This is a genomic window from Thioalkalivibrio sp. ALJT (assembly GCF_000381825.1).
In the GTDB taxonomy this organism is placed as follows: Bacteria; Pseudomonadota; Gammaproteobacteria; order Ectothiorhodospirales; family Ectothiorhodospiraceae; genus Thioalkalivibrio.
The window spans coordinates 1-53,718 of the sequence record NZ_KB907132.1; the positions used below are offsets into that span (position 1 = coordinate 1).

Here is a 53,718-nt window from a genome sequence, read left to right on the forward strand (position 1 = left end):
TGTCCAAGGAAAAGTTCGAGCGTAAGAAGCCGCATGTAAATGTGGGGACGATTGGTCATGTTGACCATGGTAAGACGACGCTGACGGCGGCGCTGACTGTGGTGCAGGGCAAGAAGTATGGCGGCGAGTCGCGCGCGTACGATCAGATCGACAACGCGCCGGAAGAGAAGGCGCGCGGGATCACGATTGCGACGGCGCACGTGGAGTACGAATCGGACGGTCGTCATTACGCGCATGTGGATTGCCCCGGGCACGCGGACTACGTGAAGAACATGATTACGGGAGCGGCGCAGATGGACGGCGCGATCCTGGTGGTATCGGCGGCCGATGGCCCGATGCCGCAGACGCGCGAGCACATTCTGCTGGCGCGTCAGGTAGGTGTGCCGCACATTGTGGTGTTCCTGAACAAGGCGGACATGGTGGATGATCCGGAGCTGCTGGAGCTGGTGGAGATGGAGGTTCGCGATCTGCTGTCCTCCTATGATTTCCCGGGCGACGACACGCCGGTGATCACGGGTTCTGCGCTGAAGGCGGTTGAGGGCGACGAGTCCGAGATTGGCGCGCAGGCGATTCAGAAGCTGATTGACGCGATGGACGAGTACATCCCCGAGCCGGAGCGCGCGGTGGACGGAGACTTCCTGATGCCGGTGGAAGACGTGTTCTCGATCTCGGGCCGCGGCACGGTGGTGACCGGTCGTATCGAGCGTGGTGTGGTCAAGGTGGGCGAGGAGATCGAGATTGTCGGTATCCGCGACACCCAGAAGACCACGGTCACGGGTGTCGAGATGTTCCGCAAGCTGCTTGACCAGGGCGAAGCGGGCGACAACGTGGGCATTCTGCTGCGTGGTACCAAGCGCGACGAGGTGCAGCGTGGTCAGGTGCTGTGCAAGCCGGGTTCGATCAACCCGCACACGCATTTCGAGGCCGAGGTGTACATCCTGGGCAAGGACGAGGGAGGCCGTCATACCCCGTTCTTCAACGGCTATCGCCCGCAGTTCTACTTCCGGACGACCGACGTGACGGGTTCGGTGGATCTCCCGGAGGGCACCGAGATGGTGATGCCGGGTGACAACGTGAAGATGACCGTGGCGCTGATCAGTCCGATCGCGATGGAAGATGGTCTGCGCTTCGCGATCCGCGAAGGTGGCCGCACCGTCGGTGCCGGCGTCGTCTCCAAGATTATTGAGTGACCCAGATGGCTAACCAGCGCATTCGAATTCGTCTCAAGGCCTTTGATCATCGACTGATCGACCGCTCCGCGGCCGAGATTGTCGAGACCGCCAAGCGGACCGGTGCCCGTGTAAAGGGCCCGATCCCGCTGCCGACCAAGCGTGAGGCGTACACCGTCCTGATTTCGCCGCATGTCAACAAAGATGCGCGTGACCAGTACGAGCTGCGTACGCACAAGCGCCTGATGGATATCCTCGATCCGACTGACAAGACCGTGGATGCCCTGATGAAGCTGGATCTGGCTGCAGGCGTAAATGTTCAGATCAGGCTTAACTAACGTTAAATTTTCTGCCATACTATTGGGCTTTCCGTGGCCCGGCGGAATCTTCGCCGGGCCACGGCTTTAGGGCGCTCGTGAGCGCCGTCTGATACGGAAGGGGTTTTGTAATGGCTCTTGGACTCATCGGTCGCAAGCTCGGCATGTCGCGCGTCTTTACCGACGACGGCGTGTCCGTGCCGGTTACGGTGCTGCAGGTGGACAACAATCGCGTGGTCCAGATCAAGCGCACTGATGGCGACGGCTACAACGCGGTCCAGGTGACGGCGGGCTCGCGCAAGCCGTCTCGGGTAAGCAAGCCGGAGGCCGGGCACTTTGCCGCGGCTTCGGTGGAGCCGGGGCATGGCTTGTGGGAGTTCCGTGTGGAAGCAGGTGAACTCGAAGGCCTAGCTGCAGGAGACGCGATCACCGTTGACCGGTTCGAGGAGGGTCAGATGGTGGATGTGACCGCTCAGAGCAAGGGCAAGGGTTTCCAGGGTGCAGTGAAGCGTCACAACTTCCGCACCCAGGACGCGACCCATGGCAACTCGCTGTCGCATCGTGCGCCGGGTTCTATCGGTCAGAACCAGAGCCCCGGCCGCGTGTTCAAGGGCAAGAAGATGGCCGGCCACATGGGCGCCGAGCGCAAGACCATTCAGAACCTGAAGGTCGTGCGCGTGGATGCCGATCGCAGCTTGGTCCTGGTTCAGGGTGCCGTGCCGGGCGCGCCGAGTTCCGACGTGATGATCCGTCCGGCCGTGAAGGCGAAGGGTTAAGACAATGCAAGTAACGACTGCCGATACCGGGGCCAGCGTCGAGCTGTCGCCCGCCTGCTTCGAGCGGGATTTTAACGAGTCGCTGGTGCACCAGAGTGTGGTAGCGCACCTGGCGGCGGCGCGCAGCGGTACGCGCGCCCAGAAGACGCGCGCCCAGGTGCGCGGTGGGGGCATCAAGCCGTTCCGCCAGAAAGGCACCGGGCGTGCGCGCGCCGGTACGATTCGCAGCCCGCTGTGGACCGGGGGCGGCAAGGTGTTTGCCTCTCGCACGCAGGACTTCTCGCAGAAGCTGAACAAGAAGATGTATCGCGCCGCGATGGCGTCGATCCTCTCCGAGCTGGTGCGTCAGGAGCGTCTGAAGGTCGTGGCAGGGTTCGCGGTCGAGTCGGGCAAGACTCGTGACGGCGTCGCCAGGCTGAAGGAGCTGGGCCTCGAGAAGGGTCTGGTGGTGCTCGCCGAGGAAGACGCGATGACCGCTCGTGCGCTGGCGAACGTGCCGCATGTGGACGTGATCGATGTGACCGGCGTCAATCCCGCTAACCTGGTTGGGGCCGATGCGGTCGTGATCACGGAAGGTGCCATCCGGAAGATCGAGGAGTGGCTGGCATGAACTCGCGTCTGATGCAGATTATTCAAGGTCCGGTGGTGTCTGAGAAGTCGACCAATGCCGGCGAAGTGGGGCAATACGTGTTTCGCGTTCTGCCCGACGCCGACAAGGCTGAGATCAAGGCCGCGATCGAGAAGTTGTTCGAGGTCCGGGTGCAGCAGGTGCGCACCCTGAATCAGCAGGGCAAGAACAAGCGCTTCGGGCGCCAGTTCGGTCGTCGTAACCACTGGAAGAAGGCCTATGTCTCCCTCGCTGAGGGCGAAAGCATTGATATGGGTGAAGGAGAACAGGTCTAGTCATGGCGATTATCAAGACCAATCCGACCTCGGCCGGGCGCCGGCATACGGTTCAGATCCGCGGTGAAAACCTGCACAAGGGCGCCCCGCACGCCGCGCTGGTGGAAAAGCAGACCCGCTCCGGGGGACGTAATAATTCCGGCCGGATTACCACGCGTCACGTGGGTGGCGGGCACAAGCAGCGTTATCGCATTGTAGATTTCAAGCGCCACAAGGACGGCGTGCCGGGCAAGGTCGAGCGCCTGGAATACGATCCTAACCGGAGCGCGCATTTGGCGCTGGTACTGTACGCGGACGGCGAACGTCGGTACATTATCGCCCCCCGTGGTCTGAAGCAGGGCGACGCGATCACCAGCGGCACCCAGGCCTCGATTCGGGTCGGCAATGCGATGCCCCTGCGTTCGATTCCGGTCGGTACGGTAATTCACTGCATCGAGATGAAGCCCGGTAAGGGTGCGCAGATTGCACGCTCCGCCGGCGCCTCGGCCCAGGTCGTGGCGCGAGAAGGCGCTCATGCGACGATTCGTCTGCGTTCCGGGGAGATGCGGCGCATCTCCTCCGAGTGTCGGGCGACCATCGGCGAGGTAGGCAATACCGAGCACAGCCTCAAGAAATTCGGGAAAGCGGGTGCCAAGCGCTGGGTGGGCGTACGTCCGACCGTCCGCGGCACTGCAATGAACCCGGTGGACCACCCGCATGGTGGTGGTGAAGGTCGCAATTTCGGGCGTCACCCGGTGACCCCGTGGGGCCGTCCGACCAAGGGTTACAAGACCCGTAATAACAAACGTACCGACGGCATGATTGTGCGTCGGCGCAAGAAGTAACGGAGTGCCAGCATGCCGCGTTCACTGAAAAAAGGCCCGTTCGTCGATCATCACCTGCGCAAGAAGGTGGAAGAGGCGCTCGAAAAGAACGATCGCCGTCCGATCAAGACCTGGTCGCGTCGCTCGATGATCATCCCGCAGATGGTCGGTCTGACCCTCGCGGTTCACAACGGGCGGCAGCATGTGCCGGTGCTGGTCAACGAGAACATGGTCGGCCACAAGCTGGGCGAGTTTGCGTTGACGCGGACCTTCAAGGGTCACATCGCCAACAAGAAGTCGCGCTGAGGACGAACGATGGAGACGATTGCAAAACTGCGCTACGCGCGCATCTCGCCGCAGAAGACGCGGCTGGTCGCCGATCAGGTTCGTGGTCTGCGTGTGGAAGAGGCCCTGAACGAGCTGACCTTCAGCCCGAAGAAGTCCGCCGCGATTGTGAAAAAGGTCCTGGAGTCCGCGATTGCGAACGCCGAGAACAATGACGGTGCCGATATTGACGAGCTGCGGATCTCCCGGATCCAGGTCGACGAAGGTCCCGTCCTGAAGCGCATGCAGGCCCGAGCGAAGGGTCGAGGCAACCGCATCATGAAGCGCACCAGTCACATCGTGGTGGGCGTGAGCGAGAAGGGAGCGAAGTAACCATGGGTCAGAAAGTACATCCAACCGGCATCCGGCTGGGCATTTCTCGCCCGTGGTCGGCCACCTGGTACGCCGATGGCCGCGAATTCGGCGAGACGCTGAATAACGACATCAGGCTGCGCGAGTTCCTGCAGAAGAAACTGGCTCATGCGTCGGTAAGCCGAATCACGATTGATCGGCCGGCAAAGGCGGCGCACATCACGATTCATACGGCGCGCCCGGGGATTGTGATCGGCAAGAAGGGCGAAGACATCGAAAAGCTGCGCCGTGAAGTGGCTGCGGAAACCGGCCTGGATCAGGGCAGCGTGAAGATCAATATCGAAGAAGTGCGCAAGCCCGAGACCGAGGCGCAGCTGGTGGCCGAAGGGATTGCTCAGCAGCTCGAACGTCGCATCATGTTTCGTCGTGCGATGAAGCGCGCGGTGGGTAACGCGATGCGTCTGGGGGCGCAGGGCATCAAGGTGCATGTCTCGGGGCGCCTGAACGGGGCCGAGATTGCCCGCTCCGAGTGGTACCGCGAGGGTCGCGTACCGCTGCATACCCTGCGCGCCGACATCGACTACGGCTTTGCCGAGGCCCGTACAACCTACGGGATCATCGGCGTGAAGGTGTGGATCTTCAAGGGCGAGGTCTTCGGTCTGGAGCCGGTCGAAGGGACGCGCGCTGCGGCCAACGCGAGCTAGGATACAGACCATGTTGCAGCCAAAACGAACGAAATTCCGCAAGCAGTTCAAAGGCCGGAACCGGGGCATGGCCTCGACGGGCGCCAAGGTCAGCTTTGGCGAATACGGCCTCCAGGCCGTCGAGCGTGGACGCATCACTGCGCGTCAGATTGAGGCCGCTCGGCGCGCGATGGTTCGTCACATCAAGCGTGGTGGCAAGATCTGGATTCGGGTATTCCCGGACGTGCCCGTGACGAAGAAGCCGCTTGAAGTGCGTATGGGTAAGGGTAAAGGCGGCGTTGAGTACTGGGTATGCAAGATCCAGCCCGGTCGCGTGCTCTACGAGATGGAAGGCGTGAACGAAGATGTCGCTCGTGAGGCGATGCGCCTGGCCGCCGCCAAGCTCCCGGTCAAGACGGTCTTCACCCGTCGGCAGGTGATGTAATGAAAGCAGAAGAACTCAGAAAGAAGTCGGACGACGACCTGAACCAGGAGCTGGAAGCGCTCTACAAGGAACAGTTCGGTCTCCGCATGCAGAAGGCGGTCGGGCAGCTCGCGCGTCCGGATCGCGTCGGCAAGGTGCGGCGCGAGATCGCGCAGATCAAGACGCTGATGAATGAACGCAGAAGGGCAGGCTAAAAGATGACCGAGGAAGGTTCCAAGACTCAGCGCTCTGTCGTGGGCCGCGTGGTGAGCGACAAGATGGACAAGACTCGTACAGTCCTGGTGGAACGCCGTGTGCGTCACCCGCTGTACGGCAAGTTCATTCGCCGCAGCACCAAGCTGCACGTCCATGACGAAGAAAATCGCTCGCGTATGGGTGATCGCGTCCGGATTCAGGAATGCCGGCCGATCTCCAAGCAGAAGCGCTTTGCCCTGATCGAAGTGGTCGGGCAGGACGCGCTCTGATCCGGCCCTCAGGAGATAAGTCATGATTCAAATGCAGACCGTGCTTGAGGCCGCCGACAACAGCGGCGCCCGACGCATTCAGTGCATCAAGGTCCTGGGTGGTTCGCACCGCCGTTACGCTCGTGTCGGTGATGTCATCAAGGTCAGCGTCAAGGACGCGATTCCGCGTGGCAAGGTCAAGAAGGGTGATGTCTACAATGCGGTGGTGGTGCGTACGGCCGCGGGCGTACGGCGTCCGGATGGCTCGATCATCCGCTTTGACCGCAACGCCGCGGTTCTGCTGAATAACCAGCACCAGCCGATCGGCACCCGAATCTTTGGGCCGGTGACGCGTGAACTGCGAGGGGAAAAGTACATGAAGATTATTTCCCTCGCCCCGGAAGTGCTGTGAGGACGTGATGAACAAGATTCGCAAGGGCGACGATGTCGTCGTGATCGCGGGCAAGGACAAGGGCCGCCGCGGGACCATCATCAAGGTCCTGGATGGCAAAGTGCTGGTCCAGAACATCAACATGGTTAAGAAGCATCAGAAGCCGAATCCGCAACAGGGTATCGGTGGCGGGATTATCGACAAGGAAATGCCCATCGATATCTCGAATGTGATGCTCTTCAACCCGGCAACCGACAAGGGTGATCGCGTGTCGTTCAAGACCCTGGAAGACGGTCGCAAGGTGCGCGTCTTTCGTTCGAACGGCGAGGTCGTGGACGCATAACGCGGGACGGACGGTTTATGGAACGCTTGAGAGAAAAATACGAATCCAACGTGAAGCAGGCACTGCGTGAGCAGTTCAGCTATGCAAACGTCATGGAGATCCCGCGCATCACCAAGGTTACCCTGAATATGGGGCTGGGCGATGCTGTGGCGGACAAGAAGGTGATCGAACACGCGGTCGGTGACATGACGGCGATTGCCGGCCAGAAGCCGGTGGTGACGAAGGCGCGCAAGTCGATCGCAGGCTTCAAGATCCGGGACGACTACCCAATCGGCTGCAAGGTGACCTTGCGCCGTCGGCAGATGTACGAGTTCCTGGACCGGCTGATCAACGTGGCCCTGCCGCGCGTACGTGACTTTCGCGGTTTCTCCGCGAAGGCGTTCGACGGGCGTGGCAACTACAGCCTCGGCATCAAGGAGCAGATCATCTTCCCCGAGATTGACTATGACCGTGTGGACAAGCTGCGCGGCATGGACATCACGATTACAACCAGCGCAAAGACGGACGCGGAAGCCAAGGCCCTTCTGGAGGCCTTCCGATTCCCGTTCCGGCAGTAACCGAGGTAGGCGCAGATGGCGAAGGTATCGATGCTCCAGCGCGAGAAGAAGCGCGAGAAACTGGTCAACAAGTATGCGGCGAAGCGGGCCGAATTGAAGGCAATCCTGGTGGACGAGACCAAGTCCTCGGAAGAACGCCTGGCGGCGATGCATGCGCTGCAGAAGCTCCCGCGGGATTCGGCGCGCGTACGTCAGACTAATCGCTGCGGTGTGACCGGCCGGCCCAAGGGGTACTACCGTCGGTTCGGGCTGGGGCGTAACAAGCTGCGTGAATACGCGATGAAGGGCGAGATCCCCGGCCTGCGCAAGGCGAGCTGGTAAGGAGATTTGAAGCAATGATGACCGATCCGATTTCCGACATGCTTACTCGCGTGCGCAATGCCCAGCGTGCGAACAAGGAGCAGGTCGCCATTCCCTACTCGAAGTCCAAGGAGCGAATCCTGAAGGTCTTCGCGGACGAGGGCTTCGTAGGTGACATCCAGGTCGAGGGTGAAGCGGCTACCAAGAAGCTGGTCGTGAAGCTTAAGTACTTCGAAGGGCGACCGGTCATCGAGACGGTCGAACGTATTTCCCGCCCCGGTCTGCGGATCTATCGCGGCAAGGACGAGCTGCCGCGTATCAACGCGGGCCTGGGCGTTGCGGTGATCTCCACGCCGCAGGGTGTCATGAGTGATCGCGCAGCCCGGGCCGCAGGCCAGGGCGGCGAGGTCCTCTGCAAGATTTACTGAGGAATCAGCCATGTCGCGCATTGCAAATCTGCCGATCAAACTGCCGAACGGGGTCTCCGTCGAGCAGGCCGCCGACGAGATCAAGGTCAAGGGTCCGAAGGGCGAACTGCAGCTTACGTGTCCCGAGACGGTGATTGTCACGGTCGAGGAAGGCGTCGTGCGGGTGCAGCCATCGGAGCACGCGAAAAACTCTGCAATGGCCGGCACTATCCGGGCGTTGCTGGGCAATCACGTTCATGGCGTCAGTGAAGGGTTTGAACGTGCCCTGGAACTGATCGGGGTCGGGTATCGGGCACAGATGCAGGGTTCCAGGCTCAATCTGACCCTCGGGTATTCACATCCGATCGACTTCGAGATTCCCGAAGGGGTCACGGTGGAAACGCCGAGCCCGACCGCGGTTGTGGTCAAGGGGACGGATCGCCAGAAGGTGGGCCAGGTGGCGGCGAATATTCGCGCCTTCCGTCCGCCTGAGCCTTACAAGGGCAAGGGCGTGAAGTACAAAGACGAGCGCATTGTGCGCAAAGAAGCCAAGAAGAAGTAGGTAGGCACCAGTGGACAAGAAAGAGGCCAGACTTAAGCGCGCGCGTCGCGCACGGTTCAAGATCCGTGAGCTGGGGGTGCATCGTCTCTGTATCCACCGCACACCGCGCCACATGTACGCACAGATCATCGCGCCGTCGGGTGATGCAGTCCTTGCGTCCGCCTCGACGGTGGAGAAGGCATTGAAGAACGCCGGTGGCTCGAATGGCAACGCGGAGGCTGCTGCTCGCGTCGGTCAGGCGATTGCCGAGCGCGCGCGCGAAGCCGGGATTGAAGAGGTCGCGTTTGACCGCGCGGGGTTCCGTTACCACGGTCGGGTGAAGGCGCTTGCCGATGCCGCTCGTGAGAACGGCCTGCAGTTCTAGTCAAACGGGATCGAGCGGAGAGAGATATGGCACGTAACGATGTAAGCGAAGCGCAAGACGGCCTGCAGGAAAAATTGATTGGCGTCAATCGTGTGGCCAAGGTGGTGAAGGGCGGCCGGCAGTTCCGGTTCGCCGCGCTGACCGTGGTGGGCGATGGCGAGGGCCGCGTCGGCTTCGGCTATGGCAAGGCCCGCGAGGTACCCCAGGCGATCCAGAAGGCAATGCAGCAGGCCCGCCAGGAGATGCGTGACGTATCCCTGACCGACGGCACCCTGCACTACGCAGTAAATGGGCGTCACGGGGCCGCGAATGTCTACATGCAGCCCGCCTCCGAGGGTACCGGCATTATCGCTGGTGGAGCCATGCGCGCGGTGCTCGAAGTGGCGGGCGTGCGTAATGTGCTGGCCAAGTGCGTGGGATCGCGTAACCCGATCAATGTCGTGCAGGCGACCATCGATGGCCTTACTGCGGTGAGTGCCCCGGAACGAGTCGCGGCGAAGCGCGGCAAGACCGTTGACGAAGTGACGAGCTAAGCCATGAGCAAGCTGAAACTGACCCTGGTACGCAGTACTGCCGGCCGAATCGCGTCGCATAAGGCGTGTGTGCGCGGGCTGGGACTGCGCAAGACCCACAGCACCTCGACGATCGAGGCCACCCCGGAGAACCTGGGCATGGTCAAGAAGGTGTCGTACCTGCTGAAGGTAGAGGAAGTCTGACAATGCGTCTGAATGAAATTGCAAGCGCCGATGGTGCCCGGAAGCCGGCCAAGCGAGTCGGCCGGGGTATCGGCTCCGGTCTGGGCAAGACCGGGGGTCGTGGTCATAAGGGCCAGAAATCCAGGTCCGGTGGATTCACCAAGGTGGGGTTCGAAGGCGGCCAGATGCCGTTGCAGCGGCGCTTGCCGAAGGTGGGTTTCCGTTCCCGGAAACAGCAGTTTTCGGCGGAGGTGCGCCTCAGCGAACTTGCCAAGGTCGATGGGGACGTGACGCTGGAAAGCCTTAAGGCCGCCGGGGTCGTGCGCAGTGATGCCGCAAGCGCGAAGATCTTTGCTTCGGGAGAGGTGTCGAAGGCCTGTTCCGTCAAGGGCGTGGGCGTGACCAAGGGCGCGCGGGCTGCGATCGAGGCGGCTGGCGGAAGCGTCGAGGCCTAAAAAATGGCGCGTGGAGCGACAGCACGTTCCGGTGGCGGGCTCACCGGCTTTACCGAGTTACGCCAACGCCTGTTGTTCGTGCTGGGCGCCCTGGTGGTATACCGGATCGGGACGTTCATCCCCGTTCCGGGTATCAACCCGGTTGCGGTCTCGCAGTTCTTCGAGCAGCAAAGCGGCACGATCCTGGACATGTTCAACATGTTTTCCGGGGGAGCACTTGAGCGTTTGTCGATTTTCGCGCTTGGGGTTATGCCGTACATCTCTGCGGCCATCATCATGCAGCTACTTGCCGCGACCGTACCGGCGTTGCAGCAGCTGAAGAAGGAAGGCGAGCAGGGGCGTCGAAAGATCACGCAATACACGCGCTACGGGACCGTGGCGCTGGCACTGTTTCAGAGTATCGGGATTGGCATTGCCCTGAATGGTCAGACCATTCAGGGCATGCCCATGGCCCTGAACCCGGGCCCGATCTTCATCTTTACGGTAGTGGTGTCGCTGGTGACCGGGACACTGTTCCTGATGTGGCTGGGTGAACAGATCACCGAGCGTGGCATCGGTAACGGGATTTCGATCATTATCTTCGCGGGGATCGTAGCCGGGTTGCCAGGTGCGATTGGCGGCACGCTGGAACTGGCCCGGACGGGCGAGCTGGCAGCCGCGTTCGTTGTGATCCTGATTGTACTTGCCCTCGCGGTGACGGCCTTCGTGGTGTTTGTCGAGCGCGGTCAACGGAGAGTCACGATCAATTATGCGAAGCGCCAGGTCGGGCGCAAGATGGTCGGCGGTCAGTCGTCGCATCTTCCGCTCAAGCTGAACATGGCGGGCGTGATTCCGCCGATCTTCGCGTCCAGTATCATTCTGTTCCCGGCGACACTGGGGCAGTGGTTTGGACAGGCGGAAGGGATGGGCTGGTTGCGGGAGATCTCGACGACTCTCGCTCCGGGGCAGCCCTTGTATGTGATGTTCTATGCGGCGGCGATCATCTTCTTCTGTTTCTTCTATACGGCGCTGGTGTTCAACTCGCGCGATACGGCGGAGAACCTGAAGAAGCAGGGCGCTTTCATTCCCGGTATTCGGCCGGGCGTGCAGACCGAACGGTTCATTGACGGGGTGATGACGCGCCTGACGTCGGTGGGCGCCGTGTACATCACGGCCGTATGTCTGCTACCGGAGTTCCTGATCCTGTACTGGAACGTGCCGTTCTACTTTGGTGGTACCTCGCTGCTGATCATCGTGATCGTGGTGATGGATTTCATGGCCCAGCTGCAGTCGCATCTGGTGTCCCACCAGTACGAAGGCTTGATGAAAAAAGCGAATCTGAAGGGTTTCGGCGGGACCGGGATCCGCTAGACCAGGAGAAACACCATGAAGGTACGTGCATCTGTTAAGCCGATCTGCCGCAACTGCAAGGTTATTCGGCGGAACGGTGTGGTTCGGGTGATCTGTTCGGACGCCCGGCACAAGCAGCGCCAGGGTTAACCCTTGGCGTAGTGTAAATTCGTTGCTACTATAGCCGGCTTTGCCGGATTTAGATGGAGAGGTTGGATGGCTCGCGTCGCTGGAATCAATATTCCTGACCAGAAGCATACGGTAATCGCGTTGACCGCGATCTATGGGATCGGCCCGACTCGGGCGGCCCAGATCTGCGATGCCGCGGGTGTGCGTCGGGACATCAAGGTGCGGGATCTGACCGATGCCGAAGTGGATGCTCTGCGGTCCCAGATCGACAAGATCCCCGTGGAGGGTGATCTGCGTCGTGAGGTCAGCATGAACATCAAGCGACTGATGGATCTGGGCTGCTACCGAGGCGTTCGTCATCGCCGCGGTCTGCCGCTGCGCGGTCAGCAGACGCAGACGAATGCGCGCACCCGAAAGGGTCCGCGGCGCCCGATTCGCAAGTAATCAGACTGGGATCTCAGGTACATGGCACAAGCGCAGAATCGGACCAAGAAAAAGGTCCGCAAAAACATCGCCGAGGGCGTGGCTCACGTGTACGCCACGTTCAATAACACGATCATCACGATCACCGACCGGCAGGGTAACACCATTAGCTGGGCCACCTCGGGTGGGTCCGGCTTCCGGGGTTCCCGCAAGTCCACGCCGTTCGCCGCCCAGATTGCGGCAGAGCGGGCGGGTACAACGGCTGCCGAGCACGGGGTGAAGAATCTGGATGTGATGGTCCGCGGGCCGGGTCCGGGTCGCGAGTCGGCGGTGCGTGCGCTGAACAATGCCGGGTTCAAGATCACCAATATCAGTGACGTGACCCCGATCCCCCACAACGGCTGCCGGCCGCCCAAGAAACGCCGCGTTTAAGGCTGGAGTTCGAGAATGGCTCGTTACATTGGACCGAAGTGCAAGCTGAGTCGCCGTGAAGGCGTGGACCTGGGGCTGAAAAGCCGGGCCCGTGCCCTGGAGACGAAGTGCAAACTGGATAAAGCGCCGGGGCAGCACGGGGAGCGCCGTACGCGCCTCTCCGATTATGCCGTTCAGCTGCGCGAGAAGCAGAAGCTCCGTCGCATCTACGGGGTGCTGGAAAAGCAGTTTCGCAACTATTACAAGAAGGCCGCCCAGCGCAAGGGTTCGACGGGTGAAAACCTGCTGAAGCTGCTGGAGGGACGGCTGGATAACGTCGTCTACCGCATGGGCTTTGGCGCCACACGGTCGGAGGCGCGGCAACTGGTGTCGCACCGGGCCATCCTGGTGAACGGGCAGGTCGTGAATATCGCCGCCTATCAGGTGCAGCCGTCCGACGTTGTTACCGTTCGGGAGAAGGCACGCAAACAGGTGCGTATTCAGGATGCAATGACGCTGGCCGAACAGAGTGGCTTCCCGAGCTGGGTGGAGGTCGATACCAGCAAGTTTGAAGGCACCTTCAAGGCGACCCCGGATCGTTCCGATCTGCCCGCTGACATCAACGAGTCGCTCGTCGTCGAGCTGTACTCGAAGTAATCGCTTTTCGGCCAGGTGCCAGGAGTCACAATGCAGTCGAACGAACTGGTCAAGAAACAGCAGATCGAGGTCGAGGCCGAGAATCGGAATCAGGCCAAGGTGGCACTGGAGCCGCTGGAGCGCGGTTTCGGGCATACGCTCGGCAATGCGCTGCGGCGGGTGCTGTTGTCGTCCATCCCGGGCGCGGCGATCGTGGAAGCGCGGATCGAGGGGGTGCTGCACGAGTACACCACCATCGAAGGGGTGCAGGAGGATGTCGTGGATATCCTGCTGAACCTGAAAGGCGTCGCTCTGCGGATGCACAGCCGCGAGGAATCGAGCCTTGGGCTGAAGAAGCAGGGTCCGTGTGTGGTGACTGCCGGTGATATCCAGGTCGACCACGATGTCGAGGTGGTAAACCCGGAACATGTGATCGCGACGATTACGAAAGACGTCGAGTTGGACATGACCCTGACGGCAAGGGCCGGTCGTGGGTATGAGCCGGTCAGTGCCCGCCGCCAGGCGGAGGGTGGTGACGAAACCGGGATCGGCCGCCTGTTGCTCGATGCGAGTTACAGCCCTATTCGGCGGGTGTCCTATCGGGTCGAGAGTGCGCGTCTGGCACAGCGAACCGACATGGATCGCCTGGTCCTCGAGCTCGAGACGAATGGTGCGATCGCGCCGGATGATGCGGTGCGGCAGGCAGCGACGATACTGCAGGGTCAGCTCGCTCCGTTCGTTGACCTGCAGGAAGAGGCCGGGGAGGTGGCCGGGGGTACCGGCGGAGCCGTCGATCCGGTGCTGCTGCGCCCGGTGGACGAACTCGAGCTCACCGTGCGCTCGGCCAATTGCCTGAAGGCCGAGAATCTGTACTACATCGGGGATCTGGTCCAGCGCACCGAGGTCGAGTTGCTGCGCGCGCCGAACCTCGGCAAGAAGTCGTTGACCGAGATCAAGGACACGCTGGCGACCCATGGGCTGTCGCTCGGCATGCGTCTCGAGAACTGGCCGCCGCCGGGTCTGCGCGACGACAACGAGTAATCACGGCGCTGCTGCGCCCACCGTTTTTCTAGAGGAAGCCTCTCATGCGTCATCGTCACTCTGGCCGTCAGCTTGGCCGTAACAGCTCGCACCGCAAGGCCACGTTTCAGGCGCTTTCCGTTGCCCTGTTCCGGCATGAACTGATCAAGACCACGCTGCCCAAGGCGAAAGAACTGCGCCGTGTCGCCGAGCCGCTGATCACGCTGGCGAAGGAAGACAGTGTGCACGGTCGTCGCCTGGCCTTTGCCCGGCTCCGTGACAAGGAAGTGGTTGGAAAGCTGTTCGATGAGCTGGGTCCGCGCTATCAGGAACGGCCGGGCGGGTATCTGCGCATCCTGAAGTGCGGTTTCCGTGCAGGTGACAATGCGCCTATGGCCTATGTTGAGCTGGTGGATCGTCCGGAAGGCGAGTCTGGCGAGGAAGAAGCCGCTTGAGGTTGGCAAGCGTGCGATGACTGGAGCAAGCCGAGGTTCGGCTTGGCTCGCAAGAAAGCCGGCCTTGTGCCGGCTTTCTTGTGTTTGGGGAGGGGAAAACTCGGCGGGTCGGCTGGCGGTGTCGAGCGTGGCGGGTGAACGACCTTTCGCGAGAGGCGCCCGCGGCGGGGATGGGGCGACGGTGGAGGCGGGTGTGGCAGGGTCACGACGGATTCGGGACGTGGTTGCTCGCGGAGCCTGGTGGTCTCGGATGATCGCTGCAAGGGTGGTGGGGACTGCGCCCCGTTCTTCGGTCCTGGGACGTGTCGGGCGGACATGATGGATCGGGAGGGAGCGTTACAGGGCCCGGGGTCCCGAACGCGTCTCAGCACGTGCGGAAATCCGGCAGGCGCCTTTGGTGGATGGGGTGGCGCGCGCAACGACGCTGAGCCACGTCCGGGGCCTCGCGGCGAATGTGCACGGGAGGGGGGGCACAACAGGGGCGGGAGTCGCGCCCAAGTGGTGTGGGTGCGAGAGGGTCGGGTAGCCAGTGTGCGAGGCGGTCAGGATGCCAGGATGGCGGATTGTGGAGCGGAATCCAGGAGCGGGGCGAGGAAGCGGCCGGTGTGGCTTTGGGTGGTGGCGGCGACGGCCTCCGGGGTGCCGGCAACCAGCAGTTCGCCGCCGCCGCTGCCACCTTCCGGACCGATGTCGATGAGCCAGTCGGCGGTCTTGATCACGTCCAGGTTGTGCTCGATCACGACGATGGTGTTGCCGTGGTCACGCAGCCGGTGGAGTACCCGCAGGAGCTGGGCAATGTCCTCGAAATGGAGGCCGGTGGTGGGCTCGTCGAGGATATACAGGGTGCGGCCGGTGTCCCTTTTGGAGAGTTCGCGCGCGAGCTTGATGCGCTGCGCTTCGCCACCGGAAAGGGTGGTGGCGTTCTGTCCGAGCTGGATGTAGGACAGGCCAACCTCCATCAGCATCTCCAGCTTGCGGTGGATCACAGGGACCGGCTGGAAGAACTCAAGGGCCTCCTCGACGGTCATCTCCAGCACCTCGTGGATGTTCTTCCCCTTGTAGCGGACCTCGAGGGTCTCGCGGTTGTAGCGCTGCCCCTTGCAGACGTCGCAGGGCACGAACACGTCGGGCAGGAAATGCATCTCCACCTTGATGACGCCGTCGCCCTGGCAGGCTTCGCAACGCCCGCCGCGGACGTTGAACGAAAAGCGCCCGGGCTTGTAGCCGCGGGAACGCGCCTCGGCGGTGGCGGCAAAGAGTTCACGGATCGGGGTAAACAGGCCAGTGTAAGTGGCAGGGTTGGAACGCGGGGTGCGGCCAATGGGGCTTTGGTCGATGTCCACGACCTTGTCGATCAGGTCGAGGCCGTCGATGCGGTCGTGGGGCGCGATCAGGTGACGGGCGCCGTGCAGGGCGGTGGCGACCGCCGGGTACAGGGTGTTGTTGACGAGGGTGGATTTGCCGGACCCGGAGACGCCGGTGACACAAGTCAGCACGCCGGTGGGGAAGGCGAAGTCCCCGCCTTTGAGGTTGTTGCCGCGGGCGCCGATCACGCGGATCTCGCGTTCCGGGTCGGGCGTGACGCGCTGTTCCGGCACCGGGATCATGCGGGTGCCGCGCAGGTAGGCGCCGGTCAGGGAGTCGGGGTGGTTTGCAACCTCCTCCGGGGTGCCTGACGCGACGATGTGGCCGCCGTGGCGGCCGGCGCCCGGCCCGATGTCGACGACGTGATCGGCCTGGCGGATGGCATCCTCGTCATGTTCGACGACAATGACGGTGTTCCCGAGGTCCCGCAGGTGACTGAGGGTGTTGAGCAGCCGCGTGTTGTCGCGCTGGTGCAGGCCGATGGAGGGCTCGTCAAGGATGTACATGACGCCGACCAGGGCCGAGCCGATCTGGGATGCAAGGCGGATGCGCTGGGCCTCGCCGCCGGACAGGGTATCGGCCGAGCGGTCGAGGGTGAGGTAGTCGAGCCCCACGTCGTTCAGGAACCCGAGGCGCGCGGCAATCTCGCGCACGATCTTTTCGGCAATCTGGGCGAAGCGGCCGGGCAGGTGCAGGTCGGCGAAAAACTGCTGGGCATGGGCCACGCTCATGCGCGTGACCTCGGGCAGGGTGTGGTGGTTGACGAACACGTGGCGGGCGGCCGAGTTCAGTCGCGTGCCGTGGCAGTCGGGGCAGGGCCGTTCGGCCAGGTAGCGCCCAAGTTCCTCGCGTACCGCGGCGGAGTCGGTCTCGCGGTAGCGGCGTTCCAGGTTCGGGATTACGCCTTCGAATACCCGCTCGTCGGTGCGCATGCGTCCGTTCGCCGCCGGCGTGGAGAGTTTCACCTTTTCGCGCCCGGAGCCGTGCAGCACCACCGCGCGTACTTCGGGCGGCAGGTCGGCCCAGGGGGTTTCGACATCGAACCCGTAGTGTCGGGCGAGGCTGGTCAGCAGGCTGAAATACCAGGCGTTGCGGCGGTCCCAGCCGCGCACGGCGCCGCCGGCCAGGCTCAACTCCGGCTGCGCGACGACGCGCTCGGGGTCGAAGAACTGATGCACGCCGAGGCCGTCGCAGGTGGGGCAGGCCCCGGCCGGGTTGTTGAAGGAGAACAGGCGTGGCTCCAGCTCGCGCAGCGCATAGCCGCAGACCGGGCAGGCGAAGCGGGCGGAGAAGATCATGGGTTCGCGTTCCGGCGCGTCCATCCAGGCCACCAGGGCCAGACCGTCGGCCAGTTCGGTCGCGGTCTCGAAGGACTCTGCCAGGCGCTGGCGCAGGTCTTCGCGCACGCGGAACCGGTCGATGACGATCTCGATATTGTGCTTGCGCTTCGGGTCCAGTGTCGGCAGGGCATCGAGGTCGTGGATCTCGCCATTGATGCGCGCACGCAGATAGCCCTGGGAACGCATGGCCTCCAGCATTTTGTGGTGTTCGCCCTTGCGCCCTCGAACCACCGGGGCCAGCAGCATCAGCTTGTCGCCCTCCGGCAGGGCCAGCACCTGGTCCACCATCTGCGAGATGGTCTGGGCGGCGAGGGTTTCGCCGTGCTCCGGGCAGCGCGGTTCGCCGGCGCGCGCATACAACAGGCGCAGGTAGTCGTAGATCTCGGTAATGGTGCCGACGGTGGATCGCGGGTTGTGCGAGGTGCTTTTCTGCTCGATGGAGATGGCCGGCGAGAGCCCCTCGATCTGGTCCACGTCCGGTTTTTCCATCATCGACAGGAACTGCCGGGCATAGGTGGACAGGCTCTCGACGTAGCGGCGCTGGCCTTCGGCGAACAGGGTGTCGAAGGCCAGCGACGACTTGCCCGAGCCGGAGACGCCGGTGATCACGATCAGGCGCTCGCGCGGCAGGTCGAGGTCGACGTTGTTCAGGTTGTGGGTGCGGGCGCCGCGTATGCGAATGCTGTCCATGGGTCAGGATCGGCTCTGCAGAGGTGTATCGAGCGCCGCGGCCAGGATTCTCCGGCGCGTGTCGCAAACCCGTGATGGTAACACCCGGCAAGCGCCGGCCATGGTTTCCGCGTCGGGGTTGGCGGTAAACTGCGCCCGCATGAACAGCCTCCCCTTTCTCTCCGGATGTCCATTGGCATGAGCCCCCGGGAGTTGCGTGCGACCACCGGACTGGCCGCCATCTATGGCGTGCGGATGGTCGGTCTGTTCATGGTGCTGCCGGTTTTCATGCTGCACGCCGACCGCATCGCGGGCGCCACCCCGTTCCTGATGGGGGTGGCGCTGGGCGTGTACGGTCTCACGCAGGCGATGCTGCAGATCCCATTCGGTCTTCTATCCGACCGAGTCGGTCGCAAGCCACTGATCCTGGCCGGCCTGCTGTTGTTCGTGGCAGGCAGCCTGGTGGCGGCAGTGGCGGAGTCGATCCATGGCATCATTCTCGGCCGTGCCTTGCAGGGTGCGGGCGCGGTGGCGGCCGTGGTCCTCGCGCTGACCGCGGATCTGGTTGGAGAGGAACGCCGGATGCGGGCGCTGGCGGTGATCGGTCTCACCATTGGCCTCACCTTTACCCTGGCGATGGCGCTGGGCCCGGTGGTGGATCGCGCCGCCGGCCTCGAGGGGATCTTTGGTTTGTCCGCTGCGCTCGGTGTGGTGGCCATTGCGATCCTGTACCTGTGGGTGCCACGCCCCGCCCGGATGCGTTCGCACCCGGACATGGTCCCGGTGTGGTCGGCCTTGCCCGGGGTTCTGCGGGCACCCGATCTGTTGCGACTCAACTTCGGGATCTTTGTGCTGCACGTGGTGCTCGCCGCGAATTTTCTGGTGATTCCCGTGTTCCTGCTGGAATCGGTGCAGTTGCCGGCCGCCAGTCACTGGCAGTTCTACGTGCCGGTGCTGCTGGCGGGATTCGCCCTGATGTTGCCGGGGATCATCTTCGGCGAACGGCGTCAGCAGGTGCACAGTGTCCTGCGTATGGCCATTGCGCTGCTGGCCGGGGTGCAGGTGCTGCTCGCCCTGCTGGTGCCGAGCGGCGGCGGACTGTGGTGGCTGGCCGGACTGATGATCCTGTTCTTCGCCGCGTTCAATCTGCTCGAGGCCGGCCTGCCGTCACTGGTGGCGCGTGCGGCCCCGGTCGCCCACAAGGGTTCCGCCATGGGTGGTTTTGCCACTGCCCAGTTCCTGGGCATCTTCGTCGGTGGCGTGCTCGGCGGTGCCGTGCTTGCGATCGCCGGCCCGGTGGGGGTGTTTCTGGTCGGCGTCCCGTTATTGCTGACCTGGTGGTGGGTCGTGCGTGACCTGCAACCGCGTTACGGGTCGAATCGGGTCGTGGCCGTACCGGCCCACTGGGCCGGGCGTGAGGCGGATCTGCGCGCGTGGGTTCTGGCGCTTCCGGGGGTGTGCGAGGCCGATCTTTCCCCCGATTCACGGTCGCTTTATCTCAAGGTTGCGCGTCTGGGGCCGGATGCAGCGGCACTGGGTGCCTGGCTGGCGCGGCGGCCGGACGAGCATCAGGGCGAAGGCGCCGGCCCGCCCGCCGGTTGATCAGGTCCGCAACGGCGGGCGCCGCGCTGTCGTCGCCGCATCGGGCTGGTACACTATCGGGCTTGTTCCTCCATGCCCGCTACGAAGGAGTTCCCATGGCCCGCGGCGTCAACAAAGTCATCCTGCTCGGCAATCTCGGGGCCGACCCGGAGAAGCGCGAGACCCCGAACGGGGTTACCGTGACCAATCTGCGTCTGGCGACCTCGGAGCAGTGGACCGACAAGAACTCCGGCGAAAAGCGCGAGAACACCGAGTGGCACCGCGTGGTGATGTTCGGGCGTCTGGCGGATATCGCCGCGCAGTATCTGTCCAAGGGCTCGCAGGTCTATCTCGAAGGGAAGATCCAGACCCGCAAATGGCAGGACCAGTCGGGTAATGACCGCTACACCACCGAGGTGGTCGCAAACGACATGCAGCTGATCGGCGGCCGCGGGGGCAGCGGTGGCGGTGGCGGGTACGACCAGGACCCGGGTTACGGCGGCGGTAATGCCTACGGCGGTGGCGGCCAGCAGGGCAGCAGTCGTGGCAGTGCGCCGGTCTCCGGCGGGTTCGACGATGACGATGTGCCGTTCTGACAAGCCTGCCGGGGCAGCCGGGCGGCCCCCGGTGCGCCAGTACCCCTGAATCCCTCTACCAGCGAAGTACCGACAGCATGATCCGCAAGGTCTACATCCAGACGCACGGCTGCCAGATGAACGAGTACGACTCCGATCGCATGCTCGATGCGTTGCGCGCGCTGCACGGCGCGGAGCGTACCGATGATCCGGAGCAGGCCGATGTCCTGTTGATGAACACCTGCTCCATCCGCGAAAAGGCACAGGAAAAGGTCTTCTCGCTGCTGGGGCGCTGGCGTCAGATCAAGGAGCGCCGACCGGAGGTGATCATCGGCGTGGGCGGCTGTGTCGCCAGTCAGGAGGGTGACGCCCTGCGCGAGCGGGCGCCGTACGTGGATCTGGTGTTCGGCCCACAGACCCTGCACCGCCTGCCGGCGATGATCCAGTCGGTGCGCCGCGAGCGGGCGCCGGTGGTGGATATCTCCTTCCCCGAGATCGAAAAGTTCGATCGGCTGCCCGAACCCAAGGCCGATGGCCCGACCGCCTTCGTCTCGGTGATGGAGGGCTGCTCCAAGTACTGCAGCTTCTGCGTGGTGCCGTATACCCGCGGCGACGAGATCAGCCGTCCGTTCGACGACGTGATCGCCGAGGTGGTGGCGCTGGCCGGGCAGGGGGTCAAGGAGATCAATCTGCTGGGGCAGAACGTGAATGCCTACCGCGGGCCGATGGAGGATGGCGATACCGCCGACCTCGCGCTGTTGATCCATTATGTGGCCGCGGTAGACGGCATCGAGCGTATCCGCTTTACCACCTCGCACCCGGTGGAGTTTTCCGATTCGCTGATCCAGGCCTATGCCGACGAGCCCAAGCTGGTCAGCCACCTGCACCTGCCGGTGCAAAGCGGTTCCGACCGCATCCTGGCGCAAATGAAACGCGGTCACACGATCCTGGAATACAAGTCCAAGATCCGCCGCCTGCGCGAGGCACGCCCGGATCTGGACCTGTCCTCCGACTTCATCGTCGGCTTCCCCGGCGAGACGGACGCCGACCACGCGGCGACCATGAAGCTGATCGAGGAGCTGCACTTCGACTTCTCGTTCAGCTTTATCTACAGCGCCCGTCCGGGCACGCCGGCCGCCGCGTTGCCGGATGACGTGCCGCTGGTCACCAAGAAGGCGCGCCTGGCCGAACTGCAGGCCCTGATCGAACAGCACGGGCGCGAACGCAATCAGGCCATGGTTGGCAACATCGAGTCGGTCCTGGTCGAGGGTCCGGCCAAACGTAATCCCGGCGAACTGGCCGGGCGCACAGCGAACAACCGCATCGTGAATTTCGCGGGCACCCCTGATCTGATCGGACAGATGATCCCGGTCGAGATTACCGAGGCCCTGGCGCATTCCCTGCGCGGGCGTGCGGTGGAGCGGACGATGCCTGCCGCCGTCGGCGCCTGATCCACGATGGCGAACCGCGCCGATTTCACCCTGGACCCGGGTGACCAGGAGACCCTCGCACGCCTGTCCGGTCCGCTGGATGCCCATCTGCGCCTGATCGAGTCGCGCCTGGGCGTGGCCGTGCACAACCGCGGTCCGCGCTTCAATCTGACCGGACCGAAGGCCGCGGTGCAGGCGGCGGATGCACTGATCCACGACCTGCATCGCATGGCCCAGGAAGAGCCGGTCAGCCTGGAGCAGGTGCATACCGCGCTGCAGACGGCGCATGTCGAGGGCCTGGCCGAACCCGATGGCAATGCGGGCGATCCATCGCTGCGCCTGAAGCGCGCGGTGATCCGCGGTCGCGGCCCGCGGCAGGCGAAGTACCTGGCCGCGATTGCGCAGCACGACCTCAGTTTCGGCATCGGGCCGGCCGGTACGGGCAAGACCTTCCTCGCCGTGGCCGCGGCGGTGGCCGCGCTGGAGCAGGACCGGGTGCAGCGCCTGGTGCTGGTGCGCCCGGCGGTGGAGGCCGGCGAGCGCCTGGGGTTCCTGCCCGGCGACCTGGCGCAGAAGATCGACCCCTACCTGCGTCCGATGTACGACGCCCTGTACGAGCTGATGGGCTTCGACCAGACTGCGCGCCTGATGGAACGTCAGGTGATCGAGGTGGCCCCGCTGGCCTACATGCGCGGGCGTACGCTGAACGAGGCCTTCATTATTCTCGACGAGGCGCAGAACACCACCGTCGAGCAGATGAAGATGTTTCTGACCCGCATCGGCTTCGGTTCCACGGCCGTGGTCAATGGCGATATCACTCAGGTCGACCTGCCGCGTGGCCAGCGCTCCGGGCTCAAGCATGCGATGCAGATCCTGAAGGATGTCGAGGGTGTGCATATCACCCGCTTCCAGGCCGGCGACGTGGTGCGCCACCCGCTGGTGCAGCGCATCGTGGAGGCCTACGACGCCCACGACAGCGCCTCCGGCAAGCCGGCTGTGGAGCCCGGGGCGGGCACTGGAACGGACGGACAGGCCGCCGATGGCGCTTGATGTTGCGGTGCAGTACGCGGTGCCGCGGGCGGGCCTGCCGGCTGCCACCACCCTGCACCGGGCGGCCCGCGCGGCCTGGCGCGGGGACGGTGAAGCGGGGGTGACACTGCGCTTGGTGGACACCGACGAGGGGCGGGCCCTGAATCACGCCTTTCGTGGACGCGACTACGCGACCAACGTGCTGTCGTTTCCTGCCCCGGACCTGCCGCCCGGTCTGCCGCCCGAGGCGAATGTCTATCTCGGCGACGTCATCCTGTGTGTGCCGGTGCTGGCGCGCGAGGCCGAGGAGCAGGGCAAGACCCTGGCGGCCCACTACCACCACATGGTGGTACACGGGATGCTGCATTTGCAGGGCATGGACCACCAGACCCGGGGCGAGGCCGAGCGGATGGAGGCCATTGAGTCATCGGTCCTGGCCGGGTTAGGCTACCCCGACCCCTACGCCGAGCAACCGGCACGCGCCCTGGTGCAGCACCCGGCCGGACATGCCCCCGATGCCTGAACCCGAACTCGACGAGCAACCGATCTGGCGGCGATGGCGCGCCCGCGCCGGCGAGTTTCTGCGTCCCCGTCGCGAGCCGGCGACCCGCCGCGAACTGGTCGAGATGCTGCGCGCGGCGCACGGCCGCGAACTCGTCGACCCCGAGGCCCTGACCATGCTGGAAGGCGTGCTCAACGTGGCCGACATGCAGGTGCGCGACATCATGATCCCGCGTGCGCAGATGGAGGTCGTCCGCCGCGATGCGTGCCTGTCCGAATTTCTGCCCGATGTGGTGGCCTCGGCCCATTCGCGTCTGCCCGTGGTCGGTGATCACCGCGACGAGGTGGTGGGCGTGCTGCTGGCCAAGGACCTGCTGCGCTTTTCTGGCGAGTCCGACGATAGCGCCTTTGACATGCAGGAGATCCTGCGCCCGGCCGTGTTCGTGCCCGAGAGCAAGCGCCTGAACGTGCTGCTGAAGGAGTTCCGCCTGAGCCGCAATCACATGGCGATCGTCGTGGATGAGTATGGCGGCGTGGCCGGGCTGGTGACCATCGAGGACGTGCTCGAGCAGATCGTCGGGGAGATCGAGGACGAACACGACGTCGAAGATTACCTGACCCAGATCATGCAGCACCCCGGCGGGCGCTACACCCTCAAGGCGCTGACGCCGATGGAGGAGTTCAACGCCTACTTTCAGACTGCGTACAGCGAGGCCGACTTCGACACCATCGGGGGGCTCGTACTGTCGCACTTCGGGCGTGTCCCGCGTCGGGGCGAGCAGATCGTGATCGACGGCATGCGTTTCCGTGTGCTGCGCGCGGACAACCGCCGCCTGCACCTGCTGGAGATGCTTCTGCCGGAGGCTGAAGCGGTCCCGGTGGCGGAGGGTGGCCAGAGCTTCGAGGGGCTCCCCGCCGATCCCGTCCGTCAGCGGGAGGACTGAGCGGTGGCGGATCGCCTGCCGCTCTGGGCGGTCGGCCTGTTGGCCCTGCTGGCCGGTGCGGGCGCGACTCTCGCCTTTGCCCCGGTCGGCTGGTTTCCGGCCGCGCCGCTTGCCCTGGCGGTCTGGTTTGCCCTGCTGGTTGGTGCCCCCTGGCGCCGCGCCGCCGTAACCGGCTATGCCTTCGGCCTCGGCTTCTTCGGGGTCGGGGTCACTTGGATCTTCAATTCCCTGCTGGTGTTCGGTCAGGCCCCACTGGTGGTGGCCTCGCTGATAACCATGCTTTTCGTGCTGGTAATGGCCCTGTATCCGGCAGTCCTGTCCGGGCTGGCCGCACGCTTTCTGACGCTGGAGCGGCCGGCCGGGCTGATCGCCCTGGCCGCCGGGGTGGTGCTGATGGAGCTGGCGCGCTCCTGGCTGTTCTCCGGGTTCCCCTGGCTGCTGTTCGGACACACCGTGCTGCAGACGCCGCTGCAGGGCTGGCTGCCGCTGGGCGGGGAACTGGCCGCCGGGCTGGTAGTGGCGCTGCTGGCGGCCGGGCTGGTGCTGGTGCTGCAGCGCGAACGCAGGTGGTCCGGTGCCGGCCTGGTGGCGGGGCTGTTTGTACTATCGCTGCCGCTGACGCTGGTCGAGTGGACCCAGCCCGAGGGCGAATCGCTGCGGGTGGCCATGGTGCAGGGCAATATCGAACAGGCGCGCAAGTGGGCCCCCGATGGCATCGATCATTCGCTGGAGGTCTACGCAACACTGACCCGGGAAGCCGCCGGGGCGGACCTGGTCGTCTGGCCGGAGACGGCGATCCCGGCCTTGCTGGCGGAGATACGCGGTGACCTGTCCCGCACCGCACTGGAGTTGCAGGAGACCGGGGGCGAACTGCTGGTCGGGATCTTTGACCACGATCCGCAGACCCGTTCGATCTTTAACTCGGTCGTGCATACGCGGTCCGGGGCGGGTTACAACAAGCGCCAGCTGGTGCCGTTCGGTGAATATATCCCGTTGCGTGAACGCCTGGCCTGGCTTGACCGGCTGCTGCAGATCCCGATGTCGGACCTGAGTCCCGGGACCGGCGACGGTGGGATGGAAGTCGCCGGGACGTATGCCGGGATCAGCATCTGCTACGAATCGGCCTACGCTCGGCACATCCGTGCGCCGCTGCCGGAGGCACGGTTCCTGGTCAATGTCAGTAACGATGCCTGGTTCGGTGACAGCCTCGCGCCGGCCCAGCATCTGCAGATCGCACGGGTGCGGGCGGTGGAGACCGGCCGCCCGATGGTGCGGGCCACCAACACCGGCGTCTCGGCCCTGATTGCGGCCGACGGGCGTTTGCTGGAGCGTTCCGGGCTGTTCAGTCGCGAGGTGGTGCAGGGCACGATCGAGCCGCGAACCGGGATGACCCCGGCAGCGGCCCTTGGCGAGGGGCCCGCCGTGCTGGCGGCCCTGGTGCTGGTGGTGCTTGGCGCGGCGCAGCGCCGGCGCAGCACCTGAGGGCGCAGTTCGGGACCGCTATTCGGCCTCGGTGCCCCCCGGGCCCCGGCGGAAGCTGGTGTTGTGGCATTGGGAGCAAGGCGGGACGCGTCCGACCCGGGTCATGTGCACGGCATGGCCACATTGCTTGCAAAGCAGTTCGCCCGGGCCGGTGATCTCGCCGGTGTGCCATTCGCCCATGACCTGGGCGCGGGCGGTCAGTTCGGTGATTTCCACACGGGTGCGATCGGCGATGCGTTCCAGGGCGTTGAGGATGCTCGCCTCGATCAGGCCGAGGTCAATCCGCAGCCAGCTGCGCCAGTCCTCGGTGCGCGAGTCCAGATAGGCGCCCAGATCCTGGAGGTCCCGGCGCAGGTAATCCATCACCTCATGCGCCTCCTCGCGGGTCAGGTCGCTGGCCTTTTGCACGCGGTCACGGGCGTTTTCCAGGGCCTCGGTGATGGCCTGGCTGGTCTTGTCCTCCAGCTTTTCGAGATCCTCGGTGACCTCGTGCAGCATGCGGTGGTAGGCATCGCTCAGGCGGTGCTCGCGTTCCTGGTCTACCTCGGCGGATGATTCCCTGGACTTGTCGTTCATGCGCGGTTCCTCGCGGCTTGCTCGTTGAACATCTGCCCCGCTGGGGCTCTGGGGCCCTTCTGTCTCCACGTTAGCACGATAAGCGGGCGCTGCCAGTGTTCCCCGGGAGGTGCACGCCGGGCCGTATCTGCTGCATGGTAGGGGCCAAAAGGAGACGGACATGACGCGACCCGCACCCCTGACCGAGAAGCAGGTCTATCAGCACTGCCCGCCGGAGTATCTGGATTTCGCAACCACCGAGTCGCTGGAGGCGCTGGAGCTGCCCTGCGGGCAGGAACGCCTGCTGCGCGCGCTGGAGTTCGGGGCGGCGATGCGTGGGCGTGGTTTCAATCTCTTCGTTCTGGGGCCGGACGGTAGCGGACGCCACGAGCTGGTGCGGCGCTTCCTGGAGCATCGTGCCGCCGAGGAGGCGGCCCCGCCGGACTGGGGGTACGTGTTCAACTTCGACAAGCCGGAGTGCCCGCGCGCCATTCGCCTGGAGGCCGGGGAGGGGCGCACGCTGCAGTCCGACCTGGAGCGGTTCATCGAGGATCTCCACACCAGTATCCCGGCGGTCTTCGAGGCGGAGGAATATCAGCGGCGCCTGCAGGAGCTCAAGGACGCGTCCGAGGAGGAGCAGAGCGAGGGTGTGCGCCGCGTGCAGGAAGAGGCCGAGGCGAACGACATCGCCCTGATTAATGCCCGGAAAACGTTCTCGTTCGCGCCGATGCGGGACGGAGAGATCCTCAAGCCGGAGGAATACGACGCGCTGTCCGAGGAACAGCGCGAGCAGATCGACGCGCAGGTCGAGGTGTTGCAGGAGAAACTGCGCCAGGCCCTGCGCCAGATCCCGCGCCTGCGCAAGGAGCTGGAAGAAAAGATTCGGGCATTGAATGCGGAGATGCTGCAGTCGGTGCTGGATGGCCCGGTTCGTGATCTGAAAGAGCGCTGGTCGCATCTGCCGGCGGTGGTCGCGCATCTGGAGGCCATCCTGAATGACGTGGTGCAGCATGCGGAGGCCTTTCGCAGCGGACAGGACCCGGCGCTGCCCGCGGGGCTGCTGGAGCGCTTTCGCATCAACCTGCTGGTGGATCACGCGGAGACCCGCGGTGCGCCGGTCCTCTACGAGGATTCGCCGAATCATCAGCACCTGACAGGCCAGATCGAGTACCAGGTGCACGAGGGCGATCTGGTGACCGATTTTTCGCTGGTTCGGGCCGGGGCCCTGCATCGGGCCAGCGGTGGCTACCTAATCCTGGACGCTCGTCGCGTGCTGCTGCAGCCGCTGGCCTGGGAAAGCCTCAAACGGGTGCTGTTCTCCGGCGAGGTCCGTATCGAGTCGCTGGAACGCCTGTTCGGCCTGGTCAGCACCGTGGCGCTGGAGCCGGAGCCGATCCCGGTCAACCCGAAGGTGGTGCTGATCGGGGACCGCCTGCTGTACTACCTGCTGTCGGCGTATGAGCCGGACTTTCTCGAGCTGTTCAAGGTCGAGGCGGACTTCGAGGATGACCTGGAGCGCGACGCAGCCAGTCTCGCGCTGTACGCGAGGATGCTGGCGACCATGGCGCGGCGTGCCGGGCTGCGGCCGCTGGACCGCGCCGCGGTCGCGCGCGTGATCGAACATGCCAGTCGCCTGGCCGGAGACCAGCGCAAGCTGTCGGCGCATGATCGCACCCTGCGTGATTTGCTGCTGGAGGCCGATCACTGGGCCGGCCAGGCCGGTGTCGAGGTCGTGGGTGTCGCGCAGGTCGACCAGGCCATCCGCGAACGCGAGGCTCGCGGCGCACGGCTGCAACGGCGCAGCCTGGAGCAGATCCGGCGCGGCGTGGTGCTGATCGCCACCCGGGGCACGCAGATCGCCCAGGTCAACGGGCTGTCGGTGCTGAATCTGGGTGACACGATGTTCGGACGGCCGATCCGGATTACCGCGACCGCGCGTTCGGGCAATGGCCAGGTGGTGGATATCGAGCGCGAGGCCAAGCTGGGCGGACCGGTGCACAGCAAGGCGGTAATGATCCTGTCGCGCTTCATCGCCAGCCACTACGCCGCGGACCGTGAGCTCTCGTTGTCTGCCAGTCTGGCCTTCGAGCAGTCCTACGGTGACATCGAGGGGGATTCCGCGTCGGTCGCCGAGGCCTGCGCCTTGTTGTCGGCGATTGCACGGGTCCCGCTGCGCCAGTCGCTGGCGGTGACCGGCTCGCTGAACCAGCATGGCGAGGTGCAGGCCGTCGGCGGGGTCAACGAAAAGATCGAGGGTTTCTTTGATGTCTGCCGCGACGCCGGGGAGCTGGACGGTCACGGGGTGCTGTTGCCCGCGAGCAACGTCGAGCACCTGATGCTGCGCGAGGATGTGCGCACGGCGATCGCGCAGGGGTGTTTCTTCGTGTACCCCGTCACCTCACTGGACGAGGCCATCGAGCTGCTGGCCGACATGCCGGCGGGCGAACGTGATGCCCGCGGTGGGTTCCCGGAGGGCAGCTTCAACCATGCGGTGGCGGAGCGCTTGCGGACGTTCGCCCGGCTGGGCGACCGGCGCGGCACATGCGGCCCCCGCGACGAGTCCGCGGAGGCCGCGCCGGAAGACCCGAACGGGGAGGGTGCCTGAGGAGGCGGATCCGCCCCTTCAGGCGGCCGCCGGGCTGCCCACCAGATCGCGATACCCGTGCCACATCGCGAACCCCAGCCACGGGAAGATCACGATCAGGGCCAGCAGCGCCGTGGCCAGCGAGACCATGAACAGTGCAGTGATGATCAGGCCCCACAGCATCAGGGGGCCGGGATTGTGGCTGAAGGCCTTCAGACTCACGCCGATGGATTCCACCAGTGACTTCTGCGGTGCGTCATCGCGCATGCGGTGATCCAGCAGGGCCGGGATGGTGGCAAGGCTCAGGGCAAAGACCACCAGGCCGAAGGCAATGGCGGCCACGACGACACCCGCCAGCGAGATAATGCCGGTGCCGCTGGTGAGCATGGCCCCGACCATGTGGTGCAGCTGGCCGGTCACGCCCAGCTCGCCGATATTGAGCACGGCGATCCACATCCATACGAAGCTGGCCCAGATCACGAACAGGACCGCGAGCAGGGCGGCAAATGCCCAGATCGAACCGCCCAGCGTCCCCAGCCATCGCAGACCGAGACCGCCCGGTTGGCCGCGCTCTTTCCGCAGGGCCAGATCGTTCACGCCGACCGCCAGAACCGGTCCCAGCAGCAGAAATCCGGCCAGCCAGGAGAAGGCCATCCACGGCTGGTTCCAGGACAGCCCCAGCAGCACCAGCCCGATCATGGTGATGACCAGGCCGTGTACCAGTGCAACAGGCATCTGCCAGAGATCACGCCAGCCCTTGCCCAGCCAGGTGCCGAGATCTTCGGGCGCGACCGTCCGGATCGCCGGAGAATCGGTCTCGGGCGTGTGTTGCTGTGCTACTTCAGCGAGGTCTTCGGGGTAGGCGCGCTGTGCGACGGGGATGGTGTCATTCTCGAAGCTCATTTCCTGCCTCCTGAACGCCGCGCGGACGTTTGCGGGTGCATGTACGCGTTAGAACGGGCATAAAAAGCATCTGTTCCGCAGGTTTTGTGACGGCCATCACGGCTGCGGGGCAGGCTGCGGGCTCCGTGTTTCGCTTGGAGGGGGTGGGGGCGGCTGGTATTCTGCGCAGTTCTTTGTTTTCCGCGATCAAGGCACAGGTGAGGCGCATGCAGGAGCACTATTCCCCCGAGGCGGTCGAGGCGCAGGTACAGCGCCAGTGGGAGGAGGCCGACTGCTTCCGCGCGCGCGAGGACGCACCCGGCGAGCCGTTCTACTGCCTGTCCATGTTCCCCTACCCCTCGGGCAAGCTGCACATGGGGCATGTGCGTAACTACACCATCGGGGACGTGATCGCCCGCTTCCAGCGCATGCAGGGCAGGAGCGTGCTGCAGCCGATGGGCTGGGACGCGTTCGGCCTGCCGGCGGAGAACGCCGCGATGCAGAACCACGTCCCGCCGGCCGCGTGGACGCGCCAGAACATCGAGCAGATGCGCACCCAGCTCAAGCGCCTGGGCTTTGCCTACGACTGGTCGCGCGAGTTCGCGACCTGCGATGCCGACTACTACCGCTGGGAACAGTGGCTGTTCGTGCGCCTGCTGAAGAAGGGCCTGGTCTACCGCAAGAAGGCGACCGTGAACTGGGACCCGGTGGACCAGACCGTGCTCGCCAACGAGCAGGTGATCGAGGGCCGTGGCTGGCGCTCCGGCGCGCTTGTCGAGCGCCGCGAGATGCCGCAGTGGTTCCTGCGCATCACCGACTACGCCGACGAGCTGCTGGAGGCCCTGGACGGGCTGGACGGCTGGCCGGACCAGGTGCGCACCATGCAGCGCAACTGGATCGGCCGTTCCGAGGGCGTGGAGCTGGAGTTTTCGGTGGATGGCGGCGAGCCGCTGACCGTCTACACCACGCGCCCGGATACCCTGTTCGGTGTTTCCTACATGGCGCTCGCGCCGGAGCACCCGCGGGTGCAGGCGCTGGCGCAGAACGATGCCGAACTGGCGGCGTTCGTCGCCGATTGCGCGCAGGGCGGGGTGGCCGAGGCCGATCTGGCGACCATGGAGAAGAAGGGCCGGTCGCTGGGCTTTACCGCCCGTCACCCGCTGACCGGTGCGGAGGTCCCGGTCTGGGTCGCCAACTTCGTGCTGATGGAATACGGCACCGGCGCGGTGATGGCGGTGCCGGCGCACGACGAACGCGACCACGAGTTCGCGACGCAATACGGTCTGCCGATCCGGCAGGTGATCGCCCCCGCCGACGGCGCCGAGTGCGACGTACAGGCCGCGGCCTTCACCGATCCCGGCGTACTGGTGAACTCCGGCGACTTCGACGGGCAGGCATCCGAGGCGGCCAAGGCCGCGATCGCCGAACACCTGGAGCAGGCCGGGCTGGGCCGGCGCCGGCGCAACTACCGCCTGCGCGACTGGGGCATTTCGCGCCAGCGCTACTGGGGCTGCCCGATCCCGGTGATCCACTGCGATGACTGCGGTGCGGTGCCGGTGCCGGAGGCGGACCTGCCGGTGCGTCTGCCGGAGGATGTGATCCCGGACGGCGCCGGCTCGCCGCTGGCGCGCATGCCGGAATTCTACGAGGCCACCTGCCCGGAATGCGGCAAGCCGGCGCGGCGCGAGACCGATACCTTCGACACCTTCTTCGAGTCCAGCTGGTACTTCGCCCGCTACGCCTGCGCGGATAACGACACCGCGATGCTGGATGCGCGCGCCGACCACTGGTTACCGGTGGACCAGTACGTCGGCGGCATCGAGCATGCGGTGCTGCATCTGCTGTATGCGCGCTTCTTCCACAAGCTGCTGCGCGACGAGGGCCTGTTGGCCTCGGACGAGCCGTTCACCCGGCTGCTGACCCAGGGCATGGTGATCGCCCCGACCTTCTACCGCGGACGCGGTGACGGCGGGAAGGACTGGATCAACCCGGCCGATGTCGAGCTGGAACGCGCGGAGGACGGCTCGGTGAAGGCCGCGCGCCATCGCGAAGACGGCCAGCCGGTGGTCGTGGGCGGCATGGAGAAGATGTCCAAGTCGAAGAACAACGGCGTGGATCCGCAGGCGCTGATCGAGCGCTTCGGTGCCGACACCGCGCGGCTGTTCACCATGTTCGCCGCGCCGCCGGACCTGTCGCTGGAGTGGTCCGACTCCGGCGTCGAGGGTGCGCAGCGCTTCATCAAGCGCCTGTGGCGGGCGGTGGACGAGCACGTGAACGGCGATAGCCCGGCTGCGCTGGACGTGGACGCGCTGGACGACGCCGGGCGCGAGCTGCGGCGCAAGCTGCACGACACCATCGCCAAGGTCACCGACGACATCGGCCGGCGCCAGACCTTCAACACGGCGGTGGCCGCGAACATGGAGCTGCTGAACGACCTCGGCAAATTGCCGAAAGATGGCGCGCAGGCCGCGGCCGTGCGTCAGGAGGCCCTGGAGGGCATCGTGCGCATGCTGGCGCCGATCATCCCGCATGTGACCGAGACCCTGTGGCGCGCGCTGGGCCATGACGAACTGGTCGCGACCACCGCCTGGCCGCAGGTCGACGCGGCCGCGCGCCAGGCCGCGCAGGAGACCCTGGCGGTGCAGGTGAACGGCAAGCGCCGCGCCGAGATCGCGGTCCCGGCCGGCGCCGATCGCGACGCGATCGAAGCCACCGCGCGCGGCGACGAGAATGTACAGCGGCATATCGAGGGACAGAACGTGATGAAGGTGATCGTGGTGCCCGGGCGTCTGGTGAACTTCGTGGTCAAACCGCAATGAGTCTGTTACTGCGCGCAGGCCTGGTGGTGTGGCTGGCGGTCTCCGTGGCCGCCTGTGGTTTTCAGCTGCGCGGCAGCATGGACTGGCCGGAGGTCCTCACGCCGGTGCAGATCACCGGCGTGAGCCCGCGTGATTCCCTCTACCGCGAGCTGGAGGTCGCCTTTGGTTCGGGCGGGGTCGAGATCGTCGAACAGCGCCCGGAGGGGCAGGGAGCGACACTGGAGATCCGTTCGGTCCGTGATGACCGGCGCACCCTGTCGGTGACCGAGACCGCCCGCGTATCGGAGTACGAACTGATCCGCACGGTCGAGGTCCGCCTGCGTCCGGTGCAGGGCGAGGCTGTCGAGCTCGGGCCGCTGCAGGCGAGTCGGGTGTACCTGTTTGATGGCTCGGCGGTGCTGAGCCGTTCCGAACGCGAGGAGACCCTGCGCACGGCGATGAACCGTGACCTGGTGGCGCAGTTACAGCGGCGCATGGCCGCGCGGATCGGGCCGGATGGTGAACTGCAAGAGGTCCGCGACCGCTGATGGCCCTGGACGTTGCGCGACTGGAGCAGGAGCTGAGTCGCGGTCTGGCGCCCGTCTATCTGCTGCTGGCGGAAGAGCCGTTGCAGGCCATCGAGGCGGCAGATGTCATCCGCGTGGCGGCGCGCGCCCAGGGTTTTCTGGAGCGGACGGTGCTGGATCTGACCGCGCAGTCCGACTGGGGGCCGTTCGAGGCCGCGGTGCGCGATCGTTCGCTGTTCGCCGAGCGGGCATTGCTGGATCTGCGTCTGGCCACCGGCAAGCCGGGCAAGACCGGGGGCGATCACCTTAAGGCCTATGCCGCCGATCCGCAGCCGGATCTGGTGCTGCTGCTGCAGTTGCCACGGCCGGACAGCGCCATGCGCCGGGCGGCCTGGTTCAAGGCGCTGGAGAGCCGTGCGGTGGTGATCCATGCACGCCCGGTCCCGCCGGCGCAGCTCGGGGGCTGGATCCGCGGGCGCCTGCACAAGTACGGCCTGCGCATTACCGATGACGCCCTGGCGCTGCTGGTCTCGCGCGTCGAGGGCAACCTGCTGGCCGCGCGTCAGGAGATCGAGAAGCTGGCCCTGGCGGGTGTGAGCGAGATCGACCTCGATGTCCTGGCCGCAGCCACGACGGACAGTGCCCGCTTCGAGCTGTTCGCCCTGGCCCCGGCGGCCCTGCGCGGTAACGTCCGCCATGCCTTGCGCATGCTGGAGGGGCTGCTGGATGAGGGGCAGCCGGAGCCGCTGATCCTGTGGGCACTGGCGCGCGAGTGCCGCCTGCTGGTGCAGGCGATGGAGCGCAAGGCGGCGGGGGCGCCGGATCGCGAGGCCTTCCAGGGCAGTTTCGGCGATGGTCAGAAGGCCCTGCGTCAGGCGATGTCGCGGCTGAACCTGGCGCAGGCACGGGCCCTGCTGGGCGCGGCCGCGCATGTGGATCGCGTCATCAAGGGTCAGGAAAACGGCAATGCCCGGCAGGGGTTGCTAGACTTGGTGGCCCGTATGGCGGGGCGTCCGCTGACGCTGGCCGAACCCGCTCTGAACCCGGAACGAGTCTGACTGCATGAACGCTGCCGTAAACCCCACCGAATCTGCCACTGCCGACGTGACTGCCCAGGTCGAGGTCCTCGGTCGTACTGCCCGTGCCGCCTCGCGGCGCATGGCCGAGGCCGAGCCGGGCGCGAAGAACGCAGCCCTGCAGGCGATCGCCGAGGGTATCGCCGCGCGCCGTGCCGAACTGGTGGAGGCGAACAGCCGGGACCTGGAGGCCGGGCGCGCACGCGGGCTGGACGCCGCGATGCTGGATCGCCTGGCGCTGACCGATGCGCGCATCGACACCATGATCGAGGGCTGCCGCCAGGTGGCGGGTTTGCCCGATCCGGTGGGCACGATCTCGGATATGGCCTATCAGCCGAGCGGCATCCAGGTCGGCCAGATGCGCGTGCCGCTGGGCGTGATCGGCATCATCTACGAGTCGCGCCCGAACGTGACCATCGACGCCGCCGCCCTGTGTCTGAAGTCCGGCAACGCCGCGATCCTGCGCGGTGGCTCCGAGGCCCTGCATTCGAATCAGGCCCTGGCCGCGATTATCCAGGCCGGGCTGGAGCAGGCCGGCCTGCCGCGCGAGGCGGTGCAGGTGGTGCCGACCACCGACCGTGCGGCGGTGGGCGCGCTGCTGCGCATGCCGCAGTACGTGGACGTGATCGTCCCGCGCGGCGGCAAGGGCCTGATCGAGCGGGTTAGCAATGAGTCGCAGATCCCGGTGATCAAGCACCTGGACGGCGTCTGCCACGTGTATGTGGACGGCAGGGCCGATCTCGACAAGGCGCTGGCGGTCGCGGTGAACGCCAAGACCCAGCGCTATGGCACCTGCAACACCATGGAGACGCTGCTGGTGCATGCGGACCAGGCCGAGGCCTTCCTGCCGCGCCTGGCGACGGCCCTGGGCGAGCACCAGGTGAGCCTGCGTGGCTGTGCGCGCACCCGGGCCATCCTCGCGAATGCCGGGACGGACATCGCCGAGGCCACCGAGGACGACTGGGTGGCCGAATACCTGGGGCCGATCCTCGCGATCCGCGTGGTGGACGATCTGGACGCGGCAATCGACCACATCAATACGTACGGTTCGCATCACACCGACACCATCATGACCGAGGACTACACCCGCGCCCGGCGTTTCCTGCGTGCGGTGGATTCCAGTTCGGTGATGGTGAATGCCTCCACCCGCTTCGCCGATGGCTTCGAATACGGCCTGGGCGCCGAGATCGGCATCTCCACCGACAAGCTGCACGCGCGCGGCCCGGTAGGCCTGCATGGCCTGACCACCCTCAAATACGTGGTGTTCGGCGACGGCCATGTGCGTGGCTGACCCGGCGTGATCGGGATCCTTGGCGGCACCTTCGATCCGATCCACTTCGGGCATCTGCGTCCGGCGCTGGAGATCCAGCAGCATCTGGGTCTGGAACGGGTACACTTCATCCCCTGCCACGTGCCGCCGCATCGCGCGAGCCCGGGCACCGGCAGCGATGACCGCCTGGCGATGGTGGAACGGGCAATCCGTGATGTGCCGGGCTTTGTGGCGGACCGCCGCGAGCTGGATCGTGCCGGGCCGTCCTATACCGTCGATACCCTGCTCAGCTTCCGCGAGGAGCTGGGGCCGGAGGCGCCGCTGGTGCTGATCATGGGCATGGACGCCTTCGCCGGACTGCCGTCGTGGAACCGCTGGAAGCAGATCTTCGAGCTGGCGCATATCGTCGTCTCGCACCGGCCCGGCAGCCCGGCCTCGCAGGACCTGGGAGGCTGGCTGGGGGATGCCGCCACGCATGATCCGGGGGCGTTGCGCAATGCCCCCGGCGGGCTGGTCTATTTCCAGCCGGTGACCCAGCTCGACATCTCCGCCACGGCCATCCGCGACGAGCTGCGCGCGGGGCGCAGCCCGCGCTTTCTGCTCCCCGAGGCCGTCAACCGCTACATTCAGGACCGCGGCCTGTACCGGGCCGGGTCGAACCGCAATCACGGGATATGACCGACAGCATGAACAGCGAACAACTCCTGGAGCTGGTGACCACCGCTCTGGATGACATGAAGGCCCAGAACATCCGCAGCATCGACGTGCGCGGCAAGACCACGCTGGCGGACTACATGGTGATCGCCTCCGGGACCTCCGGGCGGCATGTGCAGTCGGCCGCCGAATCGGTGGCGATGACGGCCAAGGAGGCCGGCATCCAGCCGCTGGGGGTCGAGGGCCAGGAGAGCCAGGAGTGGGTGCTGGTGGACCTGAACGACGTGATCATCCATGTGATGCTCCCGGAGACCCGCGACTTCTACAACCTGGAAAAGCTCTGGCTGGCCGAGGAGGCCGCGGATACGGAAAAGGCCGCCCCGGAAGACCCCAGCCTGGAACGCGTCCGCCGCCTGCGCGGCTGACCGGGGCGCGCCGCCATGCGCCTGGACCTGATCGCGATCGGCAAGCGCATGCCCGACTGGGTGGCGGCCGGGTTCGACGAGTACGCCGGTCGTCTGCCGCGCGAGCTCAACCTGAACCTGCAGGCCCTGGCCGGACCCTCCGGGGCCAGGTCCATGGATACGGCCACGCTGCTGCGGCGCGAGGGCGAGATCCTGCTGAAGGCCATCCCCGAGGGCGCCCGCGTGATCCTGCTGGACGAGCGCGGCAAGGGCGTGGACACCCAGGGCATCGCGCGGCGCCTGGCCGACTGGCAGCAGGACGGGCGCGATATCGCGCTGGTGATCGGCGGGGCGGCGGGACTGGATGAGGCCGTGCGCGCCCGCGCGGAATGGGCCTGGTCGCTGTCGCCGCTGACCTTCCCGCACATGCTGGTGCGGGTGCTCGTCGCCGAGCAGCTCTACCGCGCCTGGTCGCTGCTGAACAATCACCCCTACCACCGCGCGTGACCGCCGTGGCGCATCCGCTGCTGCTGGCCTCCGCCTCCCCGCGCCGCCGCGAACTGCTGGAGCAGATCCAGCTCGCCTTCGAGGTGGCCCCGATGGACGTGGACGAGACCCCGTTACCGGGCGAGTCACCGGAGGCGCTGGTCGAGCGCCTCGCCATCGCCAAGGCCGAAGCGGCCATTGCGTGCGGCATCCCGGGGCAGTGGGTGCTGGCCGCGGATACCGTCGTCGCGGCGGGCGACGAGGCCCTGGGAAAGCCCGCGGATTTCGCCGACGCCGAGGCCATGCTGCAACGCCTTTCCGGCGGGGAGCACCGGGTGGTATCCGGCATGGCGCTGGGCCGGCCCGGTGCATCCATGCGGGCATGCACCGTGACGACCCGCGTGCGGATGCGCCCGCTGACGTCATCCGACATCGAGGCCTACTGGGCGACCGGCGAGCCGCGTGGCAAGGCCGGCGCCTATGCCATCCAGGGCCGTGGCGCCGCGTTTGTCGAGTGGATCGAGGGCTCCTACACCAATGTGGTCGGCCTGCCGCTGTTCGAGCTGGAGGCCTGGCTGCGCGAGATCCCGGACCCGCCGCCGCGCGTCTGAACCGACCCCGTCAGCGCCCCCTTACTGGATGTTGTGGTGGTCCAGCGGGTAGCCGCGCTCCTTGAAGTAGCGGTAGCGGGCGCGGCCCGCCTCGCGTTCCGCTTCCTCGCCGCCGACGATATCCGCGACGCGCTCGAAGCGCCCGCAGTACTCCGGCACCTCCGGCGCCAGATTGATCAGCACGTCACAGCGCTCCGACGGGGCATGGGCCTCGTGCAGCGAGATCGGGACATCCATGTCGCGCACGTCGGTGCTGTGCGGCAGGAAGGCGGTGTCCTCGAAGGTCCACAGCCACTCGTCCAGGGTGCGCGTCAGCTCCGGCGAGCCGGTGTGGATGTGCACGCGCCGGCCCTGGCCGCTGGCCTTCTTCGCCAGGCGGCAGGTGAAGCGCAGGCGTGCCTCCGGGGCCGGGTCCTGCAGCAGGTAGAAGCTGACGTGGGTCATCCGCGCCCGACCCGGGTCAGGCCTGGTCGAGCAGGTAGCGCATCAGCATCGGCACCGGGCGGCCGGTCGCCCCCTTCTCCTTGCCGCTCTTCCAGGCCACGCCGGCGATGTCGACATGCGCCCAGGTGTAGTCCTCGGTATAGCGCGACAGGAAGCAGGCAGCGGTGATGGTGCCGGCCGGGCGCCCGCCGATGTTGGCCATGTCGGCGAAATTGCTCTTCAGCTGCTCCTGGTACTCCGGCCACAGCGGGAGCTGCCAGCCGCGATCGCCGGTCGCTTCGCCGGCGGACAGCAGGTCTTTCGCCAGGCGCTCGTTGTTGCCCAGGATCGCCGCGCCCTGATGGCCCAGCGCGATGATGCAGGCCCCGGTCAGGGTGGCGATGTCGATCACCGCCTTCGGCTTGTAGCGCTCGACCCAGGTCAGCGCATCGGCCAGCACCAGGCGGCCCTCGGCGTCGGTGTTCAGGATCTCGACGGTCTGCCCGGACAGCGTGGTGACGATGTCGCCGGGGCGGGTCGCGCGGCCGTCGGGCATGTTCTCGGCACTGGTGACGACGCCGACCACGTTAATCGGCAGCCCCAGCTCGCAGCAGGCCTCGATCACCCCGAACACGCTGGCCGCGCCGCACATGTCGTACTTCATCTCGTCCATCTCGGCGCCGGGCTTCAGCGAGATGCCACCGGTATCGAAGGTGATGCCCTTGCCGACCAGTACCACCGGGGCGTCGTCTTTCTTGCCCCCGGAGTATTCCATTGCGATCAGGCGCGGCGGGCGTTCGGAGCCCTTGCCCACCGCCAGGATGGCGCCGGCGCCGAGTTTCTCCAGGTCCTTCTCGTCCAGCACCGTGGCCTTCAGCGACTTGTACTGCTTCGCCATCTCGCGGGCGGTGTCGGCCAGGCTCTCCGGGTAGCAGACATTCGGCGGGGTGTTGCCCAGGTCCTTCGCGCGGTTCACCCCGGTGGCGATCGCCGTGGCCTCGGTGCAGGCCTTTTTCGCGGCCGCTGCGTCCCCGTGTTCCACGCACAACTGGATCTTGTCCAGCTTCACCGGTGTGGTCTCCTCCTTGCCCTTGAACGCGGTAAAGCGGTAGGCGGCATCCGAGATTGCCGCGACCAGACTGTGCACCACCCAGGCGATATCCTGGCCGCGTGGCTGGAAGTCCGCGACCGCAATCACCGCGCTGGTGGCCGGGCGCTCGACCAGCGCGGCGGCCAGGGTCTGCACCGCCTTGCGTGCGGCGCGGGTATCGAAGTCCTTCTTCGCCCCCAGACCGATCAGGAGTGCGCTACCCTTGGCACCACTGCCGGGCAGCAGTAACCGGCTGCCGGCCTCGCCGTCTATCTCGCCGGCCTTCAGCAGGGCCGCGATCTCGCCGTCGCGCGCGGCGTCGAGGGCGCTGGCGCCCGCGGCCGGCTTGCGTTTATGGGCGATCCCGGCGGCGCGGATGCTGACGCGGGGTTTGTCGAGGGTCGAGGTGGTGACGGAGAATTGCATGAATGCCTCCCGAAAATGAGTCGAGTTATGGTACCAGCGCCGAACGGCGCCCGACCACGCGCCCTGCGGGCAGCGGGGTGATGCGCGAATGATGCTGCGTCGCGCCGAGCGCTTGATTGCCCGTGAGCTGCTGGTCACCCAGACCGCAGTCACGATCGTTTTGCTGCTGGTCATTATCGGCGGCGTCCTCGGGCGGGTCCTGCGCGATGTCGCCGAAGGGACGATCCCGGTGGATTTCCTGCCGGGCATGGTGGCCTTTGGTGCCTTCAAGGGGATTGTCTTTCTGTGGCCCGTCGCCCTGTTCCTGGCGTTCATGCTGGTGCTGGGGCGCCTGCAACGCGACAGCGAACTGATCGCGCTGCAGGCCAGTGGCATGTCCTTCGCGGCGCTGTACCGGGCGTTGTTCTGGGTCGCGGCGCCGGCCGCCCTGTTCCTGTTGCTGTTGATGACCCTGGTGGTGCCGCGTACCGAGGCCAAGGTGGACCAGTTACGCGACCTGGCCGAGCAGCGCTCGGATCTGGTGGGGATTACACCCGGGCGGTTTCTGCGCTCGCGTGTCGGAGACCAGGTCTTCTTTGCCGAGCGCCTGAGCACGGATCGCGAGGCCCTGCTGGAGGTATTCATCTACCGCGAGGTGGATGGCGAGGTCCAGGTCACCGTGGCGGAACGTGCGATCCCCGATCCCGCGGACGAGGGCAGCGGCTTTCTGATCCTGGAGAACGGCTATCGCCACGTGGGGGTACCCGGTGAGGCCAGCTTCCGCATGCTTGAATTCGAGCGCCTGCGGACCCAGGTGACCGAACCGGACACCGGGGCGGGCCGGCAGTCGCTGAATGCGATGGCGACGCTGGCGCTGTGGGAGCAGCGTGACCGTCCGGGTCCCCGAGCCGAGCTGGAATGGCGCATCGCGATGCCCCTGTCGATCCTGGTGCTGACGCTGATTGCGCTGCCGCTGGCGCTGGTACCGCCCCGTAGCGGGCGCTATGCGCGTATCCCGGCGGCGATCGGGGTGTACGTGCTGTACGCGAATTTCCTGATCCTCGGGCAGGGCCAGTTGTCCGACGGGCGTACCCCGCTGGCACTGGGGCTGTGGTGGACGCATGGCCTGATGCTCGTGCTGTGGCTGCTGCTGGCCTGGCGCAAGGGCCTGCTGGCGCTGGGCCAGCGCGCGCCACGGCGCGCGGAACCGGCCGGGGCGCGACCATGACGACGGTGCTCGGGCGCTACATCATGCGCCAGGTGCTGATCGGGACTGTGCTGGCGGTCGTGCTGCTGGTGGCGCTGGACGCCGTGTTTGCCCTGATCGACGAACTGCGCGACACCGGCCGGGGTGACTATGGTCTGCGCGAGGCACTGCTGTATGTGGCCCTGACCCTGCCGCGCCGGATGTACGACATGCTGCCCTCGGCGGCCCTGCTTGGGGGGCTGCTGTGGCTGGGTAATCTGGCGGCCAACAGCGAGTTGACGGCGATGCGCGCGGCCGGGATGACCCTGGGGCGTTTTATCGGCTGGGTGATGCAGGCCGGGCTGGTCGTGGTAGTGGTCATGGTGGTGGTGGGCGAGTTGTTCGCTCCGGCCGCCGAGAGCCGGGCCCAGCATCTGAAGGCCAGCGCCTTCGATGAACAGTTGAGCGTGAGCCCGATCGGATTGTGGGCGCGGGATGGCAGTCGCATGGTGCAGGCGGATACCGTGCTGCACGGGAACCGTCTGATCGGCGTGCGCATCATCGAGATCGGTCCGGATCGCGAGCCGCGCGAAATCACGCGCGTGGAGAGTGCGCAATACCAGGACGGAGCCTGGCAGCTGCAGGGCGTGGAACGGTCGCGGCTGTCTCTGGAATCTGTAGAGACGGAGCACGTGGAAACCGAGACCATCGAGCGCCTGATCGCGCCCGAATACTTCGACGTGCTGGTGGTCGAACCCAACCAGATGGCAGCCCAGGACCTGGCGCGCTATATCGACTACCTGCGCGACAACCGTCTCGACGTGGCCCCCTATGAGGTCGCGTTCTGGCAGCGCATTACGCTGCCCGCCAGCACCTTTGTCATGCTGCTGCTGGCGATCCCGTTCCTGTTCGGTTCGCAGCGCGAAGGTGGCGCCGGACGCCGGCTGTTCATCGGCATCGCGATCGGCGTCTCCTTTGCCATCGTGATGCGCGCAATGACCCACCTGGGCCTGGTCTACGACCTGCCCCCGGTGCTGGCAGCCAGCCTGCCGGTGATCCTGTTCCTGGGGCTGGCCCTGCTGGCGCTGCACCGCATGGCGCAGCGCACATGATGCGATTCCTGCGCGGGCTGTTCCTGGTCGCGTTGCTGTTCCTGCTGGCCGCCTGTGGCGGGGCAGGGCCGGACGCGTTCGACCCGCTGCCCCGCCAGGCCACGGTGCTGGCATTCGGTGACAGCGTGACGCACGGGACCGGGGCCGGCCGGGGCGAGGACTATCCGGCGCGCCTGGCCACCATCACTGGCTGGACGGTCATCAACGACGGGGTGCCGGGGGACCGCGCCGGCAGCGCGCGCGAGCGTCTTGCCCCGAGCCTGCGCGAACACACGCCCGATCTGGTGCTGATCTGGCTGGGCGGCAACGACTTCCTGCGCCAGCGCGACCCGGCGGTGGTACAGGAGGATTTGCGTGGACTGGTGGAGACCGTTCGCGACCATGGGGCACAGCCCCTGTTGCTGGGGGTGCCGCGGGCCTCCGCCCTGGGCGCCGCCACCGGCCGCCTGCGGGATGACCCGATCTACCGTGAGCTGGCGCGTGAGGAGCAGGTGCCCCTGATCGAGGGGGTGCTCTCCGGGGTGCTGTCCGATCGCGCATTGCGAGCGGACCCGATCCACCCCAACGCGCGCGGCTACCGCCGCATCGCGACCGAGATTGCCGAGTCCCTGGACGATCTTGGCCTCTGGCTCGCTCCCTGATTCTTGCCGAGCGCTCAAGGAAACACTGTTCGGTGTTTCCTGATGCTCAAAAGCCATTCATGGGGGGCGTAAGCCGGGCAGGTTCCGGGACAGGGGCGGATGGGGAAAAACGGACCACCCATGGTGGCGCTGCATCTCCCGGCCGCCCGAGCGGGTGCTCTACAAGGCCTTCCTGTCTTCACAACCTTGCTGTTCGCCGCGCTTGATCCCGGGCCGGAGGCGGGTCAGGTCAGGTCTTGCGGTTCTGCTTCCAGCGCGGCCTGGCGAGGCCGGGGATGCGCACCAGCTCGGTGCCGGTCAGCCAGTCGTGCAGCATCCAGCGCCGCGGGTGGAGCTGCGACAGGGCAACGGCGAACAACGCGGCGGCGGTCACCAGGGTGATGGCGACGGCGCCGTATTCGCGCACCGCCCAGATCGCCATCAGGATGATCAGCCACTGGGCGACCGCGACCAGATAACGCAGGGTTGCCTGCCAGGCATTGATGGCCTGCCCCCCCTCGGTGCGCAGCTGGATATTCCAGGCCTGCATGCCGAGGGTCTGACCGGTACGGGTCCAGAACCAGTAGAAAAAGCCCCAGGCCACCACCAGGTTGAGCACGAAGTGCGCCCGCGGGGAATACAGCCCGGTGGTGTTGCCAAGAATGACCACCAGTAGCCCCAGGACCATCCAGATCGCCACCAGCAACAGGGTGTCGTAGACAATGGCGGCCAGGCGGCGCAGCAGGCTGGAGGGCTGACCGTCGAGGGAGGAAGCGGATTCGGACATGGGGTTCCCGGGTAGTTCTGGACTTGGCCGCGCATGCGGGGAGGGCGTAGTCTTGCGCTATGGAGCGACGCTTTCAACGTATACCCCTCGAATTCCGGGCTTCCCTGCTGACCGACCGTAATGCCTGCGGCGTCCGGGTGGAGGATCTCTCCCTCAAGGGCGCGCTCCTGGAGTCGGCGAACCTGCCGGCCCTGAACGACGGGGACGAGGTCAGTGTGGATATTCCCCTCGGCGACGACGCCCGCATCACCTTCGAGGGGTGGGTGCGCTGGCACGAAGGTCTGTGGCTGGGCGTGGAGATCAAGACCATGCCGCTGGATTCCGCTTCTCACCTGCGGCGTCTGGTGGAGCTCAACCTTGGCGACGAGGCCTTGCTGGAGCGCGAGTTTGCCGCGTTGATCCAGGCCGACTGACTCCGGTGTGTCGCCCCGGGGCGGTTTGCGCCCGGCCGACTGCTCCGGGCCATGGTCCTGGCGCCGGTTGCACCTCAGCAGGCCGGGAAGATCTCCCGAAACGGCAGCACTTCGACCCAGTCCCCGGCCCGGGCCCCGGAGGATTCCCGCGGCAGCACCATATAGGCGTTGGCATCGGCCATCGCGCGTAACTGGTGAGAGCTTTGCCCGCCGGCCGTTCGTACCACCCAGCCGCGTTCGTCGGTTTCCAGGCAGGCGCGCTGGAAGTCCTTGCGTCCCGGGGTCTTTTTCAGGTCCTCCAGCAGACGCGCATTCAGCGTTTGCGGTTCGGGTGCCGCTCGCCCGGCCAGCTGCAGCAGGGCCGGCCGAACCAGCAGGGCGAAGGTCGTCATCACCGCGACGGGGTTGCCGGGCAGGCCCAGGAAATGGGCGTTGCCAAAGCGTCCGAAGGCCAGCGGGCGACCGGGCTTGATCGCGATCTTCCAGAAGCCGACCTGGCCCGAGGCCTGCAATACGCGAGTCACGTGGTCGGCGTCGCCGACCGATACGCCTCCGGTGGTAATGATCAGGTCCGCCTCCTGTCCGGCCCGCTCCAGTGCCGCGCGCACCGCATCCTCGCTGTCGCGGATCACGCCGTAGTCCAGGACCTCGACCGGGTAGGCCGCCAGCAATGCGCGCAGCGTGTGGCGGTTGGAGTCGTGGATCTGGCCCGGTCCCGGGGTCTGCCCCAGGGGTACCAGCTCGTCGCCGGTGGAGAAGAAGGCGACCCGCGGCTTGCGCAGCACGCGCAGTTCGGCAATCCCCTGACTGGCCAGCACACCGATCTCGGCGGCCCCGATGAGCTGCCCGGGGGCGAACAGCGCCGTGCCGCTGGCGGTGTCCGTGCCCGGCCCGCGGATGTTGTGCCCGGGCGCCAGGCCGCCGTTGTTCAGGCGGATTCCGGACTCGCCGCTGCGCTCGGTCTGTTCCTGCATGATCACGACCTCGGCCCCGTCCGGCACGACGGCCCCGGTCAGGATGCGCACGCACTGGCCCGGTTCCACCGTGCCGTCCCAGAGGTGCCCGGCGGCCGCGGTCCCCGCCAGCTTCAGCTCGCGGCCGATGACGGCATCGTCGGCGCGCAGGGCATAGCCATCCATCGCGGAGACCGCGGCTGGCGGGACGTCCATGCGAGCGGCGATCGGCTCGGCCAGGGTGCGACCCAGCGCCGATTCCAGCGTCACCGTCTCGGCTTCGGTCAGTGCCTCGCAGGCCTGCAGGATGGCCGCCCGCGCCTGTTCCAGGGTCAGGGCATTGGGGTCGAATTCGTCGCAGCTGGGGGCGGACATGGTGCTCGGCGTCTCCGGGTCAGGGGTTCAGGTTGAAATGGGCAATGATGAAGCGGGCAACTGCATCGGGGTCGTTGACCGGCAGCAGAGGGCCGTCAAAGTCCAGATCGGCGGCATCGGTCGCGATCGCAATCACGCCGGGGATCTCCGGATACAGCGGCGGCTTGCCGACGGCCGGCCGGTGAACCTCGATCTTCGGCAGGTCGGCCTGCTTGAATCCCTCGACCAGGATGAGGTCTGCGCGTTCCGGGTCCAGACGCGAACAGAGCATGTCCAGGTCCGGTACGCGGCCATCGTCGGTCTCCGGGGTTTCCACCATCAGTGCATGGCGTCGGCAGGAGGCAACCAGCATCTGGTCCGCGCCGGCATGGCGCAGCTCGTAGCTGTCCTTGCCGGGGGTGTCCACGTCGAAGGCGTGATGGGCATGCTTGATCACGGCCGGGCGCTGGCCACGGGCGCGCAGCGCGGGGATCACCGCCTTGAGCAGGGTGGTCTTGCCGCTGCCGCTCCAGGCGGCAAAGCCAATGCGCGGGAGCTGGGTCGGGTTCGGGTTCATGGCAACCTGCTTGCGTTGTGCGCGCCCCGGGAGCCTGTCGGGTTCGGGTGATCGTCGCGGCCGTTGGGCAGGGCAAAACTTTTTTCGGTCTCTCGAGGCGCATAGTGGGGCGATGTAACGACAGGGAGCGGAAAATGGCCCGTTGTCCTGCACGCGCAGCCGATTCGACCCCAATCCGACGGGCTCCCAGTATAGCGATAACCGTCGGATCGGGAGGGGAGGGCGCTCAGCCCGTGAGGTCCTCGGGCGTGTTCAGGTTGATGAAGGCGTCGGGCTGGTCGGAAAAGTCGACCACCGTGGCGCCGATGTCGCGAAACCAGCGCCCGACGGCGAGCGACCCGTCTGCAAGATCCGCCTCCAGGCGCGCGGCGAGGACGGGCCGGAGCAGGGCGAAAAGCGGTTGCAGGCGCGCGCCGTCGTGGGCCATTGCGGCCGGCGCGGCGCTGACCGCCAGCGTTTGGTCCAGCCGTTCGGCCAGGTCCGGTGGCAGGCAGGGTGCATCCACCGGCACACTGAGCAGGGTGTGGCCGGGGTAATGTGCCCATGCCGCGGCGATCCCGGCCAGTGGCCCCGGATAATCCGGCCGGGTATCCGGCAGACAGGGAAACCCCAGCGCCCGATAACGGTCGATATCGGTGTTGGCGCTGATCACGATGGAGTCCACTTGCGGCCGCAGGCGTTCGAGTACCTGTTCCACCAGCGGGCGGCCCCGGTACTCCACCCAGCCCTTGTTGCGCCCGCCCATGCGGCGACCCTGCCCGCCGGCCAGGACCAGGCCGATCGGCGGATACGACGGGTTGGCTCCGGGGGCTTCGGGCATGGCGTCTGGGGTTTCGGGGCCGCAATGGCTTATGGTTCAGGACACGAGTACGTGATGGTATGGCCGTCGCGCAGTGTACGACGAAACAGGACCGACGGGAGAAGAAGCCCATGAAGCGAGGCGGCATGCGCCTCTGGCGAACCGCAATCTGGCTGGCCTTCCTGGTGCTGGGGGCCGGCTGGCTGGCGGTCGTCACGCTGGCGGACACCGGGCAACGGCATGCGCTGGTGCTGACCGTGGACGATGCCATTGGACCGGCCACCGGCGACTACATCCGCCGGGGCATCGAACGTGCGGAGGCCGAGGACGCCGAGATCATGGTCCTGATGCTGGACACCCCCGGCGGGCTGGACTCCAGCATGCGCAGCATCATCCGCAACATCCTCCAGTCAGATGTCCCGGTGGTGACCTACGTCCACCCCTCGGGCGCGCGTGCGGCCAGTGCCGGGACCTACATGCTGTACGGCTCGCATGTTGCCGCGATGAGCCCGGCCACCAATCTCGGCTCCGCCACGCCGGTGCAGATGGGTGGCGGTGGGCTGCCGGGCATGGAGCCGCCGGAGGGTACGGACGAGGACGCCGTCGATGAAGGCAGTGACAACGGGAACGGGAACGGGAACGGGAACGGGAACGGGAACGGGAACGGGAACGGGAACGGGAACGGGAACGGGAACGGGAACGGGAACGGGAACAATGACGAAGTTGCGCCGGCCACCGAGGAAGAGCTGCTGGACGAGGAGGCGACCGCGCCGCGTCGCGGCGGCGATGCGATGGAGCGCAAGATCCTGGAAGACGCCGTGTCCTATATCCGCGGTCTGGCCGAGCGCTACGATCGCAATGCCGACTGGGCCGAGGAGACGGTGCGCGAGGGTTCCAGCCTGACCGCCGCCGTAGCGCTGGAAGAGAACGTGATCGACTTCGTCGCGGACAATCTGGACGATCTGCTGGCACAGATCGACGGCCACAGCGTGCGCATGCACGACGGCGAGCGCACGCTGGCCACCGCGGGCCTTGAGATCATGCGCATGGATCCGGACTGGCGCACTCAGTTGCTGTCGTTGATCACCAATCCGAACATTGCCTATATCCTGATGTTGATCGGGATCTACGGCATTATCTTCGAACTGGCCAACCCGGGCGCGGTCTACCCCGGCGTGATCGGCTCGATCGCGCTGATTCTGGCGTTCTTCGCGTTGCAGGTGATGCCGGTGAACTACGCGGGTCTGGCGCTGATGTTGCTGGGCATGATCTTCATGATTGCAGAGGCCTTCGTACCCAGTTTCGGGGCGCTGGGCATAGGAGGAATCGTGGCCTTTACTGTTGGCTCCATCATCCTGTGGGACGACCCGCAGCTGAATGTGGCCCTCCCGCTGGTGATCGGGACCGCCATTGCCATCGCCATCCTGTCAATCTGGGTGCTGAGTCGGCTGTTCAGTCTGCGCGGCAAGAAGCCCGCTACCGGCCATGAAGAGATGATCGGCATGATCGGCGAGGCGCGTGAGGACTTTGCCCGCAGCGGTCGGATCTGGGTACACAGCGAGCAGTGGAACGCCGAGACCTCGGCCCCGGTACGTGAAGGACAGAAGGTGCGCGTGACCGCCATCGAAGGACTCAGACTTCAGGTCGAACCCGTGACCGAAGAAGACACCCCGGGTACGACCGCGGCCGGCTGACCGGTCGCGGTGGGGCCCATTAAAAGAAGGAGCAGGACATGAACGATCTCAGTTTCTTTGTCGTCCCTCTGGTCATCCTGATCGCCATCATCGTTATGTCGATCAAGGTGCTGCGCGAGTACGAACGCGGCGTCATCTTCTTCCTCGGCCGCTTCCAGTCGGTGAAGGGCCCGGGCCTGATCATCGTGATCCCGGGCATCCAGCAGATGGTGCGCATTGACCTGCGCATCATCACGCTCGACGTGCCCAGCCAGGACGTAATCTCGCAGGACAACGTGACGGTACGGGTGAACGCGGTGCTGTACTTCCGCGTAGTGGATTCCGCCAAGTCGGTGATCCAGGTCGAGGACTACTACGCCGCGACCAGCCAGCTCGCCCAGACCACGCTGCGTTCCGTGCTCGGCAAGCACGATCTGGACGAGATGCTCTCCGAACGCGACAAGCTCAACAACGACATCCAGGAAATCCTCGATTCACAGACCGATGCCTGGGGCATCAAGGTCACCAATGTCGAGATCAAGCATGTGGACCTGGACGACTCGATGATCCGCGCGATCGCGCGTCAGGCCGAAGCCGAGCGCGAACGCCGCGCCAAGGTCATCCACGCGGAAGGCGAACTGCAGGCCGCCGAGAAGCTGGTGCAGGCCGCGCAGCAGATGGAGGCGAGCCCGGCCGCGCTGCAACTGCGCTATCTGCAGACCATGGCCGACATGTCCACCAACGGCCAGGCCAATTCCATCTTCTTCCCGTTGCCGCTGGAGCTGACCAAGGTGTTCGAGAACCTGGCCGGCAAGTTCCGCGCGGAAAACCCCGAAGCCCCGGGCAATCCGCTGGGTGGTCTCGGTAATCCCGGCGATGCGGGTACCGCGAACCCGTCGGGGAACAACCCGTAGGCCGCACCCGGGCGGTGACTGCAGCGGCGGTCCAGTCCGACACCCTCGACCGCTTCCTGGACGAGCTCTGGGCGGTCGAGGGTCTGTCGGATCACACCTTGGCGGCCTATCGCCGCGACCTCGAGGGCCTGGCACGCTGGCTCATCGGGCGCGGAGTGGCCCTGGAGGCGGCCAGCCGCGCCGACCTCCTGGGGTTTGTCAGCGCCCGCATGCAGGCGGGGGCGCGTCCGAAGTCGATGACCCGCGCCCTGTCCAGTTTGCGGCGTTTCTATCGCTACCTGGTCCACCAGGGCGAGCGGGAAGACGACCCCAGCGCCGGGATCGAATCCCCGCGCGCCGGTCGCCCGTTGCCGGACAGCCTGTCCGAGGCCCAGGTGGAGGCCCTGCTGAGGGCCCCGGATCTCGCAGACGCGGTGGGCCTGCGCGACCGCGCGATGCTGGAGCTGATGTACGCCACTGGCCTGCGCGTGTCCGAACTGGTGGGGCTGGAACAATCGGAGATGAACACCCGCCAGGGCGTGGTGCGCATTACCGGCAAGGGTGACAAGGAACGCCTGGTGCCGCTGGGCGAGGAAGCGGCCCACTGGCTGGCCCGCTATCAGCGCGAGGCACGGCCGGAGCTGATGGACGGTCACCCGCCCTGCGAGGCGGTGTTTGTAACCCGTCGTGGCGGCGGGCTCACGCGGCAGGCCTTCTGGTACCGCATCAAGACCCACGCCCGGCGTGCCGGGATCGAGTCGCCGCTGTCGCCGCATACCCTGCGGCATGCATTTGCCACGCATCTGCTGGACCACGGAGCGGATCTGCGCGTGGTGCAGATGCTGCTGGGCCACAGCAGTCTGTCGACCACGCAGATCTATACCCATGTGGCCCGTGCGCGCCTGCAGAGCCTGCACGCGGAACACCACCCCCGCGGCTGACGTCTACTGCCGGACAGACGCCCCGGGACTTCCGTCGCGGGGCTGGTAGACTGGCGCCGCATTCCGGTTTCAACACGAGAGAATCCATGTTCCTGAAACGCGCTCTTCCCCTCGCCACGGCCCTGGCCGTGCTCGGCACCCCGCTCATGGCCACCGAGGCCATCGAGGAGTCCATGGCCCGGGTAATCCCGGGAGCCGAGATCGACAGCATCCAGTCCACCCCGGTCGACGGTATTTACGCGGTGCGCTACGGGACCGACATCTTCTATGTCTCCGCGGATGGCCGTTACCTGATGCAGGGCACGCTGATGGACCTCGAGACCCGCGAGAATCTGACCCAGGAGGCCTTGAGCGGTGTGCGCGCGGACATGTTCGCGGCGATCGAAGACCGTGAACTCGTGACCTACTCGCCGGACGGGGACACCCGTGGCGTGCTGAACATCTTCACCGATCCCAACTGCCCGTTCTGCCGCGACATCCACCAGGACCTCCCTGAGTACCTCGCGGCCGGTATCCAGGTGCGCTACCTGATGTTCCCGGTGCTCGGGCGGGATTCCCCGCAGATCATGAATCGCATCTGGTGTGCGGATGATCGCGAGGAGGCGATGGATCGGGCCAAGGAGGGCGACAAGCTGAACGACATCGATGGCAGCTGCGCGACGCCGCAGGATGAACACATGGCGCTGGGACAGCGGCTGGGGTTGCGCGGCACGCCGGCGCTGATTTCCGACACCGGGCAGCAGATGTCCGGCTACCAGGAGCCGCAGGCGGTGATTGAACGCATCCTCGGCCGCGATTGATCCCGCTGCCGGCCGCGCCGCGACCCGTAGCCCGGTTCTGTGCGGGGTGACGAAGCCGGGGCGCGGTGTCTGCCCGGGGGCTGTCGGACTGGGGGTGGATCTGCTGCCCCACGCCCGCGACGCTCGCCCAAACCCGGCAGGCCCCCGGGCGGCTGCGGGTCCGGCCCCGTTGAGTCGGGCGCGCCGGGGTGGTGGATCAGTACAGCAGCGCGGCCATCTGGCGGCGGTACTGCCCCACCAGCGGGTGGTCGCTGCCCAGGACCTCGAAGGCGGCCAGCAGGCCCTTCTGGCCGGCTCCGTCGTTGTAGGCACGGTGCTGCTTCATCAGTTGCAGGTACAGGCCCAGGGCCTCTTCGGCACGACCCGAGAGCATCGCGTAGGCGGCCATCTGTTCCAGCGCTTCGGGTCGCGGGTTGTCCTGCTGTAGTTCTTGCGCGATCGCCTGCGGGTCGATGCCCGCGGCGGTTTTGGCGAATACCAGCCGCGCCCGCAGTTCCTTTACCGCGTCCTGTTCGTGCTGGTCCATTGGCAGCTTGTTCAGCTCCGCTTCGGCGGCCTCGGCAGCGCCGGACTGAGCCAGGGCGCGGGCCAGCTCGATGCGCAGGTCGCCATTGTCGGGCTCTTCCGCGAGCGCAGCCTTGAGCACGGCCAGGGCCCCGTCGACGTCTCCGGTGCTGGCCTGTTCCCGCGCCTGTTCGATGATCTTGTCGGAGGGCTTTTCCAGATAGCGGTCGATCAGCGCGCGGATGTTCGGCTCCGGCTGCACGCCCATGAACTGATCCACCGGCTTGCCGTGGCGGAAGACCATCACGGTGGGCAGGCTGCGCACACCGTACTGCTGGGCCAGGGCCTGCTGCTCGTCGCTATTGACCTTGGCCAGGCGGAATTTGCCGGCGTACTGTGCGGCCAGTTGTTGCAGCAGCGGCATCAGTTGCTGGCAGGGCCCGCACCAGGCGGCCCAGAAATCGACCATCACCGGTCGGCGGTGGGACTCGTCCAGCACGGCTTGCTGGAAGCTCTCCTGGGTGACGTCGAGGATGTCGTCGCTGGTTGCGCTCGCGGCTGCGGTCATGGGAAACCTCCTGCAGAACTTGGATACGGAATCTGCTGTGCATTGTTGGGATCGCCCCCGGGAATGCAAGCAGCCTTTTCCCTGCAGGCTTTGGTACGCTGCGCACCAGGCCGCCCACCCGCTGCCGCGAGGCGCGCCGCATCGGCTGTGCATACGCGTGCCCTGTGGATTGCGCGGTGATTGCGAGGCGAGGCAGCCGAGAAGCCATCGGGCTGAACGCTGGCAGTCTGGTGCGGGGGCGGATCAGAAGCCTGCTTCGTCGCTTTGCCCCTCGCCATGACGGTGTCTTTCCGGTCGACGGGGCCGGCGGCGAGGGCATGATCCATAAAGGGGTTCCTGTGTGAGCTATTCCGCATCCGATATCGAGGTCCTCGAGGGGCTGGACCCGGTGCGCAAGCGCCCGGGCATGTACACCGACACCACCCGCCCGAACCATCTGGCGCAGGAGGTGATCGACAATTCGGTGGACGAGGCGATCAGCGGCCACGCGAAGCGGATCGACGTGGTCCTGCACAAGGACGACTCGGTCTCCGTGTCGGATGACGGCCGCGGCATGCCGGTGGATCTTCACCCGCGCGAGAACCGTCCGGGGGTCGAGGTGATCCTGTCCACGCTGCATGCGGGCGGGAAGTTCTCCGACAAGAACTACCAGTTCTCCGGCGGTCTGCACGGGGTGGGCGTCTCGGTGGTCAATGCGCTGTCGCAGCAGCTCGAGGTGCAGATCAAGCGCGACGGTCGCGAGTACCGCATGGCCTTCGCCGGCGGCCACAAGACGCAGGACCTGGAGACGGTAGGAGAGGTCGGCAAGCGCAATACCGGCACCACGCTGCACTTCTGGCCGGACCCGCAGTACTTCGACTCGGCGAAGTTCTCGGTGCCGAAGCTCAAGCACATCCTGCGCGCCAAGGCCGTGCTGTGCCCGGGTCTGACCGTCACCTTCCGCGACGCGATCACCGGCGAGGCCTGCGAGTGGTGCTATCAGGCGGGGCTTCGCGACTATCTGGTGGAGGCCCTGGATGGCCTGGAGTGCGTGCCCGAGGAGCCGTTCATGGGCTCGGTCTCCGGGGCCACCGAGGCCGCCGACTGGGCGGTCACCTGGTTGCCGGAGGGCGGCGAGGTGGTCAGCGAGAGCTACGTGAACCTGATCCCGACCACCCAGGGCGGGACGCATGTGAACGGCCTGCGCACGGGTTTGACCGACGCCGTGCGCGAGTTCTGCGAGTTTCGCAGCCTGCTGCCGCGCGGCATCAAGCTGGCGCCGGAGGATGTCTGGGAGCGGGTCGCCAGCGTGCTGTCGTTCAAGATGCAGGACCCGCAGTTTGCCGGGCAGACCAAGGAGCGCCTGTCCTCGCGCCAGGCCGCGCCGTTTGTCTCCGGCGTGGTCAAGGACGCGTTCAGCCTGTGGCTGAACCAGCACCCGCAGCAGGGCGAGCGCATCGCCGAGCTGGCGATCCAGAGCGCGCAGAAGCGCAGCCGCGCCGGGCGCAAGGTGGTGCGCAAGAAGGTCACCCAGGGCCCGACCCTGCCGGGCAAGCTGGCCGACTGCGCCAGCCAGGACCTGGAGCGCACCGAGCTGTTTCTGGTCGAGGGCGACTCCGCCGGTGGTTCCGCCAAGCAGGCGCGCGACCGCGAATTCCAGGCGATCATGCCCCTGCGCGGCAAGATCCTGAACTCCTGGGAGGTCGATCCCGACCAGGTGCTGGGTTCCCAGGAGATCCATGACATCTCCGTGGCCCTGGGGGTGGACCCGGGCCAGGCCAGCCTCGACGGGCTGCGTTACGGCAAGGTCTGCATCCTGGCCGACGCCGACTCCGACGGCGCGCACATCGCCACCCTCCTGTGCGCGCTGTTCCTGAAGCACTTCCGTCCGCTGGTGGAGCGCGGGCATATCTACATCGCGATGCCGCCGCTGTACCGCGTGGATGTCGGCAAGCAGACCTTCTACGCGCTGGACGACGCCGAGAAGGCCGGCGTGCTGGAACGCATCGAGGCGGAGAAGATGAAGGGCAAGGTCGCCGTGACCCGCTTCAAGGGCCTGGGCGAGATGAACCCGCTGCAACTGCGCGAGACCACCATGAATCCGGATACGCGGCGCCTGGTCCAGCTAACGCTGGATGCCGCCGACGACACCCAGCAACTGATGGACATGCTGCTCGGCAAGAAGCGCGCGGCTGAACGCCGTGCCTGGCTGGAAGGCAAGGGCCA

At 66.1% G+C, this 53,718-nt stretch carries 64 protein-coding genes (1 of these 64 only partly in view); 54 read left to right on the forward strand and 10 right to left on the reverse strand.

The genetic code is table 11. The features are described from left to right. The 29 genes from tuf to rplQ form a co-directional block, all read left to right on the forward strand. A partial coding sequence (gene tuf / locus G332_RS0111490) for an elongation factor Tu (RefSeq protein WP_019627138.1) occupies positions 1–1,190 on the forward strand: 1,190 nt, incomplete at its 5' end. Between the two features lie 5 nt (positions 1,191–1,195). Continuing rightward, positions 1,196–1,507: a 30S ribosomal protein S10 gene (gene rpsJ, locus G332_RS0111495; protein WP_018139871.1), complete on the forward strand. Its 312-nt coding sequence runs from the start codon at positions 1,196–1,198 to the stop codon at positions 1,505–1,507. A 110-nt stretch (positions 1,508–1,617) separates the two neighbouring features. Beyond that, complete coding sequence (rplC, locus tag G332_RS0111500) at positions 1,618–2,262, forward strand: 50S ribosomal protein L3 (RefSeq protein WP_019627140.1); 645 nt, start codon at positions 1,618–1,620, stop codon at positions 2,260–2,262. Positions 2,263–2,266: 4 nt separating this feature from the next. Next, positions 2,267–2,872, forward strand: a complete 606-nt coding sequence (gene rplD / locus G332_RS0111505; protein WP_019627141.1) for a 50S ribosomal protein L4 — start codon at positions 2,267–2,269, stop codon at positions 2,870–2,872. Continuing rightward, positions 2,869–3,165, forward strand: a complete 297-nt coding sequence (gene rplW / locus G332_RS0111510) for a 50S ribosomal protein L23 (protein ID WP_018872198.1) — start codon at positions 2,869–2,871, stop codon at positions 3,163–3,165. Before rplD ends, rplW begins: the two co-directional genes overlap by 4 nt. A 2-nt stretch (positions 3,166–3,167) precedes the next feature. Beyond that, on the forward strand, positions 3,168–3,989 hold the full coding sequence (gene rplB / locus G332_RS0111515; RefSeq protein ID WP_019627142.1) for a 50S ribosomal protein L2: 822 nt from the start codon (positions 3,168–3,170) through the stop codon (positions 3,987–3,989). 12 nt (positions 3,990–4,001) lie between these two features. Beyond that, entirely contained in the window at positions 4,002–4,274 is a 273-nt protein-coding gene (rpsS, locus tag G332_RS0111520) for a 30S ribosomal protein S19 (protein WP_018872200.1), read from the forward strand. A 9-nt stretch (positions 4,275–4,283) separates the two neighbouring features. Next, positions 4,284–4,625 (forward strand): 50S ribosomal protein L22, encoded by a 342-nt coding sequence (gene rplV / locus G332_RS0111525; RefSeq protein WP_019627143.1) that lies wholly within the window; start codon positions 4,284–4,286, stop codon positions 4,623–4,625. Positions 4,626–4,627: 2 nt separating this feature from the next. Further along, complete coding sequence (rpsC, locus tag G332_RS0111530; RefSeq protein ID WP_019627144.1) at positions 4,628–5,308, forward strand: 30S ribosomal protein S3; 681 nt, start codon at positions 4,628–4,630, stop codon at positions 5,306–5,308. A 10-nt stretch (positions 5,309–5,318) separates the two neighbouring features. Further along, entirely contained in the window at positions 5,319–5,732 is a 414-nt protein-coding gene (gene rplP / locus G332_RS0111535) for a 50S ribosomal protein L16 (RefSeq protein WP_018872203.1), read from the forward strand. Continuing rightward, positions 5,732–5,926 carry a 50S ribosomal protein L29 gene (gene rpmC, locus G332_RS0111540; RefSeq protein WP_017941079.1) on the forward strand — a complete coding sequence of 65 codons (195 nt, stop codon included), beginning with the start codon at positions 5,732–5,734 and terminating at the stop codon, positions 5,924–5,926. Before rplP ends, rpmC begins: the two co-directional genes overlap by 1 nt. A 3-nt stretch (positions 5,927–5,929) precedes the next feature. After that, a complete protein-coding gene (gene rpsQ, locus G332_RS0111545; RefSeq protein ID WP_019627145.1) occupies positions 5,930–6,196 on the forward strand; it encodes a 30S ribosomal protein S17 in 267 nt (88 codons plus the stop codon). Positions 6,197–6,218: 22 nt separating this feature from the next. Continuing rightward, complete coding sequence (rplN, locus tag G332_RS0111550; protein WP_012983522.1) at positions 6,219–6,587, forward strand: 50S ribosomal protein L14; 369 nt, start codon at positions 6,219–6,221, stop codon at positions 6,585–6,587. Between the two features lie 7 nt (positions 6,588–6,594). Next, positions 6,595–6,909 carry a 50S ribosomal protein L24 gene (gene rplX / locus G332_RS0111555; protein WP_019627146.1) on the forward strand — a complete coding sequence of 105 codons (315 nt, stop codon included), beginning with the start codon at positions 6,595–6,597 and terminating at the stop codon, positions 6,907–6,909. Between the two features lie 17 nt (positions 6,910–6,926). Beyond that, positions 6,927–7,466 (forward strand): 50S ribosomal protein L5, encoded by a 540-nt coding sequence (gene rplE / locus G332_RS0111560; RefSeq protein WP_019627147.1) that lies wholly within the window; start codon positions 6,927–6,929, stop codon positions 7,464–7,466. A gap of 15 nt (positions 7,467–7,481) precedes the next feature. Then, complete coding sequence (gene rpsN / locus G332_RS0111565) at positions 7,482–7,787, forward strand: 30S ribosomal protein S14 (RefSeq protein ID WP_019627148.1); 306 nt, start codon at positions 7,482–7,484, stop codon at positions 7,785–7,787. A 14-nt stretch (positions 7,788–7,801) separates the two neighbouring features. After that, entirely contained in the window at positions 7,802–8,194 is a 393-nt protein-coding gene (rpsH, locus tag G332_RS0111570; RefSeq protein WP_019627149.1) for a 30S ribosomal protein S8, read from the forward strand. 10 nt (positions 8,195–8,204) lie between these two features. Continuing rightward, complete coding sequence (gene rplF, locus G332_RS0111575) at positions 8,205–8,735, forward strand: 50S ribosomal protein L6 (protein ID WP_019627150.1); 531 nt, start codon at positions 8,205–8,207, stop codon at positions 8,733–8,735. 10 nt (positions 8,736–8,745) lie between these two features. Further along, entirely contained in the window at positions 8,746–9,099 is a 354-nt protein-coding gene (gene rplR, locus G332_RS0111580) for a 50S ribosomal protein L18 (protein WP_019627151.1), read from the forward strand. 26 nt (positions 9,100–9,125) lie between these two features. Next, positions 9,126–9,632, forward strand: coding sequence for a 30S ribosomal protein S5 (rpsE, locus tag G332_RS0111585; RefSeq protein WP_019627152.1), 507 nt, complete (start codon positions 9,126–9,128; stop codon positions 9,630–9,632). 3 nt (positions 9,633–9,635) lie between these two features. Next, a complete protein-coding gene (rpmD, locus tag G332_RS0111590) occupies positions 9,636–9,815 on the forward strand; it encodes a 50S ribosomal protein L30 (RefSeq protein ID WP_019627153.1) in 180 nt (59 codons plus the stop codon). A 2-nt stretch (positions 9,816–9,817) separates the two neighbouring features. Next, positions 9,818–10,249 (forward strand): 50S ribosomal protein L15, encoded by a 432-nt coding sequence (rplO, locus tag G332_RS0111595; RefSeq protein WP_019627154.1) that lies wholly within the window; start codon positions 9,818–9,820, stop codon positions 10,247–10,249. 3 nt (positions 10,250–10,252) lie between these two features. After that, on the forward strand, positions 10,253–11,599 hold the full coding sequence (secY, locus tag G332_RS0111600) for a preprotein translocase subunit SecY (RefSeq protein ID WP_019627155.1): 1,347 nt from the start codon (positions 10,253–10,255) through the stop codon (positions 11,597–11,599). Between the two features lie 15 nt (positions 11,600–11,614). Further along, entirely contained in the window at positions 11,615–11,728 is a 114-nt protein-coding gene (rpmJ, locus tag G332_RS13400; RefSeq protein WP_018881305.1) for a 50S ribosomal protein L36, read from the forward strand. Between the two features lie 66 nt (positions 11,729–11,794). Then, entirely contained in the window at positions 11,795–12,151 is a 357-nt protein-coding gene (gene rpsM / locus G332_RS0111605; protein ID WP_019627156.1) for a 30S ribosomal protein S13, read from the forward strand. Between the two features lie 21 nt (positions 12,152–12,172). Beyond that, entirely contained in the window at positions 12,173–12,562 is a 390-nt protein-coding gene (gene rpsK / locus G332_RS0111610) for a 30S ribosomal protein S11 (protein WP_019627157.1), read from the forward strand. Positions 12,563–12,577: 15 nt separating this feature from the next. Then, complete coding sequence (gene rpsD, locus G332_RS0111615; RefSeq protein ID WP_019627158.1) at positions 12,578–13,198, forward strand: 30S ribosomal protein S4; 621 nt, start codon at positions 12,578–12,580, stop codon at positions 13,196–13,198. A 30-nt stretch (positions 13,199–13,228) separates the two neighbouring features. Next, positions 13,229–14,218 carry a DNA-directed RNA polymerase subunit alpha gene (rpoA, locus tag G332_RS0111620; RefSeq protein WP_019627159.1) on the forward strand — a complete coding sequence of 330 codons (990 nt, stop codon included), beginning with the start codon at positions 13,229–13,231 and terminating at the stop codon, positions 14,216–14,218. A gap of 44 nt (positions 14,219–14,262) precedes the next feature. Beyond that, a complete protein-coding gene (gene rplQ / locus G332_RS0111625; RefSeq protein ID WP_019627160.1) occupies positions 14,263–14,652 on the forward strand; it encodes a 50S ribosomal protein L17 in 390 nt (129 codons plus the stop codon). Between the two features lie 542 nt (positions 14,653–15,194). On the opposite strand, the gene uvrA is transcribed toward rplQ, so the two are convergent. Continuing rightward, a complete protein-coding gene (gene uvrA, locus G332_RS0111630) occupies positions 15,195–18,047 on the reverse strand; it encodes an excinuclease ABC subunit UvrA (protein ID WP_019627161.1) in 2,853 nt (950 codons plus the stop codon). 177 nt (positions 18,048–18,224) lie between these two features. Here uvrA and G332_RS12950 point away from each other — a divergent pair, with 177 nt between their 5' ends. From G332_RS12950 to lnt, 7 genes are all read left to right on the forward strand, one after another. Further along, positions 18,225–19,628 (forward strand): MFS transporter, encoded by a 1,404-nt coding sequence (locus G332_RS12950; RefSeq protein ID WP_038059784.1) that lies wholly within the window; start codon positions 18,225–18,227, stop codon positions 19,626–19,628. A 95-nt stretch (positions 19,629–19,723) separates the two neighbouring features. Then, a complete protein-coding gene (gene ssb / locus G332_RS0111640; protein ID WP_019627163.1) occupies positions 19,724–20,203 on the forward strand; it encodes a single-stranded DNA-binding protein in 480 nt (159 codons plus the stop codon). 77 nt (positions 20,204–20,280) lie between these two features. After that, positions 20,281–21,633: a tRNA (N6-isopentenyl adenosine(37)-C2)-methylthiotransferase MiaB gene (gene miaB, locus G332_RS12955; RefSeq protein WP_019627164.1), complete on the forward strand. Its 1,353-nt coding sequence runs from the start codon at positions 20,281–20,283 to the stop codon at positions 21,631–21,633. 6 nt (positions 21,634–21,639) lie between these two features. Further along, positions 21,640–22,662: a PhoH family protein gene (locus G332_RS0111650; protein ID WP_019627165.1), complete on the forward strand. Its 1,023-nt coding sequence runs from the start codon at positions 21,640–21,642 to the stop codon at positions 22,660–22,662. Then, positions 22,652–23,164 carry an rRNA maturation RNase YbeY gene (ybeY, locus tag G332_RS0111655; protein WP_019627166.1) on the forward strand — a complete coding sequence of 171 codons (513 nt, stop codon included), beginning with the start codon at positions 22,652–22,654 and terminating at the stop codon, positions 23,162–23,164. Before G332_RS0111650 ends, ybeY begins: the two co-directional genes overlap by 11 nt. Then, positions 23,157–24,086, forward strand: a complete 930-nt coding sequence (locus G332_RS0111660) for an HlyC/CorC family transporter (protein WP_019627167.1) — start codon at positions 23,157–23,159, stop codon at positions 24,084–24,086. Before ybeY ends, G332_RS0111660 begins: the two co-directional genes overlap by 8 nt. Before the next feature lie 3 nt (positions 24,087–24,089). Continuing rightward, the gene (lnt, locus tag G332_RS0111665; RefSeq protein ID WP_019627168.1) at positions 24,090–25,568 is read left to right on the forward strand and encodes an apolipoprotein N-acyltransferase; all 1,479 of its coding nucleotides are present in this window, start codon (positions 24,090–24,092) and stop codon (positions 25,566–25,568) included. 18 nt (positions 25,569–25,586) lie between these two features. Here the strand turns inward: lnt and G332_RS0111670 are convergent, their stop codons facing one another. Continuing rightward, positions 25,587–26,144 carry a zinc ribbon-containing protein gene (locus G332_RS0111670; protein ID WP_019627169.1) on the reverse strand — a complete coding sequence of 186 codons (558 nt, stop codon included), beginning with the start codon at positions 26,142–26,144 and terminating at the stop codon, positions 25,587–25,589. A 160-nt stretch (positions 26,145–26,304) separates the two neighbouring features. Between G332_RS0111670 and G332_RS0111675 the strand changes: the two genes are divergently transcribed. Next, complete coding sequence (locus tag G332_RS0111675; protein WP_019627170.1) at positions 26,305–28,728, forward strand: Lon protease family protein; 2,424 nt, start codon at positions 26,305–26,307, stop codon at positions 28,726–28,728. A gap of 18 nt (positions 28,729–28,746) precedes the next feature. Here the strand turns inward: G332_RS0111675 and G332_RS0111680 are convergent, their stop codons facing one another. Then, the gene (locus tag G332_RS0111680; protein WP_019627171.1) at positions 28,747–29,610 is read right to left on the reverse strand and encodes a DUF2189 domain-containing protein; all 864 of its coding nucleotides are present in this window, start codon (positions 29,608–29,610) and stop codon (positions 28,747–28,749) included. Positions 29,611–29,816: 206 nt separating this feature from the next. On the opposite strand from G332_RS0111680, the gene leuS reads away from it, so the two are divergent. The 8 genes from leuS to G332_RS0111720 are packed head-to-tail and all read left to right on the forward strand — an operon-like array spanning position 29,817 to position 37,415. Next, complete coding sequence (gene leuS, locus G332_RS0111685) at positions 29,817–32,408, forward strand: leucine--tRNA ligase (protein WP_019627172.1); 2,592 nt, start codon at positions 29,817–29,819, stop codon at positions 32,406–32,408. Beyond that, positions 32,405–32,935: an LPS assembly lipoprotein LptE gene (gene lptE / locus G332_RS0111690; protein ID WP_019627173.1), complete on the forward strand. Its 531-nt coding sequence runs from the start codon at positions 32,405–32,407 to the stop codon at positions 32,933–32,935. Before leuS ends, lptE begins: the two co-directional genes overlap by 4 nt. Next, positions 32,935–33,972 (forward strand): DNA polymerase III subunit delta, encoded by a 1,038-nt coding sequence (gene holA / locus G332_RS0111695; RefSeq protein ID WP_019627174.1) that lies wholly within the window; start codon positions 32,935–32,937, stop codon positions 33,970–33,972. The genes lptE and holA overlap by 1 nt, the downstream gene beginning before the upstream one ends. A gap of 4 nt (positions 33,973–33,976) precedes the next feature. Continuing rightward, a complete protein-coding gene (locus G332_RS0111700) occupies positions 33,977–35,281 on the forward strand; it encodes a glutamate-5-semialdehyde dehydrogenase (protein ID WP_019627175.1) in 1,305 nt (434 codons plus the stop codon). A gap of 6 nt (positions 35,282–35,287) precedes the next feature. After that, complete coding sequence (gene nadD, locus G332_RS0111705) at positions 35,288–35,938, forward strand: nicotinate-nucleotide adenylyltransferase (RefSeq protein WP_019627176.1); 651 nt, start codon at positions 35,288–35,290, stop codon at positions 35,936–35,938. Between the two features lie 8 nt (positions 35,939–35,946). Continuing rightward, entirely contained in the window at positions 35,947–36,339 is a 393-nt protein-coding gene (gene rsfS, locus G332_RS0111710; RefSeq protein ID WP_026340824.1) for a ribosome silencing factor, read from the forward strand. Between the two features lie 15 nt (positions 36,340–36,354). Beyond that, the gene (rlmH, locus tag G332_RS0111715; protein ID WP_019627178.1) at positions 36,355–36,825 is read left to right on the forward strand and encodes a 23S rRNA (pseudouridine(1915)-N(3))-methyltransferase RlmH; all 471 of its coding nucleotides are present in this window, start codon (positions 36,355–36,357) and stop codon (positions 36,823–36,825) included. Between the two features lie 5 nt (positions 36,826–36,830). Then, positions 36,831–37,415, forward strand: coding sequence for a nucleoside triphosphate pyrophosphatase (locus G332_RS0111720; protein ID WP_026340825.1), 585 nt, complete (start codon positions 36,831–36,833; stop codon positions 37,413–37,415). 21 nt (positions 37,416–37,436) lie between these two features. Here the strand turns inward: G332_RS0111720 and G332_RS0111725 are convergent, their stop codons facing one another. Next, positions 37,437–37,859 carry a DNA polymerase III subunit chi gene (locus G332_RS0111725; protein ID WP_019627180.1) on the reverse strand — a complete coding sequence of 141 codons (423 nt, stop codon included), beginning with the start codon at positions 37,857–37,859 and terminating at the stop codon, positions 37,437–37,439. A 16-nt stretch (positions 37,860–37,875) separates the two neighbouring features. Then, positions 37,876–39,354, reverse strand: a complete 1,479-nt coding sequence (locus tag G332_RS0111730; RefSeq protein ID WP_019627181.1) for a leucyl aminopeptidase — start codon at positions 39,352–39,354, stop codon at positions 37,876–37,878. Positions 39,355–39,442: 88 nt separating this feature from the next. Between G332_RS0111730 and lptF the strand changes: the two genes are divergently transcribed. Genes lptF through G332_RS0111745 form a run of 3 tightly spaced genes read left to right on the forward strand, consistent with a single transcriptional unit; the run spans position 39,443 to position 42,272 of the window. Further along, on the forward strand, positions 39,443–40,561 hold the full coding sequence (lptF, locus tag G332_RS0111735) for an LPS export ABC transporter permease LptF (protein WP_019627182.1): 1,119 nt from the start codon (positions 39,443–39,445) through the stop codon (positions 40,559–40,561). Next, positions 40,558–41,631 carry an LPS export ABC transporter permease LptG gene (gene lptG, locus G332_RS0111740; protein ID WP_019627183.1) on the forward strand — a complete coding sequence of 358 codons (1,074 nt, stop codon included), beginning with the start codon at positions 40,558–40,560 and terminating at the stop codon, positions 41,629–41,631. The genes lptF and lptG overlap by 4 nt, the downstream gene beginning before the upstream one ends. Beyond that, on the forward strand, positions 41,628–42,272 hold the full coding sequence (locus G332_RS0111745; protein ID WP_019627184.1) for a GDSL-type esterase/lipase family protein: 645 nt from the start codon (positions 41,628–41,630) through the stop codon (positions 42,270–42,272). The genes lptG and G332_RS0111745 overlap by 4 nt, the downstream gene beginning before the upstream one ends. A 229-nt stretch (positions 42,273–42,501) precedes the next feature. Here G332_RS0111745 and G332_RS0111750 read toward each other — a convergent pair whose 3' ends face one another. After that, entirely contained in the window at positions 42,502–43,038 is a 537-nt protein-coding gene (locus G332_RS0111750; RefSeq protein WP_019627185.1) for an RDD family protein, read from the reverse strand. Positions 43,039–43,097: 59 nt separating this feature from the next. On the opposite strand from G332_RS0111750, the gene G332_RS0111755 reads away from it, so the two are divergent. Beyond that, complete coding sequence (locus tag G332_RS0111755; RefSeq protein WP_019627186.1) at positions 43,098–43,451, forward strand: PilZ domain-containing protein; 354 nt, start codon at positions 43,098–43,100, stop codon at positions 43,449–43,451. 74 nt (positions 43,452–43,525) lie between these two features. On the opposite strand, the gene glp is transcribed toward G332_RS0111755, so the two are convergent. The 3 genes from glp to mobA form a co-directional block, all read right to left on the reverse strand. After that, positions 43,526–44,779, reverse strand: a complete 1,254-nt coding sequence (gene glp, locus G332_RS0111760) for a gephyrin-like molybdotransferase Glp (RefSeq protein ID WP_019627187.1) — start codon at positions 44,777–44,779, stop codon at positions 43,526–43,528. A gap of 19 nt (positions 44,780–44,798) precedes the next feature. Beyond that, complete coding sequence (gene mobB, locus G332_RS0111765) at positions 44,799–45,335, reverse strand: molybdopterin-guanine dinucleotide biosynthesis protein B (protein ID WP_019627188.1); 537 nt, start codon at positions 45,333–45,335, stop codon at positions 44,799–44,801. A gap of 226 nt (positions 45,336–45,561) precedes the next feature. Then, complete coding sequence (mobA, locus tag G332_RS0111770; RefSeq protein ID WP_019627189.1) at positions 45,562–46,155, reverse strand: molybdenum cofactor guanylyltransferase MobA; 594 nt, start codon at positions 46,153–46,155, stop codon at positions 45,562–45,564. A gap of 110 nt (positions 46,156–46,265) precedes the next feature. Between mobA and G332_RS0111775 the strand changes: the two genes are divergently transcribed. The 4 genes from G332_RS0111775 (at position 46,266) to G332_RS0111790 (ending at position 50,441) form a co-directional block, all read left to right on the forward strand. Then, complete coding sequence (locus G332_RS0111775) at positions 46,266–47,828, forward strand: nodulation protein NfeD (protein WP_026340827.1); 1,563 nt, start codon at positions 46,266–46,268, stop codon at positions 47,826–47,828. 38 nt (positions 47,829–47,866) lie between these two features. After that, the gene (locus tag G332_RS0111780; RefSeq protein WP_019627191.1) at positions 47,867–48,721 is read left to right on the forward strand and encodes a slipin family protein; all 855 of its coding nucleotides are present in this window, start codon (positions 47,867–47,869) and stop codon (positions 48,719–48,721) included. Positions 48,722–48,735: 14 nt separating this feature from the next. Then, positions 48,736–49,641: a site-specific tyrosine recombinase XerD gene (gene xerD / locus G332_RS0111785; protein ID WP_019627192.1), complete on the forward strand. Its 906-nt coding sequence runs from the start codon at positions 48,736–48,738 to the stop codon at positions 49,639–49,641. 86 nt (positions 49,642–49,727) lie between these two features. After that, positions 49,728–50,441 carry a DsbC family protein gene (locus tag G332_RS0111790; protein WP_019627193.1) on the forward strand — a complete coding sequence of 238 codons (714 nt, stop codon included), beginning with the start codon at positions 49,728–49,730 and terminating at the stop codon, positions 50,439–50,441. Between the two features lie 196 nt (positions 50,442–50,637). Here G332_RS0111790 and trxA read toward each other — a convergent pair whose 3' ends face one another. Beyond that, positions 50,638–51,513 (reverse strand): thioredoxin, encoded by an 876-nt coding sequence (gene trxA / locus G332_RS0111795; protein WP_019627194.1) that lies wholly within the window; start codon positions 51,511–51,513, stop codon positions 50,638–50,640. A 340-nt stretch (positions 51,514–51,853) separates the two neighbouring features. Here trxA and parE point away from each other — a divergent pair, with 340 nt between their 5' ends. Further along, positions 51,854–53,718, forward strand: the 5' portion of a protein-coding gene (parE, locus tag G332_RS0111800) for a DNA topoisomerase IV subunit B (protein WP_019627195.1). The gene runs 22 nt beyond the window's last position; only the first 1,865 of its 1,887 coding nucleotides appear in the window; it begins with the start codon at positions 51,854–51,856; the stop codon falls past the right edge of the window.

Bases quoted from the DNA above. Each gene is read 5' to 3' on its own strand.
- rpsJ (WP_018139871.1), top strand. From the start codon at position 1,196: ATGGCTAACCAGCGCATTCGAATTCGTCTCAAGGCCTTTGATCATCGA.
- rplC (WP_019627140.1), top strand. From the start codon at position 1,618: ATGGCTCTTGGACTCATCGGTCGCAAGCTCGGCATGTCGCGCGTCTTT.
- rplD (WP_019627141.1), top strand. From the start codon at position 2,267: ATGCAAGTAACGACTGCCGATACCGGGGCCAGCGTCGAGCTGTCGCCC.
- rplW (WP_018872198.1), top strand. From the start codon at position 2,869: ATGAACTCGCGTCTGATGCAGATTATTCAAGGTCCGGTGGTGTCTGAG.
- rplB (WP_019627142.1), top strand. From the start codon at position 3,168: ATGGCGATTATCAAGACCAATCCGACCTCGGCCGGGCGCCGGCATACG.
- rpsS (WP_018872200.1), top strand. From the start codon at position 4,002: ATGCCGCGTTCACTGAAAAAAGGCCCGTTCGTCGATCATCACCTGCGC.
- rplV (WP_019627143.1), top strand. From the start codon at position 4,284: ATGGAGACGATTGCAAAACTGCGCTACGCGCGCATCTCGCCGCAGAAG.
- rpsC (WP_019627144.1), top strand. From the start codon at position 4,628: ATGGGTCAGAAAGTACATCCAACCGGCATCCGGCTGGGCATTTCTCGC.
- rplP (WP_018872203.1), top strand. From the start codon at position 5,319: ATGTTGCAGCCAAAACGAACGAAATTCCGCAAGCAGTTCAAAGGCCGG.
- rpmC (WP_017941079.1), top strand. From the start codon at position 5,732: ATGAAAGCAGAAGAACTCAGAAAGAAGTCGGACGACGACCTGAACCAG.
- rpsQ (WP_019627145.1), top strand. From the start codon at position 5,930: ATGACCGAGGAAGGTTCCAAGACTCAGCGCTCTGTCGTGGGCCGCGTG.
- rplN (WP_012983522.1), top strand. From the start codon at position 6,219: ATGATTCAAATGCAGACCGTGCTTGAGGCCGCCGACAACAGCGGCGCC.
- rplX (WP_019627146.1), top strand. From the start codon at position 6,595: ATGAACAAGATTCGCAAGGGCGACGATGTCGTCGTGATCGCGGGCAAG.
- rplE (WP_019627147.1), top strand. From the start codon at position 6,927: ATGGAACGCTTGAGAGAAAAATACGAATCCAACGTGAAGCAGGCACTG.
- rpsN (WP_019627148.1), top strand. From the start codon at position 7,482: ATGGCGAAGGTATCGATGCTCCAGCGCGAGAAGAAGCGCGAGAAACTG.
- rpsH (WP_019627149.1), top strand. From the start codon at position 7,802: ATGATGACCGATCCGATTTCCGACATGCTTACTCGCGTGCGCAATGCC.
- rplF (WP_019627150.1), top strand. From the start codon at position 8,205: ATGTCGCGCATTGCAAATCTGCCGATCAAACTGCCGAACGGGGTCTCC.
- rpsE (WP_019627152.1), top strand. From the start codon at position 9,126: ATGGCACGTAACGATGTAAGCGAAGCGCAAGACGGCCTGCAGGAAAAA.
- rpmD (WP_019627153.1), top strand. From the start codon at position 9,636: ATGAGCAAGCTGAAACTGACCCTGGTACGCAGTACTGCCGGCCGAATC.
- rplO (WP_019627154.1), top strand. From the start codon at position 9,818: ATGCGTCTGAATGAAATTGCAAGCGCCGATGGTGCCCGGAAGCCGGCC.
- secY (WP_019627155.1), top strand. From the start codon at position 10,253: ATGGCGCGTGGAGCGACAGCACGTTCCGGTGGCGGGCTCACCGGCTTT.
- rpmJ (WP_018881305.1), top strand. From the start codon at position 11,615: ATGAAGGTACGTGCATCTGTTAAGCCGATCTGCCGCAACTGCAAGGTT.
- rpsM (WP_019627156.1), top strand. From the start codon at position 11,795: ATGGCTCGCGTCGCTGGAATCAATATTCCTGACCAGAAGCATACGGTA.
- rpsK (WP_019627157.1), top strand. From the start codon at position 12,173: ATGGCACAAGCGCAGAATCGGACCAAGAAAAAGGTCCGCAAAAACATC.
- rpsD (WP_019627158.1), top strand. From the start codon at position 12,578: ATGGCTCGTTACATTGGACCGAAGTGCAAGCTGAGTCGCCGTGAAGGC.
- rpoA (WP_019627159.1), top strand. From the start codon at position 13,229: ATGCAGTCGAACGAACTGGTCAAGAAACAGCAGATCGAGGTCGAGGCC.
- rplQ (WP_019627160.1), top strand. From the start codon at position 14,263: ATGCGTCATCGTCACTCTGGCCGTCAGCTTGGCCGTAACAGCTCGCAC.
- uvrA (WP_019627161.1), bottom strand. From the start codon at position 18,047: ATGGACAGCATTCGCATACGCGGCGCCCGCACCCACAACCTGAACAAC.
- G332_RS12950 (WP_038059784.1), top strand. From the start codon at position 18,225: ATGAGCCCCCGGGAGTTGCGTGCGACCACCGGACTGGCCGCCATCTAT.
- ssb (WP_019627163.1), top strand. From the start codon at position 19,724: ATGGCCCGCGGCGTCAACAAAGTCATCCTGCTCGGCAATCTCGGGGCC.
- miaB (WP_019627164.1), top strand. From the start codon at position 20,281: ATGATCCGCAAGGTCTACATCCAGACGCACGGCTGCCAGATGAACGAG.
- G332_RS0111650 (WP_019627165.1), top strand. From the start codon at position 21,640: ATGGCGAACCGCGCCGATTTCACCCTGGACCCGGGTGACCAGGAGACC.
- ybeY (WP_019627166.1), top strand. From the start codon at position 22,652: ATGGCGCTTGATGTTGCGGTGCAGTACGCGGTGCCGCGGGCGGGCCTG.
- G332_RS0111660 (WP_019627167.1), top strand. From the start codon at position 23,157: ATGCCTGAACCCGAACTCGACGAGCAACCGATCTGGCGGCGATGGCGC.
- G332_RS0111670 (WP_019627169.1), bottom strand. From the start codon at position 26,144: ATGAACGACAAGTCCAGGGAATCATCCGCCGAGGTAGACCAGGAACGC.
- G332_RS0111675 (WP_019627170.1), top strand. From the start codon at position 26,305: ATGACGCGACCCGCACCCCTGACCGAGAAGCAGGTCTATCAGCACTGC.
- G332_RS0111680 (WP_019627171.1), bottom strand. From the start codon at position 29,610: ATGAGCTTCGAGAATGACACCATCCCCGTCGCACAGCGCGCCTACCCC.
- leuS (WP_019627172.1), top strand. From the start codon at position 29,817: ATGCAGGAGCACTATTCCCCCGAGGCGGTCGAGGCGCAGGTACAGCGC.
- lptE (WP_019627173.1), top strand. From the start codon at position 32,405: ATGAGTCTGTTACTGCGCGCAGGCCTGGTGGTGTGGCTGGCGGTCTCC.
- holA (WP_019627174.1), top strand. From the start codon at position 32,935: ATGGCCCTGGACGTTGCGCGACTGGAGCAGGAGCTGAGTCGCGGTCTG.
- G332_RS0111700 (WP_019627175.1), top strand. From the start codon at position 33,977: ATGAACGCTGCCGTAAACCCCACCGAATCTGCCACTGCCGACGTGACT.
- rsfS (WP_026340824.1), top strand. From the start codon at position 35,947: ATGAACAGCGAACAACTCCTGGAGCTGGTGACCACCGCTCTGGATGAC.
- rlmH (WP_019627178.1), top strand. From the start codon at position 36,355: ATGCGCCTGGACCTGATCGCGATCGGCAAGCGCATGCCCGACTGGGTG.
- G332_RS0111725 (WP_019627180.1), bottom strand. From the start codon at position 37,859: ATGACCCACGTCAGCTTCTACCTGCTGCAGGACCCGGCCCCGGAGGCA.
- G332_RS0111730 (WP_019627181.1), bottom strand. From the start codon at position 39,354: ATGCAATTCTCCGTCACCACCTCGACCCTCGACAAACCCCGCGTCAGC.
- lptF (WP_019627182.1), top strand. From the start codon at position 39,443: ATGATGCTGCGTCGCGCCGAGCGCTTGATTGCCCGTGAGCTGCTGGTC.
- lptG (WP_019627183.1), top strand. From the start codon at position 40,558: ATGACGACGGTGCTCGGGCGCTACATCATGCGCCAGGTGCTGATCGGG.
- G332_RS0111745 (WP_019627184.1), top strand. From the start codon at position 41,628: ATGATGCGATTCCTGCGCGGGCTGTTCCTGGTCGCGTTGCTGTTCCTG.
- G332_RS0111750 (WP_019627185.1), bottom strand. From the start codon at position 43,038: ATGTCCGAATCCGCTTCCTCCCTCGACGGTCAGCCCTCCAGCCTGCTG.
- G332_RS0111755 (WP_019627186.1), top strand. From the start codon at position 43,098: ATGGAGCGACGCTTTCAACGTATACCCCTCGAATTCCGGGCTTCCCTG.
- glp (WP_019627187.1), bottom strand. From the start codon at position 44,779: ATGTCCGCCCCCAGCTGCGACGAATTCGACCCCAATGCCCTGACCCTG.
- mobB (WP_019627188.1), bottom strand. From the start codon at position 45,335: ATGAACCCGAACCCGACCCAGCTCCCGCGCATTGGCTTTGCCGCCTGG.
- mobA (WP_019627189.1), bottom strand. From the start codon at position 46,155: ATGCCCGAAGCCCCCGGAGCCAACCCGTCGTATCCGCCGATCGGCCTG.
- G332_RS0111775 (WP_026340827.1), top strand. From the start codon at position 46,266: ATGAAGCGAGGCGGCATGCGCCTCTGGCGAACCGCAATCTGGCTGGCC.
- G332_RS0111780 (WP_019627191.1), top strand. From the start codon at position 47,867: ATGAACGATCTCAGTTTCTTTGTCGTCCCTCTGGTCATCCTGATCGCC.
- G332_RS0111790 (WP_019627193.1), top strand. From the start codon at position 49,728: ATGTTCCTGAAACGCGCTCTTCCCCTCGCCACGGCCCTGGCCGTGCTC.
- trxA (WP_019627194.1), bottom strand. From the start codon at position 51,513: ATGACCGCAGCCGCGAGCGCAACCAGCGACGACATCCTCGACGTCACC.